The 56,737-nt window shown below is 64.2% G+C and carries 55 protein-coding genes (2 of these 55 only partly in view); 34 read left to right on the top strand and 21 right to left on the bottom strand.

Annotated elements, in window-relative coordinates:
• Together CHB96_RS06310 and CHB96_RS06305 are read right to left on the bottom strand one after the other, a co-directional pair.
• Positions 1 to 872, bottom strand: the 5' portion of a protein-coding gene (locus tag CHB96_RS06310; RefSeq protein ID WP_089244212.1) for an oxygenase MpaB family protein. Its footprint begins 52 nt before the window's first position; the window shows 872 of its 924 coding nt (coding positions 1–872); the start codon lies at positions 870 to 872; its stop codon lies off the left edge, out of view.
• 3 nt (positions 873 to 875) lie between these two features.
• Entirely contained in the window at positions 876 to 2,372 is a 1,497-nt protein-coding gene (locus CHB96_RS06305) for an aldehyde dehydrogenase family protein (RefSeq protein ID WP_089244210.1), read from the bottom strand.
• Between the two features lie 136 nt (positions 2,373 to 2,508).
• Between CHB96_RS06305 and CHB96_RS06300 the strand changes: the two genes are divergently transcribed.
• Together CHB96_RS06300 and CHB96_RS06295 are read left to right on the top strand one after the other, a co-directional pair.
• Positions 2,509 to 3,651, top strand: coding sequence for an acyl-CoA dehydrogenase family protein (locus tag CHB96_RS06300; protein ID WP_089244208.1), 1,143 nt, complete (start codon positions 2,509 to 2,511; stop codon positions 3,649 to 3,651).
• Positions 3,651 to 4,316, top strand: coding sequence for a GntR family transcriptional regulator (locus CHB96_RS06295; RefSeq protein WP_089244206.1), 666 nt, complete (start codon positions 3,651 to 3,653; stop codon positions 4,314 to 4,316). The genes CHB96_RS06300 and CHB96_RS06295 overlap by 1 nt, the downstream gene beginning before the upstream one ends.
• 4 nt (positions 4,317 to 4,320) lie before the next feature.
• Here the strand turns inward: CHB96_RS06295 and CHB96_RS06290 are convergent, their stop codons facing one another.
• On the bottom strand, positions 4,321 to 4,941 hold the full coding sequence (locus CHB96_RS06290) for a TetR/AcrR family transcriptional regulator (protein ID WP_089244724.1): 621 nt from the start codon (positions 4,939 to 4,941) through the stop codon (positions 4,321 to 4,323).
• Positions 4,942 to 5,020: 79 nt separating this feature from the next.
• On the opposite strand from CHB96_RS06290, the gene CHB96_RS06285 reads away from it, so the two are divergent.
• Positions 5,021 to 5,839 (top strand): oxygenase MpaB family protein, encoded by an 819-nt coding sequence (locus CHB96_RS06285; RefSeq protein WP_089244204.1) that lies wholly within the window; start codon positions 5,021 to 5,023, stop codon positions 5,837 to 5,839.
• Positions 5,840 to 5,909: 70 nt separating this feature from the next.
• Here the strand turns inward: CHB96_RS06285 and CHB96_RS06280 are convergent, their stop codons facing one another.
• Genes CHB96_RS06280 through CHB96_RS06270 form a run of 3 tightly spaced genes read right to left on the bottom strand, consistent with a single transcriptional unit; the run spans position 5,910 to position 9,202 of the window.
• Positions 5,910 to 8,264: an FdhF/YdeP family oxidoreductase gene (locus tag CHB96_RS06280; RefSeq protein ID WP_089244202.1), complete on the bottom strand. Its 2,355-nt coding sequence runs from the start codon at positions 8,262 to 8,264 to the stop codon at positions 5,910 to 5,912.
• Between the two features lie 56 nt (positions 8,265 to 8,320).
• Complete coding sequence (locus CHB96_RS06275) at positions 8,321 to 8,581, bottom strand: acyl-CoA-binding protein (RefSeq protein WP_089244200.1); 261 nt, start codon at positions 8,579 to 8,581, stop codon at positions 8,321 to 8,323.
• A 45-nt stretch (positions 8,582 to 8,626) separates the two neighbouring features.
• Complete coding sequence (locus CHB96_RS06270; protein ID WP_176444171.1) at positions 8,627 to 9,202, bottom strand: TetR/AcrR family transcriptional regulator; 576 nt, start codon at positions 9,200 to 9,202, stop codon at positions 8,627 to 8,629.
• A 24-nt stretch (positions 9,203 to 9,226) separates the two neighbouring features.
• Here CHB96_RS06270 and CHB96_RS06265 point away from each other — a divergent pair, with 24 nt between their 5' ends.
• Both CHB96_RS06265 and CHB96_RS06260 read left to right on the top strand, forming a co-directional pair.
• Positions 9,227 to 10,153 carry an oxygenase MpaB family protein gene (locus CHB96_RS06265; RefSeq protein WP_089244196.1) on the top strand — a complete coding sequence of 309 codons (927 nt, stop codon included), beginning with the start codon at positions 9,227 to 9,229 and terminating at the stop codon, positions 10,151 to 10,153.
• Positions 10,154 to 10,182: 29 nt separating this feature from the next.
• Positions 10,183 to 10,953 carry an alpha/beta fold hydrolase gene (locus tag CHB96_RS06260; RefSeq protein WP_089244194.1) on the top strand — a complete coding sequence of 257 codons (771 nt, stop codon included), beginning with the start codon at positions 10,183 to 10,185 and terminating at the stop codon, positions 10,951 to 10,953.
• A 47-nt stretch (positions 10,954 to 11,000) separates the two neighbouring features.
• Here the strand turns inward: CHB96_RS06260 and CHB96_RS06255 are convergent, their stop codons facing one another.
• On the bottom strand, positions 11,001 to 12,305 hold the full coding sequence (locus tag CHB96_RS06255; RefSeq protein WP_089244192.1) for a class I SAM-dependent methyltransferase: 1,305 nt from the start codon (positions 12,303 to 12,305) through the stop codon (positions 11,001 to 11,003).
• Positions 12,302 to 13,738 carry an FAD-binding oxidoreductase gene (locus CHB96_RS06250; protein WP_176444170.1) on the bottom strand — a complete coding sequence of 479 codons (1,437 nt, stop codon included), beginning with the start codon at positions 13,736 to 13,738 and terminating at the stop codon, positions 12,302 to 12,304. Before CHB96_RS06250 ends, CHB96_RS06255 begins: the two co-directional genes overlap by 4 nt.
• Before the next feature lie 262 nt (positions 13,739 to 14,000).
• On the opposite strand from CHB96_RS06250, the gene CHB96_RS06245 reads away from it, so the two are divergent.
• Complete coding sequence (locus CHB96_RS06245) at positions 14,001 to 14,435, top strand: SRPBCC family protein (protein ID WP_089244190.1); 435 nt, start codon at positions 14,001 to 14,003, stop codon at positions 14,433 to 14,435.
• Here CHB96_RS06245 and CHB96_RS06240 read toward each other — a convergent pair.
• Complete coding sequence (locus tag CHB96_RS06240) at positions 14,432 to 15,079, bottom strand: TetR/AcrR family transcriptional regulator (protein ID WP_245865306.1); 648 nt, start codon at positions 15,077 to 15,079, stop codon at positions 14,432 to 14,434. The two genes, CHB96_RS06245 and CHB96_RS06240, sit on opposite strands and share 4 nt — an antisense overlap.
• Positions 15,080 to 15,166: 87 nt before the next feature.
• Between CHB96_RS06240 and CHB96_RS06235 the strand changes: the two genes are divergently transcribed.
• From CHB96_RS06235 to CHB96_RS30040, 4 genes are all read left to right on the top strand, one after another.
• Positions 15,167 to 15,841 carry a siderophore-interacting protein gene (locus CHB96_RS06235; protein WP_089244188.1) on the top strand — a complete coding sequence of 225 codons (675 nt, stop codon included), beginning with the start codon at positions 15,167 to 15,169 and terminating at the stop codon, positions 15,839 to 15,841.
• A gap of 45 nt (positions 15,842 to 15,886) precedes the next feature.
• Entirely contained in the window at positions 15,887 to 16,225 is a 339-nt protein-coding gene (locus tag CHB96_RS06230) for a YbaB/EbfC family nucleoid-associated protein (protein WP_089244186.1), read from the top strand.
• A gap of 9 nt (positions 16,226 to 16,234) precedes the next feature.
• A complete protein-coding gene (gene recR, locus CHB96_RS06225) occupies positions 16,235 to 16,843 on the top strand; it encodes a recombination mediator RecR (protein WP_089244184.1) in 609 nt (202 codons plus the stop codon).
• Positions 16,844 to 17,450: 607 nt separating this feature from the next.
• Positions 17,451 to 17,999 (top strand): hypothetical protein, encoded by a 549-nt coding sequence (locus CHB96_RS30040; RefSeq protein ID WP_245865304.1) that lies wholly within the window; start codon positions 17,451 to 17,453, stop codon positions 17,997 to 17,999.
• A gap of 4 nt (positions 18,000 to 18,003) precedes the next feature.
• Here CHB96_RS30040 and CHB96_RS06215 read toward each other — a convergent pair whose 3' ends face one another.
• Positions 18,004 to 18,903: a LysR family transcriptional regulator gene (locus tag CHB96_RS06215; protein ID WP_089244182.1), complete on the bottom strand. Its 900-nt coding sequence runs from the start codon at positions 18,901 to 18,903 to the stop codon at positions 18,004 to 18,006.
• A gap of 72 nt (positions 18,904 to 18,975) precedes the next feature.
• Between CHB96_RS06215 and CHB96_RS06210 the strand changes: the two genes are divergently transcribed.
• On the top strand, positions 18,976 to 19,875 hold the full coding sequence (locus CHB96_RS06210; RefSeq protein ID WP_089244180.1) for an EamA family transporter: 900 nt from the start codon (positions 18,976 to 18,978) through the stop codon (positions 19,873 to 19,875).
• 1 nt (position 19,876) lies between these two features.
• Here the strand turns inward: CHB96_RS06210 and CHB96_RS06205 are convergent, their stop codons facing one another.
• Complete coding sequence (locus CHB96_RS06205; RefSeq protein WP_089244178.1) at positions 19,877 to 20,251, bottom strand: nuclear transport factor 2 family protein; 375 nt, start codon at positions 20,249 to 20,251, stop codon at positions 19,877 to 19,879.
• A gap of 95 nt (positions 20,252 to 20,346) precedes the next feature.
• Between CHB96_RS06205 and CHB96_RS06200 the strand changes: the two genes are divergently transcribed.
• A complete protein-coding gene (locus CHB96_RS06200; protein WP_089244176.1) occupies positions 20,347 to 21,612 on the top strand; it encodes a Mur ligase family protein in 1,266 nt (421 codons plus the stop codon).
• Positions 21,605 to 22,312 carry a type 1 glutamine amidotransferase gene (locus CHB96_RS06195; protein WP_089244174.1) on the top strand — a complete coding sequence of 236 codons (708 nt, stop codon included), beginning with the start codon at positions 21,605 to 21,607 and terminating at the stop codon, positions 22,310 to 22,312. The genes CHB96_RS06200 and CHB96_RS06195 overlap by 8 nt, the downstream gene beginning before the upstream one ends.
• Positions 22,313 to 22,371: 59 nt before the next feature.
• On the opposite strand, the gene CHB96_RS06190 is transcribed toward CHB96_RS06195, so the two are convergent.
• Positions 22,372 to 22,749 (bottom strand): SHOCT domain-containing protein, encoded by a 378-nt coding sequence (locus tag CHB96_RS06190; protein ID WP_245865302.1) that lies wholly within the window; start codon positions 22,747 to 22,749, stop codon positions 22,372 to 22,374.
• Positions 22,750 to 22,891: 142 nt separating this feature from the next.
• Here CHB96_RS06190 and CHB96_RS06185 point away from each other — a divergent pair, with 142 nt between their 5' ends.
• Both CHB96_RS06185 and CHB96_RS06180 read left to right on the top strand, forming a co-directional pair.
• On the top strand, positions 22,892 to 23,323 hold the full coding sequence (locus CHB96_RS06185; RefSeq protein WP_089244717.1) for a DUF6325 family protein: 432 nt from the start codon (positions 22,892 to 22,894) through the stop codon (positions 23,321 to 23,323).
• A gap of 9 nt (positions 23,324 to 23,332) precedes the next feature.
• Positions 23,333 to 23,623, top strand: a complete 291-nt coding sequence (locus CHB96_RS06180; RefSeq protein WP_089244170.1) for an SHOCT domain-containing protein — start codon at positions 23,333 to 23,335, stop codon at positions 23,621 to 23,623.
• A 64-nt stretch (positions 23,624 to 23,687) separates the two neighbouring features.
• Here the strand turns inward: CHB96_RS06180 and CHB96_RS06175 are convergent, their stop codons facing one another.
• From CHB96_RS06175 to CHB96_RS06155, 5 genes are read right to left on the bottom strand one after another with little or no spacing between them, the layout of a single operon-like run.
• The gene (locus CHB96_RS06175; protein ID WP_089244168.1) at positions 23,688 to 24,719 is read right to left on the bottom strand and encodes an ABC transporter ATP-binding protein; all 1,032 of its coding nucleotides are present in this window, start codon (positions 24,717 to 24,719) and stop codon (positions 23,688 to 23,690) included.
• Positions 24,716 to 25,774: an ABC transporter ATP-binding protein gene (locus CHB96_RS06170; RefSeq protein WP_245865300.1), complete on the bottom strand. Its 1,059-nt coding sequence runs from the start codon at positions 25,772 to 25,774 to the stop codon at positions 24,716 to 24,718. The genes CHB96_RS06175 and CHB96_RS06170 overlap by 4 nt, the downstream gene beginning before the upstream one ends.
• On the bottom strand, positions 25,771 to 26,706 hold the full coding sequence (locus tag CHB96_RS06165) for an ABC transporter permease (RefSeq protein WP_089244165.1): 936 nt from the start codon (positions 26,704 to 26,706) through the stop codon (positions 25,771 to 25,773). Before CHB96_RS06165 ends, CHB96_RS06170 begins: the two co-directional genes overlap by 4 nt.
• Positions 26,703 to 27,635, bottom strand: a complete 933-nt coding sequence (locus tag CHB96_RS06160; RefSeq protein WP_089244163.1) for an ABC transporter permease — start codon at positions 27,633 to 27,635, stop codon at positions 26,703 to 26,705. The genes CHB96_RS06165 and CHB96_RS06160 overlap by 4 nt, the downstream gene beginning before the upstream one ends.
• 47 nt (positions 27,636 to 27,682) lie before the next feature.
• Positions 27,683 to 29,236: an ABC transporter substrate-binding protein gene (locus CHB96_RS06155; protein WP_089244161.1), complete on the bottom strand. Its 1,554-nt coding sequence runs from the start codon at positions 29,234 to 29,236 to the stop codon at positions 27,683 to 27,685.
• A gap of 298 nt (positions 29,237 to 29,534) precedes the next feature.
• Here CHB96_RS06155 and CHB96_RS06150 point away from each other — a divergent pair, with 298 nt between their 5' ends.
• From CHB96_RS06150 to CHB96_RS06105, 10 genes are all read left to right on the top strand, one after another.
• The gene (locus CHB96_RS06150) at positions 29,535 to 30,707 is read left to right on the top strand and encodes an acyl-CoA dehydrogenase family protein (protein ID WP_089244159.1); all 1,173 of its coding nucleotides are present in this window, start codon (positions 29,535 to 29,537) and stop codon (positions 30,705 to 30,707) included.
• Between the two features lie 53 nt (positions 30,708 to 30,760).
• Positions 30,761 to 32,920 carry an acetate--CoA ligase family protein gene (locus CHB96_RS06145; protein WP_089244715.1) on the top strand — a complete coding sequence of 720 codons (2,160 nt, stop codon included), beginning with the start codon at positions 30,761 to 30,763 and terminating at the stop codon, positions 32,918 to 32,920.
• Positions 32,917 to 33,846 carry an SDR family oxidoreductase gene (locus CHB96_RS06140; protein WP_089244157.1) on the top strand — a complete coding sequence of 310 codons (930 nt, stop codon included), beginning with the start codon at positions 32,917 to 32,919 and terminating at the stop codon, positions 33,844 to 33,846. Before CHB96_RS06145 ends, CHB96_RS06140 begins: the two co-directional genes overlap by 4 nt.
• Complete coding sequence (locus CHB96_RS06135) at positions 33,846 to 34,691, top strand: MaoC/PaaZ C-terminal domain-containing protein (protein ID WP_089244155.1); 846 nt, start codon at positions 33,846 to 33,848, stop codon at positions 34,689 to 34,691. The genes CHB96_RS06140 and CHB96_RS06135 overlap by 1 nt, the downstream gene beginning before the upstream one ends.
• Positions 34,688 to 35,479 carry a thioesterase family protein gene (locus tag CHB96_RS06130; protein WP_089244153.1) on the top strand — a complete coding sequence of 264 codons (792 nt, stop codon included), beginning with the start codon at positions 34,688 to 34,690 and terminating at the stop codon, positions 35,477 to 35,479. Before CHB96_RS06135 ends, CHB96_RS06130 begins: the two co-directional genes overlap by 4 nt.
• A 14-nt stretch (positions 35,480 to 35,493) precedes the next feature.
• The gene (locus CHB96_RS06125) at positions 35,494 to 35,955 is read left to right on the top strand and encodes a Zn-ribbon domain-containing OB-fold protein (RefSeq protein ID WP_089244151.1); all 462 of its coding nucleotides are present in this window, start codon (positions 35,494 to 35,496) and stop codon (positions 35,953 to 35,955) included.
• Entirely contained in the window at positions 35,952 to 37,088 is a 1,137-nt protein-coding gene (locus CHB96_RS06120; RefSeq protein WP_089244149.1) for a thiolase C-terminal domain-containing protein, read from the top strand. The genes CHB96_RS06125 and CHB96_RS06120 overlap by 4 nt, the downstream gene beginning before the upstream one ends.
• Positions 37,089 to 37,176: 88 nt before the next feature.
• Positions 37,177 to 37,785: a TetR/AcrR family transcriptional regulator gene (locus CHB96_RS06115; RefSeq protein WP_089244147.1), complete on the top strand. Its 609-nt coding sequence runs from the start codon at positions 37,177 to 37,179 to the stop codon at positions 37,783 to 37,785.
• A gap of 129 nt (positions 37,786 to 37,914) precedes the next feature.
• Positions 37,915 to 38,736, top strand: a complete 822-nt coding sequence (locus CHB96_RS06110; RefSeq protein ID WP_176444169.1) for an MBL fold metallo-hydrolase — start codon at positions 37,915 to 37,917, stop codon at positions 38,734 to 38,736.
• Positions 38,733 to 40,235, top strand: coding sequence for a DHA2 family efflux MFS transporter permease subunit (locus CHB96_RS06105; RefSeq protein ID WP_245865298.1), 1,503 nt, complete (start codon positions 38,733 to 38,735; stop codon positions 40,233 to 40,235). The genes CHB96_RS06110 and CHB96_RS06105 overlap by 4 nt, the downstream gene beginning before the upstream one ends.
• Positions 40,236 to 40,268: 33 nt before the next feature.
• Here the strand turns inward: CHB96_RS06105 and leuA are convergent, their stop codons facing one another.
• The 4 genes from leuA to CHB96_RS06085 form a co-directional block, all read right to left on the bottom strand.
• Complete coding sequence (gene leuA, locus CHB96_RS06100) at positions 40,269 to 42,080, bottom strand: 2-isopropylmalate synthase (protein ID WP_089244143.1); 1,812 nt, start codon at positions 42,078 to 42,080, stop codon at positions 40,269 to 40,271.
• Between the two features lie 173 nt (positions 42,081 to 42,253).
• Positions 42,254 to 42,487, bottom strand: coding sequence for a DUF8691 family protein (locus tag CHB96_RS06095; RefSeq protein WP_089244141.1), 234 nt, complete (start codon positions 42,485 to 42,487; stop codon positions 42,254 to 42,256).
• Between the two features lie 156 nt (positions 42,488 to 42,643).
• The gene (locus CHB96_RS06090) at positions 42,644 to 45,247 is read right to left on the bottom strand and encodes a winged helix-turn-helix domain-containing protein (RefSeq protein ID WP_089244139.1); all 2,604 of its coding nucleotides are present in this window, start codon (positions 45,245 to 45,247) and stop codon (positions 42,644 to 42,646) included.
• Positions 45,248 to 45,493: 246 nt separating this feature from the next.
• Complete coding sequence (locus CHB96_RS06085; protein WP_141136443.1) at positions 45,494 to 47,113, bottom strand: FUSC family protein; 1,620 nt, start codon at positions 47,111 to 47,113, stop codon at positions 45,494 to 45,496.
• A 142-nt stretch (positions 47,114 to 47,255) separates the two neighbouring features.
• On the opposite strand from CHB96_RS06085, the gene CHB96_RS06080 reads away from it, so the two are divergent.
• The 9 genes from CHB96_RS06080 to CHB96_RS06040 all read left to right on the top strand — a co-directional run.
• On the top strand, positions 47,256 to 48,521 hold the full coding sequence (locus tag CHB96_RS06080) for an aspartate kinase (protein ID WP_089244135.1): 1,266 nt from the start codon (positions 47,256 to 47,258) through the stop codon (positions 48,519 to 48,521).
• Positions 48,518 to 49,540 (top strand): aspartate-semialdehyde dehydrogenase, encoded by a 1,023-nt coding sequence (locus tag CHB96_RS06075; RefSeq protein ID WP_089244133.1) that lies wholly within the window; start codon positions 48,518 to 48,520, stop codon positions 49,538 to 49,540. Before CHB96_RS06080 ends, CHB96_RS06075 begins: the two co-directional genes overlap by 4 nt.
• Before the next feature lie 106 nt (positions 49,541 to 49,646).
• Positions 49,647 to 51,428: a multicopper oxidase family protein gene (locus CHB96_RS06070; RefSeq protein ID WP_371828991.1), complete on the top strand. Its 1,782-nt coding sequence runs from the start codon at positions 49,647 to 49,649 to the stop codon at positions 51,426 to 51,428.
• Positions 51,429 to 51,605: 177 nt separating this feature from the next.
• Positions 51,606 to 52,181, top strand: a complete 576-nt coding sequence (locus tag CHB96_RS06065; protein ID WP_089244129.1) for a TetR/AcrR family transcriptional regulator — start codon at positions 51,606 to 51,608, stop codon at positions 52,179 to 52,181.
• Positions 52,178 to 53,665, top strand: a complete 1,488-nt coding sequence (locus CHB96_RS06060) for a flavin-containing monooxygenase (RefSeq protein ID WP_089244127.1) — start codon at positions 52,178 to 52,180, stop codon at positions 53,663 to 53,665. Before CHB96_RS06065 ends, CHB96_RS06060 begins: the two co-directional genes overlap by 4 nt.
• On the top strand, positions 53,662 to 55,362 hold the full coding sequence (locus CHB96_RS06055; protein ID WP_089244125.1) for a GMC family oxidoreductase: 1,701 nt from the start codon (positions 53,662 to 53,664) through the stop codon (positions 55,360 to 55,362). The genes CHB96_RS06060 and CHB96_RS06055 overlap by 4 nt, the downstream gene beginning before the upstream one ends.
• Entirely contained in the window at positions 55,350 to 56,003 is a 654-nt protein-coding gene (locus CHB96_RS06050; RefSeq protein WP_089244123.1) for an acetoacetate decarboxylase family protein, read from the top strand. The genes CHB96_RS06055 and CHB96_RS06050 overlap by 13 nt, the downstream gene beginning before the upstream one ends.
• Positions 56,004 to 56,114: 111 nt before the next feature.
• Positions 56,115 to 56,579 (top strand): Fur family transcriptional regulator, encoded by a 465-nt coding sequence (locus CHB96_RS06045; protein ID WP_089244121.1) that lies wholly within the window; start codon positions 56,115 to 56,117, stop codon positions 56,577 to 56,579.
• 76 nt (positions 56,580 to 56,655) lie between these two features.
• On the top strand, positions 56,656 to 56,737 hold the 5' portion of the coding sequence (locus CHB96_RS06040; protein ID WP_089244119.1) for a catalase. It continues 1,433 nt past the right edge of the window; the window shows 82 of its 1,515 coding nt (coding positions 1–82); its start codon is at positions 56,656 to 56,658; its stop codon lies off the right edge, out of view.

The following is a 56,737-nucleotide window of genomic DNA, read 5'->3' as shown; positions in this document are numbered from 1 at the left end:
TAGGGGCAGGTGATGGCGCCCAGATCTTTGGGTGAGTAGTTGCCGGGGTAGCCGGGATAGGTCTTGTTCCCTGCGTCGTCGGTGGTGCGTGAGTGCTTGCGCGTCGGAAAGAATCGCTCGACGCGGGCTTTCGCGCGCAGGCTCGTCACGGCGACGCGCCTGATCGCCGGGGACCCTGCCGGGAAGCCGAACGCATTCGCCATCCGGTCGTCCATCAGTGCGTAGACACCCTGCTCGACGACGGGGTGCAGTGGCGTCGGGAACCACGAGCAGAACAGATCGAGCGTGTACGTGCCGACCTTGTGGTTGTCCTCGGTGTAACGGAACGTGCGTAACTCGTAGTCGAGTTTGAACTGCGCGAACTCCGTGTAGGACTCGGGAATGTTCTTGATTCCCATGCGGATTCCCACGTTTCGGTAGAAGTGGAACGTCGCGAGTCGCTCCTTCGGATGCAGTCGTCGCCACCCGTACGTGTCGATCCACTCGATGGGCTCGTAGATGAACGTGGTGAGGACGTACAGCATGTCGTCGTTCGAGATGTCGTACTGCCCGTGCATACGGTTGACCATCCGCAAAGACTCGCGTCCACGCGCAGAGTCGTAGCCGTGTTCGAGCATCTCGGCCATCAACAGTGAGGTGTCGTCGTAGCGTTTCTGGGGACGGTTCGCGAATTCGCCGGTCTTCTCGAGCAGCGCGGAAATGCTGGGTACGCAATAGGTTCGGAACAGTGCGAACTCGAGCGCGCGCTGGTAGTCCCACGGGAACTCGTATCCCGCGGTGATGCGGTGAATGGTGTGGCAGTCCTGGACCGGGTCGAGTTCTTCGATGCGGCGTAGCCACCCGTAGCGGCCGCGTGCAGGTGAGATGTCCATCGGTCAGCCCCGTCCGTGGCGGAGTTTGAGCATGAGCGCCGAAATCTTCAGATCACGCGCTTTGCGCTGCATGGTCAGTAGGTTCAACGGCGCGGAGAACTTCTGCACCGCGAGCGATTTCACGGTGCTGAATTCTCGCAGACCGTCGGCTCCGTGGATGCGGCCGAAGCCGGAGTCGCCGGTTCCGCCGAACGGCAACGCCGGGATTCCGGCGAACCCCAACACCGAATTGACCGTCACGACACCACAATCGAGCTTCTCGGCCGCGCGTCGGCCTGCAGCGGGATCCTTCGTGAACACCGAAGCGCCGAGCCCGTACGACGACGCGTTGGCCCGTTCGATGCCCTCGTCGAGGTCGCGAACCTTGTTGACGACGACGGTAGGGCCGAACGTCTCTTCGGTTATCGCCGTGGAGTTTTCGGGAACGTCGGTGAGGATCACCGGATCGATGTACGGACCGTGCAGCGACTCCAGACCGCCGACGACGGCATGCCCGCCTTTCGACAGAGCATCTTCGATCTGTGACCGGACGATGTCGCTCTGCTTCCCGAGCGTCATCGGACCGTACGACGACGTCGCGGCACCGCCGGGCTTCAGCGCGGTCACCGCGGCTGCGAGTTTGTCGACGAACTTCTCGTAGACGGGCGCGGCGACGTAGATGCGTTCGACGCCCGCGCATGTCTGGCCTGCGTTGCCCATGGCGCCGAACGTCGCGAATTCCACTGCCGCATCGAGATTCGCATCGGCGTCGACGAGCATGGCGTCCTTGCCGCCGCATTCGGCGACGAGGGGAGTCAGTGTTTCGGCGCATGTCGCCATGACTTTCTTGGCGGTCGCGGTGGACCCGGTGAAGGCGATCTTGTCGACGGCCGCTCTGCACAGTGCGGTGCCGGTGGAGCCGTCACCTGTGATCGTCTGGAACACCGGGTGCGGCGCGGCGAGCGAATTCCATTTCTGGGCAAGCCATTCGCCTACTCCGGGTGTGAGCTCGCTGGGCTTGAACACGACGGTGTTGCCTGCAGCGAGGGCATACGCGATCGATCCCATCGGCGTGTAGAGCGGGTAGTTCCACGGCCCGATGACGCCGACGACCCCGAACGGCCGATAGCCGACGTACGCCTGCTGGTTGGCGCTGATCAGCCCAGCGGATACCTTGCGCTGCTTCAGCGTCTTCTCCGCATTGCGTGACGCCCAGTCGATGTGTTCGACGCCCATCATGACCTCGAGGAGCGAGTCCTCGTCGGGCTTGCCGGTCTCGGCTGCGATGACGTCGGCCAGGGCGTTGGCGTCCTTGGCAATCGCCCTCTTGAATTCGAGCAGCCAGCGCCTGCGTCCGGTGAAGCCCTGTACGTCCCACCACCGGGCGGCCGAGCGAGCGCGCGCGACCGCGGCGTCGACCTCGTCTCGTCCGGCGATCGGGTAGCTGGCGAGCACGGTTGCTGTCCGTGGATCGAGGCTGTCGAAGGTGCGAGTCTCGACGTATTCGGCCTGGTCCGTCATGGGCGATTCCCTCCCGCGGGCTGAGCGTTTCGGCAATCACATCACATATATGTGATGTGATTTACTGTTGTCGAGCTCACACTATGCGCCGCATCCGGCCTGAGACAACCCCACCGTCCTTTATCAGGAGTATTCGATGAACACGGATTTCACTCAGGAACAACAGTCGTTCGCACAGGCAGTCGCCGATTTCTGTGCCAAGGAAGCGGGTACGCGCAGTCAGCGTGACGCGCTCACCGAGCACGGTGCGCACACGCACAACCAGCAGCTGTACGAAAAAATGGCCGAGCTCGGTTGGCTCGGTGCCACGGTCGACGAGGAGTACGGCGGCGCGGACGGCAGCACCGTCGACATGTGCATCCTGCTCGAGCAGGCAGCCAAGGCAATGGCGCCGATCGGCGGTATCGGTCCGACGTTGATCACCGGCGCCGCGTATGCCAAGTTCGGAACACCGGAGCAGAAGCAGACGGTGCTCGGCGGCATCGTCGCAGGCCGCAGCTACTCGATCTCGATGTCGGAACCGGAAGCGGGATCCGACGTCGGGAATTTGAGTTGTCGTGCCGAGAAGACCGGCGACGGGTGGCTGATCAACGGGCAGAAGACGTGGTGCTCCAATGCGCATTTTGCGGACCGAATTCTGCTCGTTGCGCGCACTGGACGTGGTGAAGGGAAGCATGAGGGATTGACGATGTTCGACGTGCCTGCCGATGTCGACGGGCTGTCCATCGTCGGCATCGAGACGATGGGCGGCAAGGAAGTCAACGATCTGTACTTCACCGACTGTGTCCTGCCTCCCGACGCGGTCGTGGGCACCGAGGGGCAGGGCTGGTCCCAGCTGATGACCGGGCTGAACATCGAGCGCTTGATCCTGGCGGCCATGATGCTCGGGACCGCGCAGCGGGCGTTCGACGACACGCTCGAATTCATCACGCAGCGAAAGCAATTCGGTAGGCCCGTGGGGACGTTTCAAGCGCTGCGGCACCGGATTGCCGATCTGGCGACCGAGATAGAGTGCGGCAGGCTCCTGGTCTATCACGTCGCGCGACTCGTCGACGAGAACCCGCAGAAACTGTTCCCGCGTGAGGCGTCCATGGCGAAACTGAAGCTCACCGAAACCGCGAAGAAGGTCGCGCTCGAAGGGATGCAGATGATGGGCGGGTACGGCTACGCAACCGAATTCGACATGGAGAAGCACGTGCGTACGACGCTGGTGTCGTCGATCTACGGTGGTACCAACGAGATTCAGCGTGACATCATCGGCAAGACCTACGGCCTCTGATGGCCGCACCCGCTCTGCGTCGTAGACCGCAACTGTCGGAGGACGTCGCAGGACGCATTCGCGCCAAGATCATGTCCGGTGCACTTGCGTCCGGATCGTTCGTGCGGATCGACGAGACAGCGGTCGAATTGGGCGTCAGCGCCACGCCTGTCCGGGAGGCGTTGGTGTCGTTGCGCAGCGAGGGGCTCGTCGAGCAGGTGCCGCACCGCGGCTATCGCGTCGGCGAACTTCTGCGCGAGGACATCGAGGACATCTTCTGGCTGCAGGGCACCATCGCGAGCAAGCTGGCGCGTCGGGCAGCGCGGGTCATCACGCCGCCGCAGATCTCGCAGCTCGCGGCGCTGAATACGCAGTTACGGCAGGCTGTGTCGCGCGCCGATACGGAGGCCGTCGAGGGATGCGAATTCGAGTTCCACCGGTTCGTCAACAAGATCGCCGGTGGAGCGAAGTTGGCATGGTTCCTGTTCGGAGCCATCCGCTACACACCGGCGCGGCTCTACGCGTCGGACCCGTCGTGGGGTGAGGAGGCCGTGCGCAGTCACGACGCGTTGATCGCGGCCTTCACGTTCGGCGACCTCGAGGCTGTCGGGGACGTGGTGCGACGGCAGTTCGCCGATGGGGCGGAGAGGCTGATCGCTCACCGCCATGTGCACGAAAATACATAGCGCTCTATGTATTTCCGTGCACGTGTGGCGTAGCCGTCAGCAGATCCGTGCACTGCGCGACGACCGCATCCTCGTCGAGCTCGAGCTCCCCACCCAGCCACGCGGTCAGCACCTGCGCGAACCCGCCGACGACGTAGTGCGTCGTCAGGTTCAGCCGGTCGTCCGCTTCGGTGCCGTAGAACTCCGACGCCTGTGCTGCGAGAAGCCCGGCGAACATGCGCGTCGACTCCGCGCGTTTGGCGGCGAGAACGTCGTTGCTCACAGTGGCGGAGAACAGCAGGCGGCCGCGTCGGGGATCCTCGGCGATGCAGCGCACGATGGCCTGGACTGCGCCGTGCACGCGCTCGCGTTCCTTGTTCGACGACGACCTGGTCGCGGCGAGGGCCGTCGACGTGATGTCGTCGATGACCTTGTCGTACACGGCCTCCATCAACGCGTTCTTGTCCGCGAAACTTTCGTAGAAATACCGCGACGCGACCCCGGCCGTGCGGCAGACGCCTCGGACGGTCAGCTCGGGTTCGGTCGTGCCGAGCAGGTCGAGACCGGCCTCGATCAGCATGCGTCGACGTTCCGCGACGCGCGCCGAGCCGTCGACTCCGCCGTAGGTGCGCGGTGATTCAACCATGAAGACATCTTGACACCCCGCGTCGCCGGGGCCTAGCGTCATCTGCATACGGTCGTATGCAGATGACTCGGGGAGAGTTATGACGGAAGACAACGAGCTTCTACGCAAATCGATGACGGGAGTCGGCCTGCTCGCAGGCGGAGCCAACGTGATCATGCAACTCGCACATCCCGCCGTCGGCTACGGTGTGTTCGAAAGTCGCGTCGAGAGTGGGCAGATCAACCGACATCCGGTGAAGCGGACGCGCACCACGTTGTCCTATCTCGCGGTTGCGGGCATGGGCGACGACGACGTGAGGGCTGCATATCGCAAGGCCACCAACAGGTCTCATGCGATGGTGAAGTCGACGGCAGGCAGCCCAGTGAAGTACGACGCGTTCGACCCGAACCTGCAACTGTGGGTCGCCGCATGTCTGTATCGCGGCTTCGAAGACGTCTACTACGCCCTCTACGGTGACCCGGACCCGCAGTTCCTCGACGAGATGTATCAGCGCAGCCACGTCCTCGGTTCGACGCTGCAGATGCCGCAGGACATGTGGCCCGCCGACCGCGTCGCGTTCGAGAAGTACTGGGACACAGCGCTCGACGACGTACACATCGACCCCACGATCAGGCGCTACCTGTACGGCATCGCGTCGGCGACGTTCGTGAAACCGAAGGCCCTGCATCCCTTGATCGGGCCGTTCATGCGGTTCGTCACGACGGGCTTCCTGCCGAGCCGATTTCGCGACGAGATGGAACTCCCGTGGGATCCGGTGAAGCAGAGGCGTTTCGATCTGCTGATGCGCGTGCTTGCACTGACGAACCGGGTCACGCCCGCGGCGCTGAGGAGGTTCCCGTTCAACGCGTTGCTGTGGGATGTCCGGCGGCGTATGAAGTCGGGTCGGCGGTTGGTCTAGGGCGCTCCGCGCCATGTGCACGAAAATACATAACCCGCTATGTATTTTCGTGCACGTGCGGCGAAGCCGCCTAACTCAGATGATGCGGCTGCGGATGCGTCTTGTGCGACCAATCGGACCCGGTCTCGTCCTGGTGCCCATGCCCGACGGGCTCACACGCGGAACCGGCGGGAACCACCTGGATCACGACGGACTTCGACGTCGGGCAATTGCTGTCCGTCGCGGTGGAGTCCAGTGGCACAAGCGGATTGGTCTCGGGGTAGTACGCCGCCGCGCATCCGCGCGGTGTGTCGTACTCGACGATCCGGAAGTTCGACGCGCACCGCTCGACGTCGTCGTCCTCCCACCGAGTCACGAGATCGACGAAGTCGCCGTCCTCGAAGCCGAGCGCCGCGATGTCGTCGCGATGCAGGAATACGACGCGTCGGCCTCCCTCGATGCCGCGGTAGCGGTCGCTCAGGCCGTAGATCGTCGTGTTGAACTGGTCGTGACTGCGCAACGTCTGCAGCAGCAGGTGGCGATCCGGGACGTGCAGCACCTCGATCGGTGACGTTGCGAACTCTGCTCGACCAGAGGGTGTTTCGAACGTGCGCGAGTCGCGAGGCGGGTGGGGGAGGATGAAGCCGCCCGGGCGTCGAACATTGACCTCGTACCCGTTGCACCCTGGAACGACGCGCGAGATGTGCGCCCGGATGTTCCGGTAGTCCTCGCGCATGTCCTTCCAGTCGATTCCGTGCCTGAAGCCGAGGGTGGCTTCGGCGATACCGGTCAGGATCGCGATCTCCGAGCGCAGATGATTGCTGGCCGGCTTCAACGGGCCGCGCGAGGAGTGGACCGAACACGTCGAATCCTCGACGGAGATCCACTGATCACCGGTGGCCTGCACGTCCTTCTCGGTTCGCCCGAGAGTGGGCAGGATCAGCGCGACGTCCCCGGTCACCAGATGGGATCGGTTGATCTTCGTCGAGATGTGGACGCTCATACTCAGGTTGCGCATCGCGGCAGCCGTCACGTCGGTGTCCGGGGTGGCTTGTACGAAGTTGCCACCGAGACCGAGAAAGAACTGTGCTTTGCCATCGCGCATCGCTCGGATGGAATCGACTGTGTCATGGCCGTGTTCGCGCGGTGGGTCGAATCCGAATTCCTTCTGGATGGCGTCGAGGAAGTGTTCCGGCACGCGCTCCCAGATGCCCATCGTCCGATCGCCTTGGACGTTGGAGTGTCCACGCACAGGCAAGAGACCCGCGCCGCGTTTGCCGATATTACCCTGCAGCAGAGCCAGATTGGTGACTTCCTTGATGGTCGCAACGGCATTGCGGTGCTGCGTCAGTCCCATGGCCCAGCAGAACACCGTGCCCTTGGAATCGCGCAGCATCTTGGCGGCGTCGGTGATCTGCTGACGCGTCAAACCGGTCGACGACGTGACGACGTCCCAGTCGACAGCGGAAACATGGGCTTTCCAGCTCTCGAAACCGGTCGTGTAGGCGTCGACGAATTCGTGGTCGACGCACCCCCATTCGAGGAGCAGCGATCCGATGGCCTGGAACAGAGCGAGGTCGCCGTTGAGCTTGATCGGTAGGTGCATGTCGGACAGGTCGGTGCCTGGCCCGACCATGCCGCGCGGGGTCTGCGGATTCTTGAAGTTGACGAGCCCTGCTTCCCGTAACGGGTTGATGGACAGGATCTTCGCGCCGTTCTGCTTCGCCTTCTCGAGCGCCGACAGCATGCGGGGATGATTGGTGCCGGGATTCTGACCCGCCAGGATGATGAGTTCTGCGTCGTACACGTCGTCGAGCGTGACGCTCGCCTTGCCGATGCCGATGGATTCCTGCAGTGCGAGGGACGTCGATTCGTGACACATGTTGGAACAGTCGGGCAGATTGTTCGTGCCGAACGCGCGAGCGAACAGCTGGTACACGAACGCCGACTCGTTCGACGCGCGTCCCGATGTGTAGAAGATGGCCTCGTTCGGATCGGCGAGAGACTTCAGCTGGTCGCCGATGAGCCTGAACGCGTCGTCCCACTCGATGGGCTCGTAGTACCGGCCACCGGGCAGCTTGACCATCGGATGCGTGATGCGGCCCTGCTGACCGAGCCAGTGCTCGCTGCGCGAGTCGAGCTCAGCGATGCTGTGGGCCGCGAAGAACTCGGGCGTGGCCCGGGTGGTCGTCGCTTCTTCGGCGACGGCTTTGGCGCCGTTCTCGCAGAACTCGGCGGCGTGGCGGTGGCCCGGATCGGGGTCGGGCCACGCGCAACTCATGCAGTCGAACCCCTCGGCCTGGTTGAGGTCGAGGAGCGTCTTCGCCGTGCGCACCGGGCCCATGTGGCCGAGCGCGCGCTTCATCGACACCGCAACTGCGACGGGGCCTGCCGCGTGAGTTTTCGGCTTCTCGATCTTCAGGTCGGCTTCGTCGTAGTCGCGCATGCGGTACCAATCCCTCGCCGATCAGGGCGAGCATAGGCGGTGACCGCGCCGGGGAGCTACTTGCCGAGCAGGCGTGCAACCAGGTCGACGTAGGACTGCTTTGCCGAATCCTGGCTGGTGCCTTCGAGTTTTGCCCACGCGTCGAACTTTGCGCGGTTCACCATGTCCAGTCTTCCGGGACGCTTACCCGTGGCGTCGCCGTTCGAACCTTGTTTGTACAACGAATAAAGATCGAGCAGCTCGTCGTTGCTCGGCTTGGACGTCAGCGTCTTGACGTCGATCTGGGCCTGCTGGAACGACTGGTCGAGATCGGACATGTCACGGACTCCTCGGGTAGCGGCGGGACTCGATCATGGCACGGACTACTGCGAGAGTCGTCCGGCTTCGGACACGAGTTTCACGCAGTGAGCGACGAACGTCTCCCGGGGCGTGGTGATCGTCCCGTCGAGATATCCGACGAACAGGGCCGTCAGAGCGCCGACGACGCCGATGGCAACGAGTTGATCGTCGTCGCGTCCCGTCAGTTGCGCTCGAACCAGGTCGACGAAACCTGGAACGAGAGCCGCCCCGCGTCCCCTCAGCGCAGCCTCCGACAGCGGTGCCAACAGCAAGACACGCCCGACGGCCGGGTCGTCCAACACGAGGTCGACGAACGCGCGGACGGGCGCTTCTGCGTTGCCGCGGGCATGGTCGACGGCGTCGGCGATGGCCGTGCGGGCACGCTCGCCGACGTGGGCGTAGACGGTGCGTACGAACTGGTCGCGGTCGGTGAAGCTCTCGTAGAAGTAGCGCTCGGTCAGACCAGCGGCGCGGCACACCGCGCGGACGCTGACGGACGGTCCCTCGGGCGCGCCGAGCAGTGATACTCCGACGTCGAGGAGTGCCTGATGCCGGTTCCGGCGTCTCTCGTCGATGGTCGCCGACTGTTGACTACGCACGTTGTCAGATCCTAGTCTGACAACATGTGTAGTCAACGACCGGTCCCGCTCGGCCCCGACTCGTTGACATGGAAATACTTCGGCGACTGGCGCGGCATGCTGCAAGGCGTCTGGGCAGGCTCGATGCAGAACATGCACCCCGGCCTCGGCGCCGGTGTCGAACAGCATTCGACCTTCTTCGACGAGCGTTGGCAGCGCCTCTATCGGTCGCTCTATCCCATCGGGGGAGTGGTGTTCGACGGCGACCGCGCCGAACAGACCGCCCTGCAAGTGCGCGGCTACCACGCAGAGATCAAAGGGGTCGACGCGCAAGGCCGTCGGTACCACGCGCTCGACCCCGACACCTTCTACTGGGCCCACGCGACGTTCTTCATGGGCACGATCCTCACCGCCGACCACTTCATGGGCGGAGTCACCGAGGAGCAGAAGCGGCAACTGTTCACCGAACACATCCAGTGGTACCGCCTCTACGGCATGAGCATGCGGCCCGTCCCGGAGACCTGGGAGGACTTCCAGATCTACTGGAAACACATGTGCTGCGAAGTACTCGAAGACAACAAGGCGACGCGCGACGTCCTCGACCTCTCTCGTCTCGGGCCGCCGCCGTACGCATCGTGGATCCCGGGCCCGGTGTGGTCGGTGCTGCGTATCCCCATCGCGCGCGGATTCGTCTGGCTCACCGTCGGGCTGTACGACCAGGACGTGCGCAACCTCCTGGGTTACCGATGGAGTGCACGAGACGCGTCGCTTCACCGCCTGGTGGGTTCTGTGGTCAACGGCGTATTCCACTTCATCCCCCGGCGACGCCGCATGCACCCACGGGCCCGAGCGGGATGGGACCGGGTGACCGGCAGGGAGGCGTCGAATATGCCGTTGCGGGAGACACCGGCGCGGAACTTGCCGCCGATGTCCGAACGCGAGAACCCCAAGCACTACAGCCCTCGGGTGTAGCGCGAGCCGTAACGGGTACCTGTCGTCACATGCACAATGTGAGAACAGGATCCGGCAAGCCGTTGGTGCTCGTTCACGGACTCGGGTCGAGTTTCCGTAACTGGGACCCCATAGTGCCTGCGTTGAGCGAGGAGCGGCAGGTCATCGCCGTCGACCTGCCGGGTTTCGGCCGCACGCCGCCGCTGCCCGAGGTCACCATCGCGACGCTCACCGACGCGCTGCGCGAATTCCTCGACGAGCAAGGGCTTTCCGACGTGGACATCGTCGGTAGTTCCATGGGCGCCCGGATGGTTCTCGAGCTTGCCCGACGCGGCCACCGGGGAACCGTCGTGGCGCTGGATCCCGGGGGTTTCTGGAACGACACTCAAGTCAAGATCTTCGGTGCGTCGATCACGGCGTCGGTTGCTCTGGTCAGTCGAATTCAGCCGCTGTTGCCCTTCGTGACCGGGAATGCGGTGACGAGAACCCTTGCGCTGGCGCAGTTCTCGGCGGCGCCGTGGAAGTTGCCGCAGGATCTCGTTCTGCGTGAGTTGCGTGGGTTCTCCGACGAGGCGTCGCCGTCGCTGTCGGATGCGCGCAAGGCATTGATCCACGGCCCGCGTCAGGAAGGCGGCCCGCTGAGTGGCAAGGTCGTCATCGGGTGGGGCCGTCAGGACAAGGTGACGCTGCCCAGTGAAGCCGACGTCGCGATGGAGAAATTTCCCGACGCCGAGCTGCACTGGTTCGACAAGTGCGGGCACTTCCCGCACTGGGATCAGCCGGAGGAGACGAAGGCCCTCATACTTCGGGCTTGTGCATAGAAATACATAGCCCACTATGTATTTCTATGCACATGCGACGACGTCGCCTAGCCCTCCCACCAGGGACGCAGCGGCACATCCGCCTCGCCTTTCGGCCCGAGCTTGACGCCCAGAACCTGGTGCAGCTGGACGACATTGCGTTCGAATCCGAGTCGTGAGCCCGCCATGTACAGGCCCCACACGCGTGCGGTCCCGACGCCTGCTTCGGCGACGCAGGCGTCCCAGTTGTCGACGAGGTTCTTGCACCACGCCTTCAACGTCAGGGCGTAGTGCTCACGCAGGTTCTCCTCGTGGCGAACCTCGATGCCCGCGTCCTGCATTTCGGTGATGATGCGCCCCGAGCCGGTCAGTTCACCGTCGGGGAAGACGTATCGATCGATGAAAGCCCCTGCGCGAGCGTGGCTTCGGTTGTCCGGACGCGTGATGCTGTGGTTCAGCACTCGGCCACCGACACGGAGCTTCGACTTGATGGACTCGAAGTACGCGGGGTAGTTGTGCACGCCGATGTGTTCGGTCAGCCCGATCGACGACACCGCGTCGAAGCCGGTCTCGGGCACGTCTCGGTAGTCGGAGAAGCGGACCTCGGCGAGGTCGGACAAGCCTTCCTCGGCGATCGCCTTCTGCGCCCACGCGGCCTGTTCCTTCGACAGCGTGGCACCGATGGTCTTGACGCCACGGCGTGCGGCGTAGCGGACCATTCCGCCCCAGCCGCAGCCGATGTCGAGCAGTCGGTCGCCTTCCTTCAGTCCGAGCTTGTCGAACACGAGGCGGTACTTGTTCTCCTGCGCGGCCTCGAGGGAGTCGCTTTCCGACGTGTAGGCAGCACATGTGTACGTCATCGACGGTCCGAGTACGTACTCGTAGAACGTGTTCGACACGTCGTAGTGATGCGAGATGGAATCCGCGTCACGAGTCTTGGAGTGGCGCAGGCCCTCTGCGATGCGACGCCACCGCGGCACCACCTCCTGAGGCGGAGGTGCGATGGGACGCAACAGGTCCCACCCGAGTGACCGGGTGATCGACGCGAGCGTCAGGGCGTTCGGGCGTCGGAAATGCAGTTCGTCGCCCATGATGCGGAGGATCTCGTACGGGTCGCCGGGATGCACACCGACTGCCTCGAGATCGCCCGAGATGTATGCGCGGGCCATACCGAGATCGCCTGGCGCCGTGGCGAGATACGTCGTCCCGCGTGGGCTCTTGAGCTCGAGGCCGAGCTCGGCGTTCTCGGGTCCCGCGGCGCTGCCGTCGTAGGCCGTGAATCGCAATGGGATGGTGCCGTCGGAAAGCAGCTCGAGAATCTCGGAGATGGTGAGCTTCTGTGCGCGGGTACCGGGTTCTTTGAACGTCGTCATTTTCTTTGCACCGCCTTCGAATACATGTCCAACAAACGTGAATCTGGGTCGTACCGTTTCTTCAGTTCCTCGAATTTCGCGCCGCCGTAGAGCGCGGCGAACTCGTCCTCGGTGTAGAACGCTTCCGAGTAGAGAGACTTGTGCCCGCCGAAGTCGGTGACCTTCTTCTCGATGGCACGGTTGGCAGCGCCGTCGGGCGCACCGGGGACGATCGGAACCGACGACCAGAAGCCGACGTTGACGTACGTCTTCTTCGGTTCGAGGGGGTACAGGGGCCACGGCCGGGCAGCGTCGGCGCCGGGCGGGGCAGGTTCGCGAAGTCGCAACGGGCACAACCACAACGGCTCGATCGGGATCTCGTCCAAGAACCAGTGCAGAAACGCCGCGGTGTTCTCGATCGGAACTTCGATGTCCTGCACGACGCGTTCGCGCGGCGGATTGCCCTTGCGTGCTTCGAGTCGATCGGCGATGTCGTATTTCTGGTCGAGCCCGATGAGCTTCCAGTAGAAGCTGGAGCGTCGGTACTTCGTCGGCCAGAAGCGTCGAATCTTCGGATTCTGGGTCCCGAATGCGCGGGAGCACCAGAACCAGTCGGTGTCCCAGCGCCACAGGTAGTCGTGAATCGTCAGTCGATCGGTCGTCTTCTGCTGGATGGAGCGGTAATAGATCTCCGAGCCGGAGTGGTATTCGCTGACCGGGCCTTCTTGCGCGGTCTGCACACCGAGCGTCAGGTAGCTCTCGGTCTCGGAGAACACGACGCCGTCGAGATAATGGACGGCGATACCGTCGTATTCTCGGTCGGTTGCGATGCGGTCCATCGCCGCCTGCATCGTGTCGAGGTCGTCGAAACGCACGTGCCGGAGCGCTACGTACGGCAGCACGGGCTCGAGACGGATCTTCAGTCTCGTGGCGTATCCGAGCGTTCCATAGGAGTTCGGGAAACCCCAGTACAGCTCGGCGTTCTCGCCGTCGGGCGTGGCCGTGACGATGTCGCCGCTGCCGGTGAGAATGTCCATCTCGAGCACGGACTCGTGGGGCAAACCGCTGCGGAACGACGTGCTCTCGATGCCGAGGCCGGTGACCGCTCCGCCGAGGGTGATGGTCTTCAGCTGGGGTACCACGAGGGGTGCCAGCCCGTAGGGCAGCGTCGCGTCGACGAGATCCTCGTAGGTGGTCATGCCCGCGACGTCGGCGGTGCCATCCTGCGGGTTGACCGAGATGACCCGAGCCAGGCCGCTGACGTCGAGGCCGGGGGCGTTCGACGCGGCGCGCTTGCGGAAGAGGTTGGACGTTTTCTTCGCGAGGCGCACCGTCGCATCGGCCGGTATGGCGCGGTAGCTGCTCAGTAGCTGCTCGACCCCCACCCGATGCGCCGCGAATCCGGTTTCCCGTGGTTCGGGCCTGCGTCTGTACAACCCTCTCGCTGAAGCCACAGGAAGACGCTATATCCACCGATCGCCGCGAGCCACTGCGATTACCGGGCGCGACAGCAAATTTCACTCAAATGTTGCTCGGGAGAGCCTTGATAACGGGGCAAAAGCGACAAATGGTTGTGTTCTACATCTAAATTTCGTGGCTTCGGTTTTCGGTGCGTGAACCATCTCACATCGCTTCGGCCGTTCGTAGCCGAGCGACCCTCACGAAGGGCAGGATGGAAAACGGACATGTTCGAGAAGTAGAAAAAGGAGATCGCCCGTGGCTCAGGTCAGCGCTAGCAGTTCCATCACCATCGCCCAGTCGCCCGACCAGGTGTTGGCAGCGCTCACCGATTACGAGACGGTCCGTCCGCGCATCCTGCCCGAGCAGTACCTCGACTACGCCGTCGTCGAAGGCGGTCAGGGTGACGGAACTGTCGCGACGTGGACGCTGCAGGCCACGTCGAAGCGCTCGCGCAACGTCAAAGCCGCGGTCAGCGTGAACGGGTCGACCATCACCGAGCGAGACGCCAACTCCTCGATGATCACCACCTGGACCGTCGCACCGTCCGGCACGGGCAGCGAGGTCACGACGACGACCGAGTGGAAGGGCGCAGGCGGCATCGGCGGCTTCTTCGAGAAGACCTTCGCGCCCCTCGGACTGAAGAAGATCCAGGCACAGACCCTGGCGAACCTCGAGAAGGAAACCCGCTAGAACGTCTCGAACTGCGGGTCGTCGATCACCGCGATCGCGCCGAGAACGACGGCCCGCATCGACAGTTCGAAGTCGGCATCCAGACTGCGTGCGGTGCGATCGACTGCCCGCGGAATGAGAGTCAGATCGGTACGGTCCGCCATCGCAGGCTGGTTCTGTCGCCTGCCGGTCACGTGCACCATCTCCGCGAGTGCGATGGCGTGTTCGGCGACTGTCGCCACCGCCCACATCGCCTGCTTCGGGCGAAGGCCGTAGACCGTGGCGTACCGCTGCTGAACGGCGTCGATCTTCGCCAACGCGTCGGGTGAATCCGCGTCGATGTTCACCAGGTACTGCGCGATCCCGGGGTTTCGATGGACCAGGGCGCGCAGGTTCATGGCGACGCTCAGCAACGCGTCGTGAATCGGCAACTCGAGCGTCGGCTCGGGAAAATCCCACCTCCGCAGGATCGCCTCTGCGACGAGCCCTTTCAGTGCTTCGACGTCGTCGATGTTGTTGTAGATCGCGACGATGCTGACCCCGAGCTTCTCGGCGACGGATTTGACGGTCAGCTTGGGCAAGGTCAGTTCGATGCCCGCCTCGATCATCGTCTCCTCGGTCACGCGACGTCGACGCGGCGTGACGGGCCCGGTCGGATCATGCATGCACGAAGCATACGAGGACCCTGCTGGTGCGATGTCGGTGACGAAGTTTAGCCTTACTCAAGCAGTGGCGACTTGGGGAGGTGTGCCATGTCAGTTCCAGACCCGGGACTGGATGCCAGGGAAGCGTTCCTACGAACGCTGTCCTTCACCCGCCCGCGACCAGGCGTCACGCGCATGACGTCGCTCGTCACGCCTGGGGGGACTGCATGGGACGAGGAGACGATCGCCGACTGGCTCGAGTTTCCGGGCGTACCGTCTCTCGATTACACGGTCAGGCGATTCGACACCGACCGCGGAATTCTCGACGTCGACTTCACTCCCAGTATCGAGAACACGATCATGCAACGGTGGCTCGGATCGGTGCGAGTCGGATCGACGACGCCCATCGGGGGACCGAGGGGTCGGCACCTACCGAACTTCGGCAGTGGTCGACGCGTCCTCCTGTTCGCAGACGAGGCGTCCGTGCCTGCCGTGCACGCGATTCTGCAGCAATGGCCCGCGTCGTCGACCGGAACCGTATGGGTCGACACACCCCACCCGGCTGCGGTCGGTGAACTGCCCGTGGTCGACGGTGTGGGCGTGATCAGCTTCCATGTAGGCATGGGCTTCGATCCGCTGGTCACCGCGGCACGTCGCTGCGAGATGACCTCCCGCACCACCGTGTGGGCGGCCGGCGAACGTCGACGCATGGACGCCATCCGCGCGACCTGCAGGGCCGCTGGACTGTCCGCGGACGACACGCGGGTGTTCGGCTACTGGTGACGTGGCTAGGCTGGGACGGGAATTCGCGACGAGAGGACGTTCGAAGTGCAACCCGGTGAGCAGCCAGACATCGCATCGATCATGCAGCAGGCCCAGCAGATGCAGCAGCAGTTGATGGCAGCACAGGCCGAGATCGCCGAAGCCGAGGTGACCGGCCAGGCGGGCGGAGGTCTCGTTCGCGCGACCGTCAAGGGCACCGGCGAACTCGTCGGACTGACGATCGATCCCAAGGTCGTCGACCCCGAGGATGTCGAGACGCTCCAGGATCTGATCATCGGAGCCGTCGCCGACGCGTCGAACTCCGCGCAGTCCGTCGCAGCGGAGAAGCTCGGCCCACTCGCAGGCGGTCTCGGCGGCGGTTCGCTCGGCCTCCCCGGTTTCTGAGGCGGGCCCGTGTACGAAGGTCCTGTCCAGGATCTGATCGACGAACTCGGCAAGATGCCGGGCGTCGGCCCGAAAAGTGCGCAGCGCATAGCCTTTCACCTGTTGGGCGTCGAACCGCCCGAGGTGGAGCGGCTCATCAAGGCGCTGCAACGAGTGCGCGACGGCGTCCAGTTCTGCACCGTGTGCGGCACGGTGTCGGACAAGGAACTGTGCCGAATCTGCGCCGACCCGCGGCGTGATCGCAGCATCATCTGCGTCGTCGAAGAGCCGAAAGACGTTCAGGCAGTGGAACGTACCCGAGAATTCAAGGGTCGGTACCACGTACTCGGTGGCGCTCTGGATCCACTGAACGGCGTCGGGCCGGACCAACTGCGGATCCGAGAGTTGTTGGTACGCGTCGGAACTCAGGACGACGGCGTCGACGTCTCCGAGGTCATCGTCGCGACCGACCCCAACACCGAGGGCGAAGCCACCGCGACCTACCTGGTCCGCATGATGCGCGACTTTCCCGGGCTCTCGATCACCCGTCTGGCATCCGGACTCCCGATGGGCGGGGACCTCGAGTTCGCCGACGAGCTCACCCTCGGGCGGGCGCTGACGGGTCGGAGGCCTCTGTAGGGGGCTTCGCCCCATGTGCACGAAAATACATAGAGGGCTATGTATTTTCGTGCACATAGAGTTATCCACAGGCCTGTGGATAACCCGACTTTTCGAGCCTTCCCGGTCCGCGGTGTAGTGCATTGTGCTGCACATGGAAACGAGACCCAGTGGTCGATGGCAGGAGTTGCTCGACGCCCAATGCGGCATCCTCACGACCGCGCAGCTGTACGAGCAAGGTGTGAATCGCGAATCGATACGTCATGAAGTGGAGACCGGTCAGTGGCTTCGAGTCTTTCGCGGCGTTGTATCGGTTACCAACGGGCCACTCACGCGGCCGATGATGTGCTCGGCAGCCCTTCTGTATGCGGGACCTAGGGCGCTACTCAGCCATGACACGGCGGCTGAAGAGTGGGGGATGATCCGACAGCGGCAGGGGCCCGTCCATGTGACGATCCCGTTCGGCTGCTCGGCCACGAGTCAGGGCGCCGTCTCCCGCCACGCCAAAATGCGCTTCACAGCGTTGGACAACAACGAAATTCACCCCGGAGTCGTTGTCCATCGATCGCGTGCTTGGTCGCATATCTCGGTCGAGACCGATCCGCTGAGGACGAGTAAGCCTGATACCGTGCTCGACCTTGCGGTCGATGCGCCCACCGTCAGGGACGCGATGGTCCGAATGGTCTCGGCGATGTCGTCGGGTGCCGTCTCGGTCGATGCGATGCGGCGAAAGATGGAACTCCGCCGTCCTCGACGCTATCGATCGGCGCTGTTCGATACGTTGGCGCTGCTGTCCGGCGGCGTTCATTCGGCTCTCGAGCATCGCTATGTCGTCGATGTCGAGCAGGCGCACGGCCTACCCGCCGGTGCGCGCCAGACGCCGCATCACGTCGACGGACGGACGCTGTTCGAGGACGTCCTGTATGAGGACGTCGGCCTCATCGTCAGGCTCGACGGCCAGGCGTTCCACTCGGCCCGGCAGCGTCGGTTCCGGGATCGCCGACGGGACAACGCGGCCGAGCTCAGCGGTCTGCCGCGCCTCGTCTACGGCTGGGACGAGGTGACCAAGGATCCTTGCGGCGTGTACTCCGAAGTGCGCGCGGTGCTTGTCCGGGAGGGGTGGCGAGATACTTCGTTTCCCTGTGAGGGCTGCGCCCATGTGCACGAAAATACATAGTGGGCTATGGATTTTCGTGCACATGGGCGGCCTCGGACTTGAACGCACCCACCACCGCCGCAACAGCCGGCAGCTTCCGCGCGCCAGGCCTCGTCGCGAGCTCGTATACCCTGCCGGCCCGCACGCCGCGCAGCGGCAAACGAACAAGAGACGGATGTACGACGGCGTAGCGCGGCAACAGCGCGACCCCGTGGCCTCGCGCGACGAGCTCCTCGGTGACACGAAAGTCGTTGATACGCTGGACCACCCGAGGCTGAACGCCCGTAGCTGCCGCGACGGACAGCAGGACATCGTCGACCGGGAAGCCGCCGCGCACGCTGATCCACTGCTCGTCGGCGAGTTGCCGTAGATCCACCGAATTCTGCGACGCCAGAACGTGTTCCGGTGGAAGCACCAGATCGATGGGTTCACGCATCAACGCCAGCACCTCGATGCGCGGCGCCGTCGTCGGATGCGCTCGGTCGTCGCGATGCGTCAGAACGACGTCGTAATCGGCGAGCAGAGCGGGCACCGCCGACGCGGGTAGGTCCTCGTCGCTTGCCTCGATCCGAGTTCCGCTGTCGCGCAATCGGTCCAACACTCCGGGTAGCAGGAGCGCAGCACCGGACGGAAACAGCGCAACCCGTACGCGACCCCGGGGTGACGCACTGTACGACGCCATCTCGGCGGCCGCGCGGTCGAGTGCCCCGAGTACCTCGTCGGCCCGCAGTACCAGCGCGGTACCGGCGTCCGTGAGGCGCAACCGTCGACCGTCGGGCTCGAGAAGCGCAACCCCGGCTTCCTTGGCGAGTAGCTTGAGCTGTTGCGACACGGCCGAGGGAGTCAACGACATCGCCGTGGCCACTGCGCCGACGGTCCCGCGTCCCGCAAGTTCACGGAGAATCCGGAGCCGTTCGACATTCATATAACAAATCTTAACCATCAATGCGAAAATATTCGATTGTTCTGATGCTTCGGCGCATCGAAGATAGACGGCGTGACCACTCGCGACCGCCTGCTCGGAACAACCGTCGCCGTGTTGTGGGGACTGAACTTCCTCGCAATCCGCGTCGGCCTCGACCACTTTCCTTCGTTCTTCTTCGCGGCCCTCCGCTTCCTGGTCATCGCAGTACCGGTGGTCCTGTTCGTCCGGCGACCGAACGTCCCGCTGAAATGGCTTCTGCTGTACGGCTTCGGCTTTGGATTCCTGCAGTTCGCGTTCCTGTTCGCCGCGATGAACGCCGGGATGCCGACCGGTCTCGCATCGCTCGTGTTGCAGTCGTCGGCCCCGTTCACGATCGTTCTCGGGGCCCTGCTTCTTCGCGAGAACGTCACCCGGCGGCAGATACTCGGCATCACCGTCGCGGTCGCGGGGATGGCGCTCATCGGTTACGACCGGGCGCAGGCGGCATCGCTGGTTCCCGTCGCGCTGACGTTGCTGGCCGGGCTCGGGTGGGCGTTCGGCAACCTGGGCAACCGTCTCGCGAAGTCGACGGAACCGATGCGGCTGATGCTGTGGATGTGCGTCGTGCCGCCGTTGCCGATGCTCGCGCTGTCCGCGATAGCCGAAGGCCCGACGACGGGGTGGCACGCTCTCGCCGACGCATTCAGTGCCGACGGGTGGCCCGCGCTGGCCGGCCTGGCATACATCGTGCTGCTCGGCACGATCGCCGGATCGGGGCTGTGGACGATGCTGATGGGCCGCCATCCTGCAGGCGTCGTCGCACCGTTTTCGCTGCTCGTTCCCGTCGTCGGAATCGCGGGTGCGTGGATTTTCCTGAGCGAGACTCCCAGCCTGCTGTCACTGGCAGGTGCCGCCGTCGTGATCGCCGGGTGCTTGGGCGGCATGGCCCGAAACCCGCGCCCGACGCCTCTCGCCGAGCCCGTCCGGGTGTGAGTCAGACCTGCTTCAGGTCCTCCGGTGACCAGTAGGCGCGCATCGATGTGATCCTGGCCTCGTCGTCGAACTCCATCACATCGATGGGGTCGACCTCGAACGTGTTCTCACCGAAGTGCGACGTCAGCCGGAAGTGGAAGGCTGCAGTGTTCGCCGCGATTCTGCATGTCAGGAGTTCCGACGTCTGCTCGATGGGCTCCAGCACGGCGTAGAACTCGCGTATCGACGCCTCGGTCGTTCTGACCTCGCTTCCGGCGGGGTCCTCGACGGTCGCGCCCTCGGCGTACAGAGCAAGAACATCGTCGACGGTTCCGTGCGCGACGGCCTGCACATAGGCGTCGACGGTCTTGCGAAGGACGTCGGGCTCGGGAGTCATGATCCAGCCTTTCTGTAACGTGTTTCAGTTGAACTTAGCCGCACTGCCCGTCTTCCGAGGAGAGTTGCCGGAAAGGTCTGTGCCAGACTCGGCGCATGGTTCGAGCGGGTGAGCGCAGGGCGGCAATAGGTGCGCGCGGCCGGCTGGCGCTGAGGGCGGCGGAGGCCGCTACATGGGCGTCACGCAAGGCAGGCAGAGGCAAGGGATCGATGATCGGTGGGCTCGTCGCCCTCATGATCGATCCGGACATCCTGACGGGCCTGGGCTCCGGGCGTCGAACAGTCGTGGTTACCGGCACCAACGGAAAATCGACGACGACGCGTATGACGGCTGCCGCGCTCTCCACACTCGGTGACGTCGCGACGCAGGCCGACGGCGCCAACATGGACGCAGGCATCGTCGCGGCACTGCATGCGCACTTCGATGCGCCGTTGGCGGCGCTGGAGGTCGACGAGCTCCACGTCCCCCACGTGTGCGACGCCGTGTCACCTGCTGCCGTCGTGCTGCTGAACCTCAGTCGCGATCAGCTCGACCGCGTCGGCGAGATCAACATGATCGAACGCAAGCTACGTGCAGGCCTCGCCCGGCACCCCGAGACCGTCGTGATCGCCAATTGCGACGACGTCCTCGTCACCTCGGCGGCGTTCGACGCTCCGAACGTCGTCTGGGTCGCTGCGGGCGGCGGCTGGGCGGGCGACTCGGTGAGCTGTCCGCGCACGGGCGAGCCGATCGTCTGGGACGGCGATCACTGGTACTCGACCGGCGGTGACTTCGCCCGGCCGACCCCGGATTGGTGGCTCGACGACGAGAACCTGTACGGACCCGACGGCCTGAAGATCCCGATGTCGTTGGCGCTTCCAGGAAAGGCCAACCGCGGCAACGCAGCTCAGGCCGTCGCTGCCGCCGTGACGTTGGGTGCATCTGCTGCGGACTCAGTGTCTGCCGCGTCCACGGTGAACGAAGTCGCCGGCCGCTACTCGACCGTTCAGTACGGATCTCATTCCGTCCGAATGCTTCTCGCGAAGAACCCCGCCGGATGGCAGGAAGCCCTGTCGATGATCGACCCGACCGTCGATGGTCTCGTCATCGCCGTCAACGGTCAAGTTCCCGACGGTGAGGACCTGTCGTGGCTGTGGGACGTACGGTTCGAGCATTTCGAGAACGTCGCCGTCGTCGCCTCCGGTGAGCGCGCCACGGACCTCGGAGTGCGGTTGCTGTACGCGGGTTCGAAGCACACCACCATCGCAGATCCGTTGAAGGCCATCGCATCCTGCCCTCCTGGACGCGTCGAGGTGCTGGCCAACTACACCGCGTTCCGGGATCTGGGACGCGCACTCGCACGCGAGGTGAGCGATGTCTGAGTCCACCGTCCGCATCGGCCTCGTCCTGCCCGACGTCATGGGCACGTACGGCGACAACGGAAATGCGCTGATTCTTCGGCAACGACTACGTATGCGCGACATCGACGCCGAGGTCGTGCACATCACGCTGAACGATCCGGTGCCCGAGTCTCTCGACGTGTACACCCTTGGTGGAGCAGAGGATTCGGCGCAGAGGTTGGCCACGCGCCACCTCGGCAAGTATCCCGGTCTGCAGAACGCGGCTGCCCGCGGAGTCCCGGTGCTCGCGATCTGCGCGGCGATCCAGGTTCTCGGGCACTGGTACGAGACGTCGTCCGGCGAACGCGTCGACGGCATCTCGCTGTTCGACGTCACGACGTCGCCGCAGGAGGTCCGATCGATCGGTGAGGTCGTCACCGAGCCCACCCTCGACGGCTTGAGCGGCAAGCTCACCGGCTTCGAGAACCACCGCGGCGGAACCACTCTGGGTCCCGACGCGCATGCGTTGGGCAAGGTGGTCTCGGGCGTCGGGAACGGTGTCGGGGACGGGCGCGAAGGCGTCGTGCAGGGGTCCGTGATCGGGACGTACATGCATGGTCCGGTGCTCGCGCGGAACCCGGAGCTCGCAGATTATCTGCTGGAGAAGGCGATTGGCCGTGCGTTGGAGCCTCTGGATCTCCCGGAGGTCACGCAGCTTCGGAAGGAACGTTTGAGGCGCTGACGCGCATGTGCACGAAAATACATACCCCGCTATGTATTTTCGTGCACGAGCTCTGAGCGCTAGCGAAGAGCCTTCTCCTTCAGCTGCGAGAACTCCGCCTCGGAGATGGTTCCGTTGTCGAGCAACGTCTTGGCGTGCGCGATCTCCTCGGCAGACGTGCGCCCGGCGACCTGCTTGATGTACTGCTCCTGTTCGTCCTTCGCCCGTTCGACCGCGACGACCTGACGCCTGGTCATGTCCCCACCCTTGACGATGATGTAGATCAACGCCGTCAGGAACGGAGCCACGATCAGGAAGAACACCCAGACAGCTTTGATCCACCCCGACGTCTTGTGGTCGCGGAAGAGGTCGCCGATGATCGAGAACAGCACCATCAGGTAGGCGACGAATGCGAAGCTGACGATGATCAGCCACAGAAAATCCCAGAACGAGTCCACGATCCCTAGCCCCATTTCACTGGTCGGAGAAGCCTGTAGCTCATGCTCGCACCAGCGCGGGAGCATGATCATCATCCGAAACAGGTGAATTCACCCGCACCGGATGATGCGTCGGGGGCCGGGCCCGAGCAGCATCGTGACGATGAGCGAAGCAATGGTCGACGTGGGTCCGGTGGGCGTTCTCGTGATGACGTTCCCCGGTGACCGAGCGGATCCCGACGTCGTCGCCGCGCTCGCGCAAGTGGTCGAGCAAGGCGTCATCTCCCTGCTCGATCTGGTGTACATCGGACGCGGTCTCGACGGGTCGCTCCGGCAGGTCGACGTCGACGAAGCACTCGACGACGTCGGGCTCGAAATCCTCTCGCTCGAGGCGAAGGCACTCATCAGCGACGAGGATCTGGACGTCGTACGCGACACGGTGGAGCCGGGCACGTCCGCTGCAGTGCTGGTGTACGAGCAGACATGGGCGCGCACGCTCGCGAATGCATCGAGGAATGCAGGCGGAGAAGTGGCGCTGCACGTTCAAATACCGCGTGAGACAGTCGAAATCGCGCTCGCGGCTGCGATGGCATAGGAGAGAGACATGGTGTTCGGACGCGGACGAGTGGGTAGGCCCGGACTGCTCGGGACGGTAGCGCGCACCGCGGTCGTCGCGGGAACCGCCAACGCGACGACCAACATGATGAACCGTCGCAGACAAGCACGCGAGGAACCGCAGCAACAGGTGCCGCCACCTCAATCGCCGCCACTTCAGGCGCCGCAGGCGGAAGAAGACCTCGTCACCAAGATCCAGAAACTCGCGGACCTCCGCGATCAGGGAATCCTCGACGCCGACGAGTTCGCGCAGGCGAAAGCCAAGCTGCTCGGCACCTGAGCACCCCGGGGGGTGGTGGAACCACGAGGGCCCTGTATCCAGCGGATACAGGGCCCTCGTGGCGTCAGGCGATGGGGTCCTTCTCCCGGAGCAACGAATCTGCGAAATGGCACGCGGACATCGATCCGTTGTCGCGTCGTTCGAGAACCGGTTCGACGCGGGTGCATAGCTCCCGTGCGTACGGGCACCGAGAGGTGAATGCGCATCCTGTCGGCGGATGGGCCGGATCGGGTGAATCTCCTTCCAAGATGGTCTTGGGACGGGCACGTTGAATGGCCGGGTCGGGGACGGGAATGGCGGATAGCAGAGCCTTCGTGTACGGGTGCCTAGGCGAGTCGTATACCTCTGCAGCAGAGCCGAGTTCGACGATTCTCCCCAAATACATGACCGCGATGCGGTCACTGATGTGACGCACTACGCCCAGGTTGTGCGAGATGAAAAGGCATGTCAGGTCGAATTCCTTGTTCAGGTGGACCAGCAGGTTGATGACCTCCGACTGTGTCGATACGTCCAGCGCGGACACCGCCTCATCGGCGACGATCACCTTCGGTTCGAGAGCCAGAGCCCGTGCGATCGCGACTCGTTGGCGCTGTCCGCCGGACATTTCGCCGGGATACCGCATGGCGAATTCCGTACGCAGTCCCACCTTGGTGAGCAACTCGGCCACCCGGTCGCTGTGGTCGGCTCGGGTGGATCGGCTGAAGATCCGCAGCGGCTCCGATATGGCGTTCCCGACGGTCTTGGTCGGGTCGAGCGAGGCATACGGGTCCTGGAAGATCATCTGAAGGTCGCGCCGGGTACGCCGAAGGTGGCGTCGGCCGAGCGCCAGCAGATCCCGGCCCTGATAAAGAACGGCCCCTTCCTCGGGGCTTTCGAGCCGCAGGATCGACCGACCGAGCGTGGATTTGCCCGAACCCGACTCGCCGACGATGCCGAGCGTCTCGCCGGCTCGAACGCTGATGCTGATGTCTCTGACGGCCCTGACGGTTTCGCGTGGTCGCCCCAGAAGGTCTCGCGAACGTACGAAGGACTTGGACAGATGCTGTACATCCAGCAATACGGGCTTGGTGACGACGGTCTTCTCGAGTGTGGTCATCGCGATGCCTCCAGGTCTGCCGAATCGATCGTGTCGCGGGCAGGAACGGCCTCGAGGGGCAATGCCGGCAGCAGGCCCGACAGGTCGTGGTCGGTGACGCGTACGCATCGGGTGCTGCGGTCCGATCGGATTTCGATCAGTTCGGGGTGCCGACCGTCGCATGTACCGGCGACGGAGTGGCGGCACCGCGGCGAAAAACGGCATCCAGGCGGCATGTGCTCGGGCCGAGGGACCATGCCAGGGATCGCGACCAGATCGTCACCGGGTGCGATTCGTTGCGGTAGTGATTCGAGAAGCCCTGCGGTGTACGGGTGCAAGGGCTCGGCGAACAACTGCTCCGCGTGTGCTGTTTCGACGGGTTCCCCGGCGTACATGACAGTCACCTCGTCGCAGAAGTCCGCGACCACTCCGAGATCGTGCGTGACGAGCAGTACCGCTGTGCCGAGATCCGACTGGAGTCGTCGAAGTAGTTGCAGCACGCCGGCTTGCACGGTGACGTCGAGGGCTGTCGTCGGCTCATCGGCGATCAGCAGTTTGGGATCGCATGCTATCGACATCGCAATCATCGCGCGTTGCCGCATTCCACCGCTGAAGCTGTGCGGGTAGTCCTTCACTCGCCGTGCTGCGGCGGGTATCCCGACGAGGTCGAGCACTTCGATTGCTCTGGCCCACGCCTTTTTTCGTGAGCTGCCCATATGGGTTCGGACTGTTTCTGCGATCTGCTCCCCGACAGTGAAGACGGGATTCAGACTCGTCATCGGCTCCTGGAAGATCATCGCGATCTCGCGTCCCCGGATGGAACGCATGCGGGAATCGTGTGCGGCGAGCAGGTTTTCACCGTCGAAGTCGATGGTGCCGCGAGTCACCCTGCTGTTGTGCTTCGGGAGGAGACCCAGTATCGACAATGCGGTCACTGTTTTACCCGAACCGGATTCGCCGACGAGGGCGCGTGTTCCGCCCGCGGCCAGTTCGAGGTGCGAGCCGGTCACCACCGGTGTCCAGCCGGCATCGGTGCGAAACTCGACCTGGAGGTCCTCGATGGACAGAAGATTCACGACTTTCTCCGTTCCTGGCCGACGGCGTCTCGGATGCCGTCGCCGAGCATGTTCAAGGACAGAATGGTGAGCATGATCGCGAGTCCGGGCGGGACGACCATCCATGGGCTCTGGAAGCGATTGTCGAACGCGCTTCGAAGCATCGAACCCCAACTGGCAGTGGGTGGTTGGACGCCGAGACCGAGGAAGCTGAGGCCCGCCTCCGCCAGAAGAGACAGTGACAGCATCAGCGTGACTTGCACCAGTAGAGGTGATCTCACGTTCGGCAGCACGTGCATCAGAACGGTGCGAGGCGTCGAACAGCCGACTACTTTGCTTGCCTCGATATAGGTTTCCTCGCGCACGTTGATGGTCGATCCTCGTACCACACGGAACAAGCGAGGCGCGGACGCAGCGCCCACCGCCAGCATTGCGTTGACCAGGCCGGGCCCGAAGATCGCGATGATCGCGAGAGCGAGCACGAGAGCAGGAAGGGCGATCAAGGCGTCTGCGATGCGGCCTGTGATCCAGTCGAACTTGCCGCCCAAGTAACCAGCGAGCAGCCCGAGCGGGAGGCCGGTCACCGCTGCGAATCCCACGGCGATGAGCGGTGCGACGAGAGAGATCTGAGTGGCATAGATCAACCGGCTGAATGTGTCTCGACCGAGTTGGTCTGTGCCGAGGATGTGGTCGTCGGAGAACAACGGTAGAAACGCCGACGCCAGTTTCTGGTAAGCGGGGTCGTAGGGCGCGATCCACGGGGCTGCGATGGCGACGACACCGAGAAGTCCGAGAAAGATCAGGCATACGACGTTGGTGCGGGACTTGAGGATTCGTCGCACGAACAACCGGCCAGGCGACGGAGGGACCTGCCGGGCGCTTGTCGTCTTCGTCGAGGATCCGAGCTGCTGCCGAGCACTGTCCAGCGGTGACGAGAGGGGCTTGATCGTCATGATGTCCTGGCTTTCGGATTGAAGTACGCGTACGAGATGTCGACGAGCAGGTTGATCACGAGAACGAACAGCGTGATCACGACGACGAACGCCTGGATGACGGGAAAGTCACGCTCGAGAATTGCCTTCAATGCGACGGAGCCGAGCCCGGGCATGCCGAACACTTGCTCGATGATCACCGCGCCGCCGATCAGTGCGGCCGCCTGCAGTCCGAACACTGTGACGACCGGGACCGCGGCGTTCTTCGACGTGTGCTTGACGATCACTTTCCAACGCGGCAGGCCCTTCGCGGTGGCGGTGCGAATGTAGTCGCGTTCGAGTACATCGATGACACCTGCTCGCGATTGCCTGGCGATCTCGGCGGCAGTGACGGTCCCCAACGCGAGGGCGGGTAGTACCAGGTGCGAGAACCACGCGTCGACGCCTTCGCTGAGCGGTGCGTATCCAGTCGCAGGGAAGAGCCTGAACTGGAGCGAGAAGAACGTGACGAACAGGAGTCCGAGCCAGAAGCTCGGCATCGAGATACCGAGGGTGGTCAAGCCGGTGAGCATGCGGTCGACCCACGTGCCCTGGCGAAGCCCCGCGAAAACACCGACGACGACACCGAACACCAGTGACCACGACAGCGCGACGAAAGCAAGAGACAGCGTGACGGGCAGGGCTTCCAGGATGGCGTCGACGTTGCGATGGCTGCTGAGCAGTGAGGTGCCCAGATCGCCGGTCAGCAGATTTCCGACCCAGCTGAAGTATTGGACGACGATGTTCTGATCGAGCCCCAGCTGGGCTCTTGTCGCGGCGATCTGTTCGGCAGACGCATTCTCACCTGCTGCCACTACCGCGGCGTCTCCGGGTATCAGGTGGATCATGGAGAAACTGAGAATGGTGACCAGAATGAGCACGGGGACAGCTGCCAACAATCGTTTGACCATGAATATCAACACAATTGGAACACCTCATCTTCGTTCGTCGGTGGAATTCACTTGCTCACGTCCAACGTTCTGAGACCGGTGCCTCCGGTCTTGTAGAACTCGTAGTTTCCGATGTTTCCTTGGCTGGCGACCGAGGCCACCGAGTGGCACAGAACGATCTGCGCCGGGCCCATGTCGAACGCCTCGGCCAGAAGGTCCTCGTAGGCGGCTTTTCGCTCGTCGACGTCGGTACTGCGTGCCGTTGCGGCGTACAACTCGGCCATTCGGTCGGTGGTCAGCTTGCCGGGATTGTCTCCTCCCGTCGGCAGATACGCGGATGAGACGTAGAGGCCCGGGTCCGTTCCGCCGCCGTACTGGCCGACGAGAGCATCCGCCTCGCCTGTGACGAATCGCGCCCGAGCCTGCGTCGCGTCCATGACCTCGATGCGCATGTCGATGCCGATGTCGGCCAGATTCTGTTGCACCACTTGGGCGTTGTTCTGGTAGATCGACAGGCTCGGCACCGCTGCGGTGAACGTGAAACCGTCGGCGAGCCCGGCATCGGCCAGGAGTTCACGCGCTCGGTCGGGGTCGTAGTCGGCCCAGCCGCTGTCGTCGAGCGAGTCGCTGTGCGCGAAGTAGCCCTCGGGATACGGTTGCGCGCCGGGTATACAGTCGCCGGAATACAGCACTCGTGAGATGGCCGCGCGGTCGATGGCAAGGTTCATGGCCTGGCGTACGGCCTTCTCGCCGAATTCACTTCGTGACGTGTTCAGCGAAATTCTTGCCATGCTGGTGCTGGCGCCGCCGGAAGTGAAGACTTGCAGTCCACCTGCTTTGGCTTCTTCCTTCTGCGGGCCGACCACACCTGTCATCGTCGATTCGCCCGCTTGCAGGGAATTCATGCGGGTGGCGGTGTCGAGTTGGATGAGGAAGGTGAGCTTGCGGAAGCGATAGGCGTCGTCGTCCCAGTAATCGGGCCTGCGGACGAACTGATATTCGGTGCCGGGAATGCTGGACGTCATCATGAAAGCGCCTGCACCGACAGGATTTTGGTCGAGGTCGACGTTACCGAGGGCGGCCGGTGAGACGAGCATGCCGGGTCTCGATGCCAATAGCGTAGGAAGTGATCCGCCGGGTCCGACGAGGTTGAGGCGGGCCGTGCGCTCGTCGAGGACGTCTACGGATCCTATGGTCCCTGCGATCTGGGCTTTGATCGTGGACTGCGGATCGGTCAGAATTCTGTCGATGTTGCTCTTGACTGCAGCGGCATCGACGGGGTTTCCGTCCGAAAAGGTAGCTCCCGCACGCATGTTCAGAATGAATGAAGAATTTTCGTCGTCCAGCTCCCAGCTCTCGGCCAGCATCGGTATCGGGTTGCCGTCGGTGTCGACGTCAGTGATTCGATCGTAGATCACCGTCAGTAACGGTAGGTCGTTTTCAGTAACTCCGCGGTGTGGGTCGAGGCTGCTGGGCACGACGATCTGGCCGTAGATCACCGTCGCGTCACGATCGAGCGCAGTGCTGTCGAATGTCCGCTGGTCGATGCCGGCGCATGCTACCGAGAGGGCACACACGGTAGCGAACGCAGCTGCGCGTCCGAGGATCGATCGGTGCGACATGTGATGACCTCCGAATGGGTCGGGAGGAAGTGCCCCGCGGGCGTCGAAATCGACTGCGAGCCTGCCCGAGAAGGAAACTTCGTCGATGTGCCACGCCCGGTGTCCCAGGGTGATTTCTAGAAGGATGTTCTAAAACATTTGCGCTGTCAAGGTTCGGCTCGGATCTCCAGAAATCCGACAGTTCGGGCTTGACAAGGGGGGTCTGATCGTTCACTGTGCTTCTAGATCGAAGTTCTAGAATATCGTTCGATCTCACTTTCTCTCTCCTCCCCGCGAACCTGGAAGGGACGTCCAAGACATGGTCGATTTCGCTCTGAACGAAGAAGAAGAATTGATGCGCAAGTCCGTTCGCGCATTCCTCGAGAAGGAAGTGATTCCCCTCGAGAGCGAGGTGCTCCGGAACGAGCGTGAAGGCAGGCCCGGACTACCGACTGAGGACATCAAGGCGCTGCGAGCGAAGGCTCGCAAGTCCGGCTTCTGGGGTATCAACACGCCCGAGGAGTACGGCGGAGCCAACCTGGGTCCCGTGATGAGCGCGATCATCGCAGCCGAAGCAGGCAGGACCTTCGTGCCGTTCTCGTTCGGCGGTTCCGCGGACAATATCCTCTATGCAGGTAACGATCAGCAGAAGCAGCAGTACCTGATCCCGACCATCGAGGGTGAGCGCAGGTCGTGCTTCGCCATCACCGAACCCGGTGCCGGGTCCGACGCGCGGAGCATCAAGACCCGGGCGGTCAAGGACGGCTCGGACTGGGTCATCAATGGCGAGAAGATCTTCATCACGGGCGGCAACGAAGCAGACTTCGTCATGGTGTTCGCGGTGACCGACAAGGAGAAGGGCGCCGACGGCGGTGTCACGTGTTTCATCGTCGACCGCGACATGGGCTGGACATCGACACCCATCCCGACGATGGGGCAGTGGGGGCCGGCCGCGCTGTCGTTCGTCGATGTCCGTGTCCCCGAGAGCAATGTGCTCGGCGAGGTCGGCAAAGGTTTCGAGCTCGCGATGAGCTGGATCGGCCAGGGCCGCTACATGATTCCGGCCCGCGCGATCGGCTCCGCGGAGCGGTTGCTGGACATGGCGATCGAGCATTCCAAGAACCGCGTGTCCATGGGACATCCCATTGCGGAGTACCAGGCCATCCAGTGGCAGATCGCCGACTCGCACGTGGAGATCGAATCGTCGAAGCTGCTGACGCTGCGCGCGGCGTGGTCGGTGGCGCAGGGAGTGGACGCCCGGCACGTGTCTTCGGTGGCCAAGCTGCACGGGTCGATCATGGCGAACAACGTCGTCGACCGTGTTCTGCAGATTCATGGCGGTATGGGCTACACGAAGGAACTGCCCATCGAGCGCTGGTACCGCGAGCTTCGGCTGCTGAGGATCTTCGAAGGCACCGACGAGATCCAGCGACGCACGATCGCGCGGAATCTGATCAAGGGACATGTCAATTCCGACGGCTTCGGACACTGAGAGGGGAGATGCTTCTCGATGCAGGCGTCACTCCGCAGACAGGAACGGACTCCATGACCAATCCGACCATCGAAGGACTCGACCTACGCGCGCTCTTCGAGCCCCGCTCGATCGCGCTGATCGGAGCTACCGACAAATCACCCTGGTCGCTCAACACATTTCAGAACATCAAGGACAGCGGTTTCACGGGAAACGTGTACCTGGTCAACCGGTCCAGCCCGGAAGTGCACGGGATGCGTACCTATCGAACTCTGGCGGAACTGCCCGACGTGGTGGACCTGATCTTCGTCATGGTTCCGACAACGGTCGTACTCTCCACTCTCCACGCTGCGGTCGACCACGGCGCGCGGGCTGCGGTGATCCTGACGTCGGGATTCGGCGAGACGGGTGCGGAGGGCAAGGCTCTGGAGGACGAGATCATCGCGTTCTCCCGCGCGAGCGGTTTGACGGTGCTCGGACCCAATGGAAACGGCTTCATCAACGCGGCGGAGAAGATCACGCCCTACGGTCTGCCGATCGGACGCCCCCTTCTGACAGGTTCTGTCGGCTTCGTCCTGCAGAGCGGCGCGCTTGCCAGCTCCGTTCTGCAGTTCGCCCAGGCCCGCAACGTCGGCCTGAGCTTCCTGACCGCCATGGGCAACGAATCGATGATGTCCGTGACGGACGTGATGGAGTATCTGGTCGACGACCCCAACACGTCGGTCATCGCTCTGTTCCTCGAATCGGTCCGTGATCCTTCCGAATTCCGTCGTATCGCTCGGCTCGCACTCGACGCAGGGAAGCCGATCGTCGCGCTGAAAATCGGACGCAGCGCGCTGGGCGCCCGTGCGGCATTGGCGCACACCGGCGCTCTCGTCGGCGACAATTCTGTCATCGACGCGGCATTCGCACAGATGGGTGTCATCCGCGTTCGTTCGCTCGAGGATCTCATCCTGACGGCGGGCCTGATGGCCAGCCTGAACGGCGGATTGCCCGGCCCTCGAATGGGCGTCGTGACCCCGTCCGGAGGTGCATCGGAGATCATCGCCGATCGCGCCGAGGACGAAGGACTCGAGCTTCCTGCATTCTCCGACAACACTACTCGCGCGCTGCAGGACATCGTGCCGGACTTCGCCACCGTGCAGAACCCGCTCGACGTCACCGGTTACGTCGTCATCGATCGAACCCTCATGCGCCGTTCGCTGGCGGTGGTGGCCGAGGATCCGCAGGTCGACTTCGCGGTGCTGCTGTCCGAGCTTCCGCGTGTTCCCGCTGCCGACCCAGCGCTCGCGCTTGCGGCGTACGGTGACTCGGCCGAGAACATCAAGGCGACGGCTGTTCCGACCGTCGTGCTCAGCACCGTTCTCACCGACGTCACCGAGCACGGTAGATCGATCGCCGATGCTACCGACTTTCCACATGTTCTCGGCGGTATCGAGCACGGAATGACGGCCCTCGGTAATGCAGTTCGCTGGGCAGCCATCCGGCGAAATTTCGTCGGACAGAACTCCGCTCCGACGCCCGATCCCGGCGGGATCGTGCTCGAGCGAGAGCCGTCGGGCATGTGGACCGAGTACGCGGCCGGCCGTCTGCTTCGAGTTCACGGAGTCCCTGTGGTTCCGACGGAACTGGCGACGACGGCCGACGACGCCGTCGCTCATGCCGACGCATTCGGCTACCCCGTCGTACTCAAAGCTGTCGCCGAGAACCTCGGTCACAAGAGCGAGGTCGGGGGAGTCCGGCTGAATCTGCAAAGCGCCGACGACGTCAGGGACGCATTCGATTCGGTGACGTCATCACTGCAGGCGATGGGATCGACGGGCGTCGCGACCATCGTTCAACCGCACCGCAGCATGGACGGAATCGAAATGCTGGTCGGTGTCGTGCGCGATCCGGTGTGGGGGTTGACCCTCGCGGTCGGACTGGGCGGAGTGTGGGTGGAAGTGTTGGCGGACGCCGCAATTCGCGTGTTGCCCGTGTCGCACGACGACGTGCGCGAGGCGATCGACGGGTTACGCGGAATAACGCTGCTGAAGGGTGCGCGCGGGAGCACGCCCGTGGATATCGATGCGTTGGTCGGCCAGGTCAAGCGCATCGCCGACGTCGCCTACGGCCTCGGGGACCGGCTGCAGGCATTGGAGATCAATCCCCTGATGGTGAGTGGGTCCCACTGCGAGGCGCTCGACGCGCTGATCACGTGGAGTCCGACCGACGAAGAACAGGAATCCCGATGAGCGGAATATGTGAGGGCAGAATCGTCGTGGTCACCGGTGCCGGTCGCGGCATCGGTAGAGGACATTCGCTGGAGTTTGCCCGCGAGGGAGCGATCGTCGTCGTCAACGACATCGGCGCCGATGTCGATGGATCCGGCAGCGCCGACGGGCCTGCAGGCGAGGTCGTCGACCTCATTCGGGCGGCAGGCGGTGAGGCGCGGGTCGACGGAACCGACGTGTCGGACGAGGACGGCGCGAGGAGGCTGATCGAGAGCACCGTCGAGCACTACGGTGACCTGCACGTTCTTGTCAACAACGCAGGGATCCTGCGCGACCGAATGATCACGAACATGACGGCGGCCGAATGGGACGACGTCATCCGCGTCCACCTGCGGGGCACGTTCATGCCGATGCACCACGCGTCGCGTTACTGGAAGGAACAGTCCAAATCCGGTGCGGCCGTAAATGCGCGGGTGATCAACACGACGTCGTCGTCGGGGATCTACGGCAACGTCGGTCAGGGCAATTACGGCGCGGCCAAGGCGGGTATCGCCAGCCTGTCGATCATCGCGTCGATGGAACTCGCCCGCTACGGCGTGACGGTCAATGCGGTGGCGCCTGCAGCTCTCACCCGGATGACGGAGAACCTCGGCGGGAACGTCGGCCGAGAAGCGCCGGCAGAGGGTGATTTCGACGCATCGGCGGCGGACAACATCGCTCCGCTCGTCGTGTGGCTCGGCAGCGAGGAGTCACGCGACATCACGGGCCGGGTGTTCAACGTTCGCGGCGGGCACATCAGTGTCGCCGAGGGCTGGAGTGCAGGACCGAGCTTCGACAAGGGCGCTCGCTGGGCACCCGGCGAACTCGGTGAGGTGGTGCCGCGGCTGGTCGCGGAGGCAGCGGGCAACGCGAAGATGAACGGACTCGTGCCGGAGAAGGTGTCCTGATGGCGCTCGATCTCGGTGTCATCGGTGTGCCGAGCGATCCGGTTCGACGAACATGGACATCGAAGGACGCATTGCTGTATGCGGTAGGTGTCGGGGCCGGCCAGGACCCGACTCTCGACGAATTGGCCTATGTCACCGAAAATTCGGCGGACACCGCGCAACGGGTTCTGCCGACGTTCGCCGTATTGGCCACGCAGGCGCGGTCCGGACGGTCGCTCGGAACGTTCGATCCGGCGATGCTCGTCCACGCCGAGCAGGCGTTCGAGACGGCAGGGCTCCTACCCGTCGACGGTGACGTACAGGTGAGATCGACGGTGACGTCGATGCAGGACAAGGGGAGTGGGGCGCTCGTGGTCACCGAAGCGACCGCCGTCGACTCTGCGACGGGGGCGGTCGTCGCGTCGTCGCGATCTTCGGTATTCATCCGTGGGGAATCGGTCGGCCACGCCGGAGACCGCAGCGGTGATGCGGCGCCGATGCCGACCACCGCGCCAGATTCCAAATCGACCTACGCGACCCGTGCCGAACAGGCTCTGCTCTATCGGCTTTCGGGGGACCGCAATCCCTTGCACTCCGACCCATCGTTCGCCGCCCGCGCGGGATTTTCGTCGCCGATCCTGCACGGACTGTGCACGTACGGCATCACCGGGCGGGCTCTGCTGCACGAGCTGTGTGGCTCCGACCCGACACGGTTGCTTTCGATGTCGGGTCGATTCACCAAACCGGTGTTTCCCGGCCAGGAGCTGACGGTGTGGATCTGGAATACTCCCGACGGCATACGTTTCCGTGCCACCACGTCGGACGACACTGTTGTCCTCGACCGCGGGACGGTGGTCGTCCGATGACGGCAACGGTTCGGGAAGTGGCCGAGCCACGCAGCGACATCGGCGAACCATTCTTCGACGGTGCGGACGGACACTACGAACCTCGGCCGCATGCTCGAAGCCCGTGGTCCGAGAACCTCGTTCACGGACGCCTCGTGTCCGGTCTGATGGCTCACGAAGTGGAACGAACACACCTGGCCGACGGCTTCCACCCGGCTCGTATGACGACGGACCTGTTCCGTCCGATCCCGATGGGGCCGATCGACATCACCACGTCCGTTCGGCGTGCCGGCCGACGGGTCCGCATCGTGGAGGTCCAGGCGTCCGCGGACGGCGTTCCCGTCGCACTCGCGAGCGTGCAGGCCCTGCTGTCCGGTGCCGAATCGACTCCGGTGACGTGGGCGCCAGTCGAATACCGCGCTCCGACACCGGAATCCGTTGCGCCGCCCGTGAAACAGGCCCCACGGCACTTCGGCGAAGTTCGACGGCTCGAACCGTCGGGCGACGGCCGGAAGTTCGCGTGGTTTCGGGAAACGTGCCCGCTGCTCGACGGGGTCGGGGACACACCCTTCCAGATTGCCTCGATGGCGGCCGACTGGGTCAGCCCCTTCACGAACATGGGCGCGACGAGCCTGAACTTCATCAATGCCGACGTGACTCTGTACCTGAGCAGGCTCCCGATCGGGAAGTGGATCGGCTTCGAGAACCTGGACCACAAGATCGACAACGGCGTGGCCGTCTCGGTGTGCGCCCTCCATGACGAGCAGGGTCGCATCGGAACAGCAGCTTCTGCTGCCTTGCCCTACTGAGAGAAGAGAAAGCGATGACAAGTTCCACAGCGCCTTCGGCCACCGAGGTGAAACCGAAGAAGGCGCTCCGCAAGCTCGCCCCGAAGCCCACTCCGGAGACTGCGTTCTTCTGGTCGGAGGCGGCAGCGGATCGTCTCGTGGTTCGGCGATGCCTGAACTGCATGACCCGGTACTTCTATCCCCGGGACTTCTGTCCCGCGTGCAACTCCGACAACGTCGACTGGCTCCAGTGCAGCGGCCGCGCGACGCTGTACAGCTACGTCATCGAACACAGACCCGGACCGGGATTCGAGGAGCAAGGACCTTATGTGGTTGCCGTCGTCGAACTGGAAGAGGGGCCACGGATGATGACCAACATCGTCGGTGTCGCGCCCGACCCCGATCTGCTGCCGCTCGACATGGACCTCGTCGTACGCTTCGAGGAGCGTGGCGACACGAAAGTGCCTGTGTTCCAGCCTGCTCGGAGCACGTCGTGAGCGCCCGCGTCGCCATCGTCGGCGCGGCCGAGACGGACGAGATCGGAACGCTTCCGCACCGGTCGACCCTTGGCCTGCATCTGGAAGCGGCCCGAAATGCTTTGGCGGACTGCGGACTCGATCCCAAGGACGTCGATGGGATCGCGGGGGTATCGATGCCGGGCCCACTCTCGGTTGCACACAGTCTCGGTATCGAACCGCGGTGGATGGATACGACGAGCGTCGGCGGAACCTCGTTTCTCACGCACGTTCGCCATGCCGTCGCGGCATTGCAGGCGGGGCAGTGCTCTGTCGTCCTGATCACGCATGGTGAATCAGGGCGATCGCGAGTGGGCGCTCCGGGGTACGCGCCCGACCCCGCGTCGTTGCCCGGACAGTTCGAGGCGCCCTACGGGGTGACCGGTCCGCCCAGTCGTTTCACGCTGCCGTTCCTGCGGTTCATGAAGGAGACGGGAACTCAGGCGCGCCATCTGGCCGATGTTGCCGTCGCGCAACGTACATGGGCAGGAATGAACCCGCGAGCGAAATTCCGCGACCCCATCAGCGTCGACGACGTGCAGAACTCACCGGTGATCGCATGGCCGTTCCATCTGCTCGAATGCTGTCTCGTCACCGACGGCGGCGGTGCGCTCGTGTTGACGACGATAGATCGTGCACGTGACCTGGACGTTCCGCCGGTCGAGATCCTCGGCACCGGCGAGGGCTACGAGGGGCCGGGCATCTCGATGATGGAGGATTTCACGTCGTTCAAAGGCTTCAAGAATGCTGGAGCTGCCGCCTTCCAAGAGGCGGGACTGTCTCCGTCGGACATCGACCACGTGATGATCTACGACGCGTTCGCCCACCTACCGTTGTACGGGCTCGAGGATCTGGGCTTCGTGGGGAGGGGAGAGGCAGGCGAATTCGTTCGCGAGGGCAATACGTCCCCGGGCGGCAGGCTTCCGGTCAACACCAACGGCGGCGGGCTCTCCTATACCCACACCGGCATGTACGGGATGTTCGCGATCCAGGAGTCCGTCCGCCAGCTGCGTGGGACTGCGCCGGCCCAGGTCGACGGCGTACGGACGAGCCTGGTGCAGGGAAACGGCGGCATGTTCGCGGCCGGCGCGACGCTCATCCTGGGGGTTGCCTGAGGACGAGCCGTCCGTACGACTTGACCGCCCGCCAATTCTAGAATTACGCTCGCTTCAGGTGTTCAGTGGATCGAGTGCTGGGGTGGGTATGGCCGAGAAGACAGTCGTCACGACGACGTGGCAGTGGAGCAAAACCGGTGAGACGCAGCGCAAATTGCTCGATGCAGCGCTGGAGGTTTTCGCCGAGGCGGGCTTTCTGAACGCGAACATCGCCGACATCGTCGAGCGTGCAGGGAGCAGCACCGGCAGCCTGTATCACCACTTCGGCGGGAAGTCCGAGTTGTTCACCGCCCTGTGGGACCGCCACAACACCGCACATCTCGAGCAGGTTCGGTCCTCCGTTCTGACGGAACGACGCAGCGGCACAACGGATCCACTCGAACTTTTCTGCGTCGGCGCGCGCACGTTCCTGGCAGGCAGTTGGCAGAGGCGCGACGTGGCGCTGGTGTTCATCGACTCCGATGGCCCGCCGGGTTTCGAAAAACTGCGGCGGGACAACAGGATCGAGTGGATCAGACAGAACTCGGCGCTGCTCGGGCCGGGTGACGACAGTGAGCACCGCATCGCACTCGGCGTGCTCACCGACATCATCGTCGAGTCGGCGCGCGAGGTCGTGCTGAACTGCAAGACCAAGAAACAGGCCAACGTCGCTGCCGACATCATGTGCGACATGATCAGGAAGATCGCGGCAAAGTAGGGACGCAACCCTCGTGAGTGGTCATCGGTACAACCACTCACGAGGGTTTTGTTATGCCCGAACATGTTTCGCAACGTAAAGATCATTATCTGGAGTACGATTCTAGAAGTGTCTTCTAGAGAGGCTGACATGTCGAATTCCAGAACCGATTTTCCATCCGTCGGTGTCGCCACCCGAGTGGCCCCGAGGGTCGAATGGGTGCTCGCCCCCAATGCCGGTGCGTGGACGTTCCAAGGGACCAATACCTGGATCGTCGGTGATCCCGAATCCCGGTCGTGCGCTGTGATCGACCCCGGTCCCGACGACGCAGCACACGCCGCGGCTGTAGCTGCGGCGATAGGTTCTCGTCACGTCACGCATATCGTTCTCACTCACGGTCACGGCGATCACGCAGGCGGTGCGCCCGCATTGTCCGAGCGCACCGGCACGCCTATCACCAAGGCATCTCGTGACGTGGGTTCGGCGGTGGCCGACGGCGATCGATTGGTTCTCGCGGGAGGCGTGGACGCTCGAATCATGCTGACACCCGGTCATACTCGCGATTCTCTATGTGTGCACCTGTTGAGCGAGGCAGTCGTGTTCACCGGAGACACAGTGCTGGGCAACGGTTCTCCGGTGGTGCACCCGGGACTGCTCGGTGAGATGCTGGACAGTCTGAGCGCGCTGGAGCGCCTCGGCGCGTCCGCACTCGTACGAGCGTGCCCCGGCCACGGGCCGGTGATCGAGGATCTGGCCGCGGCATCCGCGCGTCGGTTGCAGGCGCGCTATCGTCGTATCGACCAGGTCAGGGAATTGCGCGCGGAATCGAGCGCATCCCTCGAATCGCTGGTTACGCGAATGTATCCGGATATCGCCGATCCCGACGTGCGCAACGCGGCTCGCAGTTCGGTACAGGCGATGCTCACGTTCCTGGACGAGACGACGTCCCCGGCGCCAGGTGTCGGCCAGTGACAGCGCGACCCGAGGCGAACGACACCGATATCGAAACCGACGCGCCAGGAACTGACGGTTCCGAACGCGACATGATGCGCGACGCGTGGAGAACGTTGAGCGTCGTCGCCTTCGCCAGCATGGTGATCGGCATGTCGGGCAGTGCGCTGAACGTCGCCTTACCCACCGTCGCAAGGCATTTCGACGCCAGCAGCCTCGCGGCCAGTTGGATCCTTCTGGCCTACATGCTCACCAACACTGTGCTCTTGGTGGCATTCGGCCGTATGGCCGACATGTTCGGTCGCAGAAAGATGTATCTCACCGGCCTTGCCTTCTACACCGTGGGAAGCGTCGCGTGCGGGCTTGCCCCCAATGCTTGGTGGCTGGTGGGGTTCCGGGTGATTCAGGCCGCTGGCGGCGCGATGCTGTTGACCAACAGTGCCGCTCTCGTCACTGCAGCCTTTCCGCGCCGACGCCTCGGCGAGGGTATGGGCATCTACCTCGCGTCGTTCTCCATCGCGCAACTGTGCGGGCCGACGCTCGGTGGTCTCCTCGCCCAGCAGGCGGGCTGGCGATGGGTGTTCTGGTTCAATGTCCCGATCGGAATTCTGTGCCTGATCTGGGGATTCGTAGCTTTGAAACCGACGGCGTCCACTTCTCGTTCGTACTCGCTCGATCTGCGGGGCAACGCGATGATTCTCGTCGCACTGACGTGTGGTCTTGCGGCGCTGTCTCAAGCTACATCGCTCGGTTGGTCCCACCCGCTCGTCATCGGCGGACTACTGGTCAGTGCCGCGATAGTCCCATTGTTCCTGTGGTTCGAGAAGTCCGTCGACGATCCGCTGATCGACATCGCGCTGTTCAAGCACTGGCCGTTCGGATTCGGGTTACTCGCGTCGTTCCTCAACTCGATCTCGCAGAGCGGAGTCGTACTCCTGATGGCGCTGTACTTCCAGGCGGTATCGGGTGTCACACCGCTCGTCGCGGGCGTGATGGTGCTTCCAGTGGCGGTCGCTGCGTTGACGGCATCACTGAGTTCGGGCCCCCTGCAACGCACCGTTTCCCCGTCGACGCTCGCCGTCGTCGGCAACATCGTGACGGTGGTCGCCCTCGTCGTCCTGTTCGTCGGAACCACGGGTCGAATGCCGCTGTGGGTTCTTCTCGTCGGGTTGGCCGTGGCGGGATTCGGATCCGGCCTCTTCATGCCATCCAATGCGACCGCGATCATGGGAGATCTGCCCGACGAACGACTCGGTATCGCGAATGCCATGCGCCTGCTGCTGCAGACCAGCGGGTTCGTCGTCGGTACCGCGGTCATTCTGTCCGTCGTGACGAGTGCGCTTCCTCTCGAACTACGCAAGTTCGTGTTCGCAGGCACGATCAGCGAGATATCGGATTCAGCCGTCGAACAATTGCTGACCGGCTACGGACGAACGGTCGCAGCCATGATCGCGGTAGCGGTTCTCACCGTGGCGGTCTCGCTGTTCGCCCGACACTCCCGCACTGTCGGTCACAGGTGATCGACAGTAGCGGGAGTCCGGTGCGAGCTGGTTCTACTTCAAAGCGCGGTTGACCGCCGAGACGACGGCGCGCAGGGATGCCGTCGTGATGGACGTCGCGATGCCGACGCCCCAGACCGTGACGGCGGTGCCGTTCGGTCCGGTGACCGAGGCTTCCACGTACGCGGCTGCCTGTGCGTCGTCGCCTGCCGACATGGCGTGCTCGGAGTAGTCCAGCACGCTGATGTCGTAGCCGACGGTGGACAGTGCGTCGACGAACGCCGCGAGCGGGCCGTTTCCGTGTCCGTTGATGTCCTGTTCGACGCCGTCGATCTTGACCGTCGCGACGATCTGGTCTGTGCCGCCGTCTGTTTCGGCTGCGATGACCTTCTGCTTGATGCGCTCGAGCGGGCGGATCGGGCTCAGGTATTCGTCGGCGAAGACGTCCCACATCTCCTTGGGCGATACCTCGCCGCCCTCGCCGTCGGTGATGCGCTGGACGGCCTGCGAGAACTCGATCTGCAGTCGACGCGGCAGTGCCAGACCGTGATCGGACTTCATGATGTAGGCGACGCCGCCCTTGCCGGACTGCGAGTTGACGCGAATGACGGCCTCGTACGTGCGGCCGACGTCCTTCGGGTCGATGGGCAGGTACGGAACCTGCCACAGGATGTCGTCGACGTCCGAATCCTGCTCGTCCGCAGCGACTTTCATCGCGTCGAGACCCTTGTTGACGGCGTCCTGGTGGCTTCCGGAGAAGGCGGTGTAGACCAGATCGCCGCCGTATGGGTGCCGCTCGTGGACCGGCAGCTGGTTGCAGTACTCGACGGTCCGTCGGATCTCGTCGATGTTGGAGAAGTCGATCTGCGGGTCGATGCCACGCGTGAACATGTTCAGGCCCAGCGTCACCAGACAGACGTTGCCGGTGCGCTCGCCGTTACCGAACAGACATCCCTCGATGCGGTCGGCACCGGCCTGGTAGCCGAGTTCGGCTGCGGCAACGCCCGTTCCGCGGTCGTTGTGCGGGTGCAGCGACAGGATGACACTGTCGCGACGGTTCAGGTTGCGGCTCATCCACTCGATGGAATCGGCGTAGACGTTCGGCGTCGCCATCTCGACGGTGGCGGGCAGGTTCAGGATGATCGGCTTCTCGGGCGTCGGATCGATGATGTCGACGACCGCGTCGCACACCTCTTTGGCGTACGCCAGCTCGGTGCCGGTGTACGACTCGGGGGAGTACTCGTACCGCCACTCGGTGTCCGGGTAGTTCGCGGCGACCTCGAGGCATTTGCGTGCGCCGTCGGTGGCGATCTTCTTGATGACGTCGCGGTCGGCCTTGAATACGACGCGGCGCTGCAGAATGGACGTCGAATTGTAGAAGTGCACGATGACGTTGCGTGCGCCTTCGCAGGCGAGGTAGGTGCGCTCGATCAGCTCGGGGCGGCACTGCGTCAGAACCTGGATGGATACGTCGTCGGGAATCGCGCCGTCTTCGATGATCTCGCGGACGAAATCGAAGTCGGTCTGGCTGGCCGACGGGAATCCGACCTCGATCTGCTTGTAGCCCATACGGACGAGCAGATCGAACATACGACGCTTACGCGCCGGGCTCATCGGGTCGATCAGCGCCTGGTTGCCGTCACGCAGGTCGACGGCGCACCACTGCGGTGCCCGGTCGGTGATCTTGTCCGGCCACGTGCGGTCGGACAGCGTGACGGGCTCGACCTCTTCCGCGAACGGGCGGTACCGGTAGGTCGGCATCGACGAGTTCTTCTGCGTGTTCCACACAGGCTGGTCGCTGGGTGCGGGCCGCGAGGGAGGGGTGATGGTGCGTGATCCGGACGTGAATGCGTCGGCTGGTGACATGGTCTCATCTCCGAAGTTCTGGCTGATTTGATGATCGACCGGCGCGATGAAACCCCGCGACGGGAAGCCAGTCTGGATCAGACCCCGTCGCGGCGATCAAGGAGGAGCGCGCGCTGCATGGAAGCGAGTGTACTACCGGGCACAAGCCCCCAACGGTCGGGTTGGGGAGCACGTCAGTCCGGAAGCCGTCTGAGCTCGACGAGGGTCAACCCGAGCGCATCGAATCGAGCCAGCATTCCGCGCAGCGCGGTGTCGTCGTCCAGAGGTCCGAACAGTCGCGTGTAGGTCAGTGGAACGTGGGAGACGGCCAGATCCGGAAAGGCTGCTTTCGCGCGGTCGGACAACGACCCCTCGACGACGAACTCGTATCGGATTCCCCGTGCATCGATGTCGGCAGGCTGCGCCATGGTGCCGCTCCTTCGGGTCCGCGTCTGACTATGAACTCCAGAGTCCAAGACATCGGCGCGGGTGGCATCACCCGCAGATGGTGAAGTGCGCTTCGCGCATGTGCACGGAAATACATAGAGGGCTATGTATTTCCGTGCACATGCGGCGAAGCCGCCTCAGAGGAGCCCCAGCTCATGGGCAGCGGCGATCGCATCCCGACGGGACCGGACCTCGAGCTTCCGGTAGATGCCCCGCAGGTGCGTCTTGATGGTGTTGACGGACACGAAATGGTCCGACGCGATCTGCTCCGCGGTCCGCCACGACGGCAGCTCCCGAAGGAGCTCGAGCTCGCGCGGAGTGAGCGACGTCGACGACCGAGGTGCGGTGTCGGCTCGACCCGCAGGTATCGCGGCGCGGGCCTCGTCGGCGAACGATTCGAGGCGGCCGAACCTGCCGTGATTGCGCGTCAGTACGTCGCGCACGTTCTGTCCGGCCTCGGCGAACGGACGAAGAATCCGTTCCGGCTCGGCGAGGGTCAACGCGCGTACCGCCAGCTCGTACGCCTTCGTCGGGTTACGACGCGTATGCGCGATCGACGATGCAGCGAGCAGCGCACGTATCGATGTCACCGGGCTCGCGCAGTGCCGGGTTCCGTCGACGACCGGAGTGAGCTCCGATTCCGCTGCGTCGAGCCGGCCTGCTCGTCGATGCACGTCGGCGGCGAGCAACGAGACCTCCCCGGTCCGGCCGAGCCGACGCGACGTCACCCCGACCAGTTCGGCAGCCCACAGCGACTCACCCGCCGCGAAGTACTTCTGCTGGACGACGGGAGCCAGCAGGGCCTCGAGACCGGGAATGACCGGGCGCTCGTACTCGATCCACTCGCGCCCTATCCGCGGCACACCACGAGCGTCGGTGCGCGTGTGCAGTGCGCTCGCCGTGCGGCGCCCGTAATCGGCGACGACGGGCTCCGATGCGAAACCGATCGACGCCCACAGCGTCGTCGAATGAGACACGGCGTCCATACGCAGATGCGCGACGACAGCAGCGAGCGACAGGGCCGCGTCGGCGATCTCGGTATCTCCTATCGCGTTGCTCCGGGCGTAGTCGACGGCGGCACGAGACCCGTGCAGAGCGTCGTCGAGGTGTCCGTCGAGCAGGTTCGCCGCGGTGGTCGCCGTCATGCACATCAGTGCCGTGCGATGCAGTCGTCCCGCACGCGCGTGGGACGTCGCGTCGACGAGCAGCCGTCGGGCCTCGGTCGTGCGTCCCAGATACAGCCTCGCGATGCCCGCGGTCGCGAGCGTGAACGCGTCGAGGCCAGGGCTGTCCGCCTGCCCGATGTCGAGGATTTCGAGGTGCTCGAGCGCGGCGCGAATGTTGCCGGTCTGCATCGCGGCCTGAACCTCTAGTACGCGGCGCAGCAGTTCCGATTCGGGGTCTTCCGATGCGCGACGTCGCAATGCGGTCAGCGTCGAGATCGCGGGTGCCGTATTTCCGTTGGTCAAATGTGCTGCAGCGCCGAGCAATCGGCCGTACGTCGAGTCCGACACCGTGCGTGGGCTGTGTTCGAGGGCGCCGAGAATCGCGTCCGAATGCCCTTCCAGAACAAGATCGAGCCCCGACGCGGTCAACGTGGCGACGATGGCCGGCCCGTCGCCGGAATGGGTACTGTGTTCGAGTGCGTTGAGAGGCTGTCGTGAATCGGTGAACCATTGTGAAGCAACGGTTTCCAGGTTTCGTACCTGCGCGGCGCCCAGCCGGTACATCTCGGCGCGCAGATACTCGCGCATGAGCGGGTGATAGCGGTAGGTGAGTTCGGGGCCAGGGGTCTGCTCGATCAGGAAGTTGCGGGCCAGCAGCATGTCGAGCGTCCCGCGCGCATCGCGGACGCCGGTGAGCTGCTCGGCGAGATCGACGGTGAACCAGGCGGGTACGGATGTCTCGACGAGGAAACGTCGGACGTCGGGTGTCAGCCCTGCGAGCACCTCGCTGACGAGATAGTCGGCGACGCTGTGCTGCGAGCCGGTGAACTTCTCGACCGCAGAGCCGGGATCGGGATGGTCGGCCAGCGTCATCGCGGCCATCCGTAGGCCCGCTGCCCAGCCTTGTGTTCGTGCGATGACGGCGTCGAACGCGCTGCTGCTCAACAGGATTCCAGATTCCGCGAACATCGTGTCGGCCTCTGCGCGGGTGAACGCCATGTCGTCGGTCGTGACGTCCCGGACGCGACCGTCGAGGCGCAGTTTCTGCAGTGCGAGTGGAGGTTCGAACCGGCCGGCGATCACCGTGTGCACGTTGGGCGGAGGCCAGTGCAGAAAGTTTCCCAACGCGACCAGAACGTCGGAGTCGTGCAGGAGATGGGCGTCGTCGAGCACCATGAGCACCGGCTCGTCGACACTCTCCAGCGCCGCGAACAACAGAGCGCTGTAGTTCTCGTAGCCCGGTTCACCAGGGGCGGGGAGATCGGCGACCGCGTCGGCGACGGCAGTCGATCCGCTCTGCATCAGTGCCGATGCGATGCACTGGCGCAACGACGCGAGCGAGTTGTCCGTTTCGTCGACGGACAGCCAGGCGACCGACGTCCGGCTGTCGGTCAACCAGTCGACGAGCAACGTCGTCTTTCCGGAACCGGCAGGCGCAGTGAGCAATGTGACGGTGCCGGGCTGTGCGACTGCGTCGTTCAACGCGTCGAGCAGACGGGCACGACGAATGGTGGCGCCGGGGCGCCCGGGTACTCGGCATCGCAGATGCGGCACAGAACATGGCAACGTGGTCATCCGAACCGACCCTCCCGACGGCAAGGCGCACGCGGGCCGGATTGGTGCCGTTGGCCCGACATCGATGAGCAGACGTCCACCTCGTGAGCGGACTCGTCAATAGTATTACCGTCCAGGCGGTTTCGGGTCGGTGAACCGAGAAGGTGCTCGGGCGCAGATTGTTTCGTGCCCCCGATGAGAACGGCAGCTCGCAAACACGGAGCGTATCGAAACGGGCATCCTGAAACGCCCTACGGAACCGGACCGTCAGTGCTGTTTCGGTAGCGAGTGGAGGTCGCCGATTCTCGAGGCCCACGGAGACGGGTCGCCGAACGAGCCGTTGTCGGCGACCACCGCGCACTGGGCGAGGAGCTCGTATCCGACGCGATCCACCGCGACATGACGCGTCCATTGCGACGCGGCCCAGCGGCGATCGTTGTGTGCTGCCTCCGCGCCGGCGAGGGCCGAGTTGACGAGTTCGAACTGCACGTCGCGGCGAAGCTCCAGGCACCGCGGATCCGACGGGTGCGACGTCGTCACGCACTGCACGAGTGCGTCGGACAGCGAGAGAACCCGCCCGTCGGACCACAGCAGTGCGCGTCGGAACGCGTGGCGCTGGGCGCCCCACAGTGCGATGAAGGCGACGGCGACGCCGAGAACCGTCTCGACGATCCGATCCGCGACGACGGCGGACGTCGACGCACCGGGGTGCGACAACGTGCCGATCGTCAGTGCGAGCGGCGTGATGAACACGACGGCGAGGCCGTAGTTGCGCGGCACCGACACCTCGATGAGGAACTGAAGCGCCATGACCACACCGATGACGGCCGCACCGGGAACAGATACGAACTGCAGCAGCGCGAAGACGCCGACCCCGAGCACGGTGCCGCCGAGCCGAAGCAATCCCCGGTAACTGCCATGGATGCGGTCCGGTCCCTGCTGCAGAACGAGAACGGCACCGAGAACGGCCCAGTCCGGTCGCGGCAGACCGAGTACGACGGCCGAACCACCCGCGACGAGCGCGGCAGCGAACACGCGCGCGGACGTCGCCAGCGCGTGCGAGCGGCGATCGAGGGACCGTGCCAATCGGTACCGCACACTCGGGCGATCCAACGGAAGCACGTCGCTTGCGTCGTCGGGATCGAGACCGCCGCCCGCGCGTACAGCAGCCGCGAAGCGCAGTTGGGCGTCGAACAATGTCGTGACGAGAGCCGGCCGCGGGGATCGACGCGGCAGACCGGCGTCGTACACGGCTTTCCAGGCCACGTGCAGTCGTGACCCGGCCGTTCTCCTGACGCTCGGATCCACGCCATGGGCCGCGACGGCCGCGACGGCGGCACACACCGCCTGCCGCTCCGGCGCGTGCGGGGCCCACAGGACCGGCGACATCGCGACGATCGCGGCGGTGACGGCACCCGTCGCGGCCCAGGCTGCTGCCGTCGTCGGCGAGATGTCGGCGCTCGGGAGATACGAGGACATCGCGCAGACGAGGACGAAGAAGAAGGCGCCTGGCACGCCGATGCGCAGCGCCGCGACGACATAGACGGCAATCGCGGCGACGACCGACAGCGTCAGAACAGGCACGAGAGGGACAGGACTCGTTCCCGACGACGCACCGATCCACACCGACGTCACCAACGCAGCTCCCGCGGTCAGCACGACGCGCCACCGTGCGCGATACGGCTTGCCCTCGCCGTAGATGACCGCGAAACTGCCCGAGACGATCAGAAGAACCGCATCCTGGTGGCCGAGAAGCCACGCGAGCGACGCCGGAATCCCGAATGCCAGCGCGGCCCGAACGCCGCCGGGCCACTTGCGTCCCGCCGACGGCAGACCGAACAAGATCCTGCGCGCGCTCGGCCGGGGAGGCAGGGTCGGATCGCTCACTCGAACAGATGCTAGAGCGCCTCCATAAACGCTGGCTGGGTGGGTTGCCGCAGGTAGCGGCCGCCGGTGCCGGGAGCCTCACCGGTAAGGTGTACGTCGATCACTGCCTTGAACCAAGCGATAACAGCGGAGGTACACACGCGTGGCTCTCATCGTCCAGAAGTACGGTGGATCGTCGGTGGCTACCGCCGAACGTATCCGACGCGTTGCTGAACGAATCGTCGAGACCAAAAAGGCGGGCAACGACGTCGTAGTCGTGGTTTCCGCCATGGGTGATACCACCGACGAGCTCCTCGACCTGGCCGAGCAGGTCTGCCCGGCACCGCCTGCGCGCGAGATGGACATGCTGCTGACGTCGGGGGAGCGCATCTCCAACGCCCTCGTCGCAATGGCCATTCACTCGCTCGGCGCCGAGGCGCGGTCCTTCACCGGCTCGCAGGCCGGCGTCGTCACGACGAGCGTGCACGGCAACGCCAAGATCATCGACGTCACTCCGGGACGCGTCCGCGACGCCCTCGACGAGGGATCGATCGTGCTCGTCGCGGGCTTCCAGGGCGTCAGCCAGGACAGCAAGGACGTCACGACGCTCGGACGCGGTGGCTCGGACACGACGGCCGTCGCGCTGGCAGCGGCGCTGAACGCCGACGTCTGCGAGATCTACACCGACGTCGACGGCATCTTCACCGCCGACCCGCGCATCGTCCCCAACGCACGCCACCTCGACACCGTCTCGTTCGAGGAGATGCTCGAAATGGCTGCATGCGGCGCGAAGGTGCTCATGCTGCGCTGCGTCGAATACGCGCGTCGCTACAACGTTCCCGTACACGTTCGGTCGTCGTACACCACGAAACCCGGAACCATCGTCTCCGGATCTATGGAGGACATTCCAGTGGAAGAAGCCATTCTCACCGGCGTCGCGCACGATCGAAGCGAAGCCAAGGTCACCGTCGTCGGCATCCCCGACAGCCCCGGTTACGCGGCCAAGATCTTCCGGGCGGTCGCCGACTCCGAGATCAACATCGACATGGTGCTGCAGGGCGTGTCGAAGGTCGACACCGGCAAGACCGACATCACCTTCACGTGCCCCAAGGCCGACGGCCCGACGGCCGTGGAGAAGCTGACGAAGCTGCAGACCGAGATCGGCTTCGCGCAGGTGCTCTACGACGACCACATCGGCAAGGTCTCGCTCGTCGGCGCAGGGATGAAGAGCCACCCCGGCGTCACCGCGACGTTCTGCGAGTCGCTCGCCGACGCAGGCGTCAACATCGACCTCATCAGCACGTCGGAGATCCGAATCTCCGTGCTGGTCAGTGACACTCAGCTCGACGACGCAGTCCGCGTACTGCACGAGGCATTCGATCTCGGCGGCGACGAAGAAGCCGTCGTACATGGAGGTACAGGACGATGACCACAGTTGCAGTCGTCGGCGCGACCGGTCAGGTCGGCGCCGTCATGCGAACCCTGTTGGAAGAGCGCAACTTTCCCGCCGACACCGTGCGGTTCTTCGCGTCGGCGCGCTCGGCGGGCAAGAAGCTGCCGTTCCGCGGCGAGGAGATCATCGTCGAGGACGCGTCGACCGCAGACCTCGCCGGAATCGACATCGCACTGTTCTCCGCGGGCGCCACGCTGTCGCGCGAGCAGGCACCGCGATTCGCCGCGGCAGGCGCCGTCGTCATCGACAACTCGTCGGCGTTCCGCAAGGACCCCGAGGTTCCGCTCGTCGTCAGCGAAGTGAACCCCGAGGAGGCGAAGAACCCGCCGAAGGGCATCATCGCCAACCCGAACTGCACCACGATGGCCGCCATGCCGGTGCTCAAGGTGCTGCACGACGAGGCAGGCCTGCAGCGTCTGATCGTCTCGAGCTACCAGGCAGTCTCCGGTAGTGGCCTGGCAGGCGTCGAGGAACTGGCGACGCAGGCGCGCGCCGTCATCGGAGATGCCGAAAAGCTGGTGCACGACGGTTCGGCGGTCGATTTCCCGGCGCCGAACAAGTACGTCGCGCCCATCGCGTTCAACGTCCTGCCATTGGCGGGTGCGCTGGTCGACGACGGATCCGGCGAGACCGACGAGGACCAGAAGCTGCGCAACGAGTCGCGCAAGATCCTCGGACTTCCCGACCTGCTGGTCAGCGGCACCTGCGTGCGTGTCCCAGTGTTCACCGGGCACTCGCTGTCGATCAACGCAGAATTTGCGACCCCGCTGTCCGTCGAGCGTGCGCGCGAGCTACTGGCGTCGGCACCCGGCGTTTCTCTCGTCGATGTGCCCACGCCGCTCGAGGCTGCGGGCAAGGACGCATCTCTGGTGGGCAGGATCCGTCAGGACCCGGGCGCTCCCGAGGGACGCGGACTCGCCCTCTTCGTCTCGGGTGACAACCTGCGCAAGGGCGCTGCGCTGAACACGATTCAGATCGCCGAGTTGTTGGTGTAGGCGGCTTCGCCGCACGTGCATAGAAATACATAGCGGGCTATGTATTTCTATGCACGTGCACGGAGCGCCTGTTACGGTCACCCGGGGAGGGGTGCCCGTGGATGGAATGTCCCGCAGGACTGCGATTCGCCTGGCCGCGTTCGGCGCTGCCGCCGCACTGATTCCTGCCGTTCGACGCGCCGGAGCCGACGACATCTTCAGCGGCCACAGCCCGCTCCTGTTCCACTCGCCACCGCTTCGGCCCTTTGTCGACGAGGTGCCGCGGTTGCCGGTCGTCTCCGGAACCCAGCTGGCCTTGGATGCGCACAGCGGCGCCCACTCGTTCCATGCCGACCTCCCGCCCGGTCCGACGTTCGGATACGGCGAACTCGACTACCTCGGTCCGACCATCGAGAGTGTGCAAGGGCAGCCCTGGACACTGCAGTACACCAACAGCACCACAGGTAATCCGCTTGCCGCGGACATAGATACGTCGTTGCACATGATGAGCGAACACGATCGGCACATGACGCCGACGTCGTTGCACATGCACGGCAGCATCACTCCGCCCGCCAGCGATGGCCATTCCGAGATGCTGGTCCGCCCGGGTGAGTCACTGACACACAGCTTTCCGGGTCTGAACGAGGCAGCCGGCCTGTGGTACCACGACCACGCGATGTCGATGACGCGCATCAACGTCTATGCAGGGCTCGCCGGCATCAATCTGGTTCGCGATCACTACGATTCGGGTCTGGCGAGCAATTCGCTCGGACTGCCGTCGGGTGAGTTCGAAGTTCCCCTGCTGCTGCAGGAGAAGATCATGAATCCCGACGGCAGCATGAGCATCCGTACCAACATCACTGTCCCGCAAGGGAGGTGGGAAGGCGGAGGCACCGGAGACGTCGGCGTCGTCAACGGAAAGATCTGGCCGACGATGGAGGTCGCACGCGGGCTGTATCGCTTCCGCATCGTCAACGCGGGATCGTACAGTGTCTGGAATCTGTTCTTGAGCAACAGAATGCGATTCTGGGTGATCGGGAACGACGCGGGACTCCTTGACGCTCCCGTCATGACCGACAGTGTCCGGCTGGCCCCGGCGGAACGCGTCGATGTGCTCGTCGACTTCGGAGCACTGCAACCCGGCGAGGTCGTCGAACTGCGCAACGACGAACCCCCTCCAGCGCAGGCCGCGTCGCTGGGAGCGGTACCGATGCCGCTGTTCTGCCAGTTCAGGGTGGCGTCGGGACGCGGGTTCATCGGTGACGTCATGACGATGTACCGAGGCGGCAAGGGCCAACCGGCGCTGTTGCCGCCGATGCCGACGCCGACGGCCGCGCGGACCGTCACGGTCAACCAACCGTCGACCGGGTTGTCGCTGGCCACGCCGATGATGAATCTGAACAACCTCTACTACAGCTCGCCGGACATCGAGATGCCGGCGCAGGGAACCGTCGAGCAATGGAACATCGTCAACACGACGGTCGAGCCGCACCCGATTCACCTGCACCTGGTGCATTTCCGGACGTTGGGGAGAGCCCCGATCGACCTCGCTGCGTACACGCGGGACAACCCGCGGCCCGACGTCGGGATCAAGTGGGCACCCGACGTCGAGCGGTACGTCACCGGCCCACTGGCACCACCCGCTGCCTGGGAGGCCGGCGCGAAGGACACGGTCAACACCTACCCGGGCACGGTGACGCGCATCCTCGTCCGCTTTCCGTCCGCCGACGAACTCGGATTCGACCCGGACGCTACGTTTTCCGCGCCGGCGGGTGGGCATGAAGTGGGTGGGAACATGACTCACGGGCATCATGGTGGCAGTTCTGAATTGCAGGGGTACATGTGGCACTGCCACATGCTGGACCACGAGGATCACGAGATGATGCTGCGGTATCGGCTGGTGCGCTGACGCGGGGCTGGGGATTTCGACGGGGCTGGGGATTTCGACGGGGCTGGGGATTCGCGGGGCCGGGGAGACCGAATGTGACATTTGGTCACTTCAAGTGACCGAATGAGGCCTTCGCTCACCGAATCCAACTTAAAGTCAGTCTGGACTGTTTGTTGATTCCGCGCTATCGTCGCTCGTGTGACCCAGAGCACTGATGCAGCACGACGCACACAGGCCGAGCGCACGGCAGGCACCCAGACCAAACTGCTGGACGCTGCCATCGACTGCCTGGTCGAGCTCGGCTTCGCCAAGACGAGCACTCAAGAGATCGCGCGACGCGCCGGTGTGTCCCGTGGCGCGCAGCTGCATCACTTTCCCACGAAGGAATCCCTGGTCACGGCTGCGGTCGGCCACCTCGTGGACAAGCGGCTCGCGGAGATCCTCGCGGCGGATCCGGACCCCGAACGCGGGGTCGAGGTGCTCAGCGAAGCGTTCTCGGGCCCTCTGTTCTACGCCGCGCTCGAACTGTGGGTCGCGGCGAGGACCGATCCGGCTCTGCACGAGGCCATGATCCCCCTCGAACGACGCGTGTCCGACGCGATCATGGGCGGCGCGACAGCCATCATGGGCAGCCGCATGAGCACCGAATCGATCGAACTCAGTGTCGAACTGGCCCGCGGTCTCGCGGTGTCGGCGCTGTTCAGAACCCAGGAATCCGACGCCACCCTACGTGCCCGGCTTCTGCCGGCATGGGAAGAGAAGGTGATGCAATGACGCTGCCCGACTCCGTTCACGTGCTCGTGGTGGGTGCAGGTTTCGCCGGAATCGCAGCCGCAGCACGGATTCTCGACGACGACCCGACGTCCGACGTCGTCGTCATCGAGCGCGCCGACGACATCGGAGGTACGTGGCGCGACAACACCTATCCCGGCTGCGCGTGCGATGTACCGACGTCGCTGTACTCGTTCTCCTTCGCGCCGAGTCCGGACTGGACGCACACGTTCGCGCGGCAGCCCGAGATCCACCGGTACCTGCGCGGCGTCGTCGACTCGCTGGGGATCAGGGGACGAATCGTCACCGGATGTGAGTTGATCTCGGCGACATGGGATTCGGGAAGCCAGCGGTGGATCGCCGAAACGTCACGGGGCACGGTCACCGCCCAGGTTCTCGTGGCCGCGACCGGGGCACTGTCGACACCGAAACTGCCGTCGGTGCCGGGGATCGAGAAGTTCACCGGCACTATGTTCCATTCGGCGACGTGGAATCACGACCACGACCTGACGGGTGAACGCGTCGCAGTGATCGGTACCGGTGCATCCGCCGTACAGTTCGTTCCCGAAATAGCCGATCGCGCAACACGTCTGACGGTCTTTCAGCGCACGCCCGCGTGGGTCGTTCCGCGGCTCGATCGGACGCTCGGCAAGCTCGAGAAAGCCATGTACCGCCGCTTCCCGAAGACGCAGAAAGCGGTACGCGGCATCATCTACGGCTATCGGGAGATCTACGTCAGCGCACTCGCACACCACCCGGGCATTCTTCCGCTGGTGTCGAACGTCGCGAAGTTTCACTTGCGTAGGCAGGTGAAGAACCATGTGAAACGTGCCGCTCTGACGCCCGATTTCATGGTGGGCTGCAAGCGCATTCTGCTGTCCAACGACTGGCTGTCGACGTTGGATCGCGACGACGTGGACCTCGTCGACAGTGGGCTGGCTGCCGTCACCGAGAACTCCGTCGTCGATGCCCACGGCAACGAATACGACGTCGACACCATCATTTTCGCGACCGGATTCACTCCGACGGAACCGCCTGTGTCTCACGCGTTGCGCGGCACCGATGGCCGGACGCTGGCCGAGGTCTGGGGCGGCAGCCCGAATGCCTACCGCGGCACGACGGTGCACGGCTTCCCGAACCTGTTCCTGATGTACGGCCCCAACACGAACCTGGGACACAGCTCCATCGTCTACATGCTCGAGTCACAGGCGAACTACCTCGTGTCGGCGCTACGTCAGATGCGGCACCACGGCCTCGAGGTGGTCGACGTCATGAAAGAGTCTCAACAGCAGTACAACTCGTGGATCCACGACTCACTCTCCGGCACTGTCTGGAACGCGGGCGGCTGCTCGAGTTGGTATCTCGACTCCGAGGGTCGCAATCCCGTGATGTGGCCCACGTACACCTTCACCTTCCGGAATTCGACCCGCACGTTCGACGTCGCCGAGTACGACGCCATCCCTGCAGCGAAAGGTACGACGGTATGAGCGATTTCGACGTTCTCGTCATCGGATCCGGCTTCGGCGGAAGCGTCGCCGCGCTGCGGGCAACCGAGAAGGGTTACCGCGTCGGCGTTCTCGAATCGGGACGACGGTTCGCCGACGACGAACTGCCCAAGACGAGCTGGCGGCTGCGAAAGTACTTGTGGGCACCCGCGCTGGGATGTTATGGCGTGCAACGTATCCACCTGCTCCCGGATGTGCTGGTCATGGCAGGCGCTGGCGTCGGCGGCGGATCACTCAACTACGCGAACACGCTGTACCAGCCACCGAAGCGCTTCTTCGAAGACCCGCAGTGGGGGCACATCACCGACTGGCACCGCGAACTCGCTCCGTACTACGACCAGGCCAAACGTATGCTCGGCGTCGAGACCAATCCGACGATCACGCCGTCGGACAAGGTCATGAAGGAAGTCGCCGACGACATGGGCGTCGGCGAGACCTTCACGAGCACCCCCGTCGGAGTGTTCTTCGGGGAAGCAGGCAAGACCAGCCCCGATCCGTTCTTCGGAGGCGTCGGGCCGGCGCGAACCGGGTGCACCGAATGCGGCTCGTGTATGACGGGATGCCGCGTCGGTGCCAAGAATACGCTCGTCAAGAACTACCTGTACCTCGCTGAACAAGCTGGGGCAGAGGTGTTTCCGCTGACGACGGTCACTGCGGTCCGGCCGGCCGAGGGCGGCGGCTACCAGGTGGTGACGCGTCGGACAGGCGGCAAGGTGCGGCGCGCGGAGACGGTGATGACGGCCGACCAGGTGGTGTTCGCGGCAGGCACGTACGGCACCCAGAAGCTGATGCTGGCGATGAAGGAGACCGGTCAGCTTCCGGGACTGTCCGACCGCATCGGGAGTCTGGTCCGCACCAACTCCGAAGCCGTACTCGCGGCCACCGCGAGAGGTCGTGAGGTCGACTACACCGAGGGCGTCGCGATCACATCGTCGTTCCACCCCGACGACCACACGCACATCGAGCCGGTTCGATACGGCAAGGGCAGCAATGCGATCGGGCTGCTGCAGACCGTGCTGAGCGACGGAGGCGGCAGGACCCCACGAATTCTGAAGACACTGGGCGTCGCGCTACGGCATCCTGGTGCCGCGATGCGCAGCCTGTCGGTTCGCAGGTGGTCCGAGCGCACCGTCATCGCGCTGGTCATGCAGACCGACGACAACTCGCTCGAACTCGGTTCGAAGAAGGGGCTGTTCGGACGCACGCTCACCAGCAGGCCAGGTGCCGGTGATCCACCACCGGAATGGATTCCGCAGGGGCACACAGCGATTCGACTACTCGCCGACAAGATCGGTGGAGATGCGGGCGGATCCATCGCCGACGTCGTCGACATCCCGATGACGGCCCACTTCCTCGGCGGGTGCGCGATCGGCGATTCCGCAGAACGTGGCGTCGTCGACGCGTATCATCGCGTGTTCGGGTACGACGGCCTGCACGTCGTCGACGGGTCCGCCGTCAGCGCGAATCTCGGTGTGAATCCGTCGCTGACCATCACGGCCCAAGCCGAGCGTGCGATGGCGTTGTGGCCGAACAAGGGCGAGAAGGACGCGCGCCCGGGCGTCGGCGAGCCGTATCGCGAGACGACCCCGACTCAGCCGTCACGGCCGGTGGTGCCGGCCGCGGCACCCGGTGCGCTGAAACTGCCACTGCTGCAGAGAGGTTCGTCATGTGGAGCGTGATGGAGTCCGAGGCCGATCACGGTGAGTGGCCGGACAGCCCTCCGCCACCGTGGCCTGCGGACGTTCGGGCGACGATCTGGTGGCATCGCGCCACGCGATCGGGACGCGAGCTCGTTCCCGAGAAGTCCGTGCCGATCACGATCGTGATGGTCGTCGACTATCTGACGTCGCCTGTCGGGCCGTATCGGGAAATCCTTGCGAGCCCGACGTTTCGACGACCCGGGGGCGGACTCGGTGCGTTCCCGCGCATGTCCGTTCCGTTCATCGCCGTCGACTCGGCTCGTTCGGTGCACGGCGGCAGAACGCACTGGCATCTGCCGAAGGTTCTCGCGACGTTCGACGGCGACGTGCTGGGGGAGTCGCGCGCGGCCACTCAGGAATGGTCGGTGGACGCGGCGGCGAGACCGATCGGACCTGCGTTTCCGATCCGAGGTGGAGTGGGATTCGCACAACCCGTCGACGACGAGTTCCAAGTCGCAGGTTCGACGTTGTCAGGCAAGGCGAAGCTGTGCCGGGTGAAGGTCGGTGCCCAGGGCCCGACACTGGGCTCCTGGCTGAAGTCGGGTACCTATCCGGGGCTCCAGATCGTGTCCGGACGGATGTCGACAGGGACTTCGAGGCTGGTCAGCCCACGTGAGTGAATATGTATAGTGCCTGCGGGTCGTTCCGCAGGCTCCACTCCTGACGGCTATACATAAACACTCACGAGGGCTTTTCTTGACTAATTCCAGAAAAGGGGCATACTCGGTCGCATGCCCAAGGACGACGTGACGACGGAACCGGCTGCGCTGCTGCGCAGTGTCGGCCTCCGTGTCACCGGTCCGCGTGTGGCAGTCCTGAGTGCGGTCGCAGCCCGGCCGCATTCGGACGCCGACGACGTGGCAGCGGTGGTACGGGCCGATGTCGGCTCGGTGTCCACGCAGGCGGTGTACGACGTGCTTCGTGCATGCGTGAACGCCGGCCTGTTGCGACGCATCGAACCGGCTGGATCTCCTGCGCTGTACGAGACCCGAATCGGCGACAACCATCACCACCTCGTGTGTCGGAAATGCCAGACAGTGGTCGACGTCGATTGCGCAATCGGCGCGGCGCCATGCCTCGACCCGTCGGATTCGCATGGATTCGTCGTCGAGGAGGCAGAGATCGTGTTCTGGGGGCTGTGCTCCGAATGTGTCTCGACGCATTCGTCGCCGGTCCCGGGTGCACGCACCCCGTAGTTCCGTTCACCGTGTACCTGCCTTCCGAGCCAGCCCCTCGGACGGCATCCAGCCAACCGACCAGGAGGCGCTGCACATGACCAAGCCCACGACGAGCAATTCCGGAATACCCGTTCCCAGTGACGACCAGTCTCTGACTGCAGGCACGCAGGGCCCGA

Source organism: Rhodococcoides kyotonense (genome assembly GCF_900188125.1).
Taxonomy (GTDB): Bacteria; Actinomycetota; Actinomycetes; order Mycobacteriales; family Mycobacteriaceae; genus Rhodococcoides; species Rhodococcoides kyotonense.
Note: the sequence above shows the minus strand (reverse complement) of the source record. Positions and strands in the feature narration are given on the sequence as shown.

Bases quoted from the DNA above. Each gene is read 5' to 3' on its own strand.
- CHB96_RS06275 (WP_089244200.1), bottom strand. From the start codon at position 8,581: ATGTCCGATCTCGACCAGTCGTTCCAGCAGGCCCAGATCGACGTCAAG.
- CHB96_RS06095 (WP_089244141.1), bottom strand. From the start codon at position 42,487: ATGGCGCAGCCTGCCGACATCGATGCACGGGGAATCCGATACGAGTTC.
- CHB96_RS06115 (WP_089244147.1), top strand. From the start codon at position 37,177: ATGGCCGAGAAGACAGTCGTCACGACGACGTGGCAGTGGAGCAAAACC.
- CHB96_RS06265 (WP_089244196.1), top strand. From the start codon at position 9,227: ATGTGTAGTCAACGACCGGTCCCGCTCGGCCCCGACTCGTTGACATGG.
- CHB96_RS06305 (WP_089244210.1), bottom strand. From the start codon at position 2,372: ATGACGGACCAGGCCGAATACGTCGAGACTCGCACCTTCGACAGCCTC.
- CHB96_RS06260 (WP_089244194.1), top strand. From the start codon at position 10,183: ATGCACAATGTGAGAACAGGATCCGGCAAGCCGTTGGTGCTCGTTCAC.
- CHB96_RS06050 (WP_089244123.1), top strand. From the start codon at position 55,350: ATGTGGAGCGTGATGGAGTCCGAGGCCGATCACGGTGAGTGGCCGGAC.
- CHB96_RS06110 (WP_176444169.1), top strand. From the start codon at position 37,915: ATGTCGAATTCCAGAACCGATTTTCCATCCGTCGGTGTCGCCACCCGA.
- leuA (WP_089244143.1), bottom strand. From the start codon at position 42,080: ATGTCACCAGCCGACGCATTCACGTCCGGATCACGCACCATCACCCCT.
- CHB96_RS06205 (WP_089244178.1), bottom strand. From the start codon at position 20,251: ATGACTCCCGAGCCCGACGTCCTTCGCAAGACCGTCGACGCCTATGTG.
- CHB96_RS06300 (WP_089244208.1), top strand. From the start codon at position 2,509: ATGAACACGGATTTCACTCAGGAACAACAGTCGTTCGCACAGGCAGTC.
- CHB96_RS06185 (WP_089244717.1), top strand. From the start codon at position 22,892: ATGAGCGAAGCAATGGTCGACGTGGGTCCGGTGGGCGTTCTCGTGATG.
- CHB96_RS06075 (WP_089244133.1), top strand. From the start codon at position 48,518: ATGACCACAGTTGCAGTCGTCGGCGCGACCGGTCAGGTCGGCGCCGTC.
- CHB96_RS06055 (WP_089244125.1), top strand. From the start codon at position 53,662: ATGAGCGATTTCGACGTTCTCGTCATCGGATCCGGCTTCGGCGGAAGC.
- CHB96_RS06175 (WP_089244168.1), bottom strand. From the start codon at position 24,719: ATGACCACACTCGAGAAGACCGTCGTCACCAAGCCCGTATTGCTGGAT.
- CHB96_RS06215 (WP_089244182.1), bottom strand. From the start codon at position 18,903: ATGAATGTCGAACGGCTCCGGATTCTCCGTGAACTTGCGGGACGCGGG.
- CHB96_RS06195 (WP_089244174.1), top strand. From the start codon at position 21,605: ATGTCTGAGTCCACCGTCCGCATCGGCCTCGTCCTGCCCGACGTCATG.
- CHB96_RS06140 (WP_089244157.1), top strand. From the start codon at position 32,917: ATGAGCGGAATATGTGAGGGCAGAATCGTCGTGGTCACCGGTGCCGGT.
- CHB96_RS06150 (WP_089244159.1), top strand. From the start codon at position 29,535: ATGGTCGATTTCGCTCTGAACGAAGAAGAAGAATTGATGCGCAAGTCC.
- CHB96_RS06285 (WP_089244204.1), top strand. From the start codon at position 5,021: ATGACGGAAGACAACGAGCTTCTACGCAAATCGATGACGGGAGTCGGC.
- CHB96_RS06165 (WP_089244165.1), bottom strand. From the start codon at position 26,706: ATGACGATCAAGCCCCTCTCGTCACCGCTGGACAGTGCTCGGCAGCAG.
- CHB96_RS06295 (WP_089244206.1), top strand. From the start codon at position 3,651: ATGGCCGCACCCGCTCTGCGTCGTAGACCGCAACTGTCGGAGGACGTC.
- CHB96_RS06155 (WP_089244161.1), bottom strand. From the start codon at position 29,236: ATGTCGCACCGATCGATCCTCGGACGCGCAGCTGCGTTCGCTACCGTG.
- CHB96_RS06060 (WP_089244127.1), top strand. From the start codon at position 52,178: ATGACGCTGCCCGACTCCGTTCACGTGCTCGTGGTGGGTGCAGGTTTC.
- CHB96_RS06045 (WP_089244121.1), top strand. From the start codon at position 56,115: ATGCCCAAGGACGACGTGACGACGGAACCGGCTGCGCTGCTGCGCAGT.
- CHB96_RS06255 (WP_089244192.1), bottom strand. From the start codon at position 12,305: ATGACGACGTTCAAAGAACCCGGTACCCGCGCACAGAAGCTCACCATC.
- CHB96_RS06135 (WP_089244155.1), top strand. From the start codon at position 33,846: ATGGCGCTCGATCTCGGTGTCATCGGTGTGCCGAGCGATCCGGTTCGA.
- CHB96_RS06290 (WP_089244724.1), bottom strand. From the start codon at position 4,941: ATGGTTGAATCACCGCGCACCTACGGCGGAGTCGACGGCTCGGCGCGC.
- CHB96_RS06070 (WP_371828991.1), top strand. From the start codon at position 49,647: ATGTCCCGCAGGACTGCGATTCGCCTGGCCGCGTTCGGCGCTGCCGCC.
- CHB96_RS06200 (WP_089244176.1), top strand. From the start codon at position 20,347: ATGGTTCGAGCGGGTGAGCGCAGGGCGGCAATAGGTGCGCGCGGCCGG.
- CHB96_RS06240 (WP_245865306.1), bottom strand. From the start codon at position 15,079: ATGCATGATCCGACCGGGCCCGTCACGCCGCGTCGACGTCGCGTGACC.
- CHB96_RS06160 (WP_089244163.1), bottom strand. From the start codon at position 27,635: ATGGTCAAACGATTGTTGGCAGCTGTCCCCGTGCTCATTCTGGTCACC.
- CHB96_RS06280 (WP_089244202.1), bottom strand. From the start codon at position 8,264: ATGCGCGACTACGACGAAGCCGACCTGAAGATCGAGAAGCCGAAAACT.
- CHB96_RS06145 (WP_089244715.1), top strand. From the start codon at position 30,761: ATGACCAATCCGACCATCGAAGGACTCGACCTACGCGCGCTCTTCGAG.
- CHB96_RS06180 (WP_089244170.1), top strand. From the start codon at position 23,333: ATGGTGTTCGGACGCGGACGAGTGGGTAGGCCCGGACTGCTCGGGACG.
- CHB96_RS06130 (WP_089244153.1), top strand. From the start codon at position 34,688: ATGACGGCAACGGTTCGGGAAGTGGCCGAGCCACGCAGCGACATCGGC.
- CHB96_RS06090 (WP_089244139.1), bottom strand. From the start codon at position 45,247: ATGACCACGTTGCCATGTTCTGTGCCGCATCTGCGATGCCGAGTACCC.
- CHB96_RS06235 (WP_089244188.1), top strand. From the start codon at position 15,167: ATGTCAGTTCCAGACCCGGGACTGGATGCCAGGGAAGCGTTCCTACGA.
- CHB96_RS06125 (WP_089244151.1), top strand. From the start codon at position 35,494: ATGACAAGTTCCACAGCGCCTTCGGCCACCGAGGTGAAACCGAAGAAG.